Here is a 56671-nt window from a genome sequence, read left to right on the forward strand (position 1 = left end):
CCGATCATGGAGTTGTGGTGGGTAACAGAACGCCCGTAAAACCCCCAAAGTCGGCACCACAACTCCATGATCGCCAAGCCGGGCCCCACCCGCTCCCCGATTTCGCGCTTCCTGTCTCGGGTTGACCCGCCGGTTACAGCCCTAACGCAACGGTGTTGATGTTGACGGGCAAGTCAGGGCGCAGATCATCGACGACGCGGCGGAAATTGCTACCCTGGGGCGGCGGTGGACGTGCATAGGTGACGATCTCACTCGACCTCATCAGGAAAGCGGCATTGACATGGGCATGATTAGTCCGCAGTGGCGTAAGAGCACGAAGAGCGGCAACAACGGCGGCGCGTGCGTCGAGGTCGCCGACAACATGCCGGGCGTGGTCCTCGTCCGTGACACGAAGGACCGCGACGGCGGGACGCTGGCATTCAGCCCCGCCGCGTGGCGGGGTTTCGTCGCGATGGCGCGGGACGCCGGCTGACCGAGGCCATCGCGAAGGTCCCCGGCGCTGGCCGGGGGGCCTTGTGATCTCGCAGCTCGGAGCAGGTGCGGTGAACCCAGGGACTGATGAGGCGAGGCTCCGGGCCGTCCTCGTCCTACACCGCGTCGAAACGACCCGCTACCGAAGGATGAAACGACTCAGTCAGTCACGTTGGGCGCTGCACTAGGGTGCGAGGGGTGACGAGTACCCCGCGGGAAGCGGAGGCGCGCATCGGTCCGATCGGCGCGCTACTCTGCCGCCTGGTGTTCCTGGCCATCTGCCTGCCCGGGCCGGTCCTGTTCGCCGTCGCCGTGACGCTAGACCCAGTGCCGTCGCCCGCAGACTTCTGGGGCCTACTCGCTGGTGGCGTACTGGGGACGATCGTCGGTGTCGGCTTCGGCGTCTTCGGCTTGCGGCTGGTCACCCGCTCGCGCCGCGACGCGCGTCGGCTATCCGCCGCTGGTGTCGCCGCGACGGCGGAGATTCTGACGGTGGCGAACCACCTGGGCGGAGAGGAGCCTGGGCTGGAACTCCACCTGCGGATCAGCGGGCCCGGGTTCGCCACGTTCGAGGCGGACACGGTCCGCGCCGACGACCCGGCCCTCGTGCCCGGCGCGTTGCTGGCCGCCGTCGTGGACCCCGTCGATCGTCTCTTTTCGATTACTTAGCGGCCGTACGAGAACGGCGCCCACTCACTGAGCGGTTTCATCCTGAGTAGCGGCTGGTCTCGACGCGGTGTAGGACGAGGACGGCCTGCACGATCGCGGTCGCGCGGCGGGGACAGCAACGCAGTTTGGCCAGGATCGTCCAGGTGTTGAACGTGGCGAGGCCTCGTTCGCCGCGGGCGTGATCGGTGCCCGGGGAGCGGGCCCGGAGTCCAACACCAGGGTCGCGGCCGGCGTTCCGTCCAGTTCCGTGATGTAGGGGAGGTTCTCGGTCAGGTACCGATCGACCAGCTCGACGCCCCGGGCTTCTCCGAGAACGGTGTCGTGCCCCACTGCTCGGTACTGCCTCGATCGTTCATCAAGGCCACCGCGGAATCAAGCATCTTCAGCACGGCGGGCGCATCGCCCGGGCCACCAGGCCGGATCCGCACGCCGTGGGTGGTGCCGCCCATGGCGGAACGGTAATCCGCATGCCCGGACGCGACGCGCCGCCCGGGATGGGACCCGGGCGGCGCGTCTCCGGCAGAGGCCGGATGTGGCACTAGGCGCGCGTGCTCCACTGCTGGTTGGCGCTGCCTTGGCAGGCCCAGAGGTGCAGTTGCGTTCCGTTGGCCGTGCCGGAGTTGACGGCGTCGAGGCAGAGCCCCGACTGGGCAGAGGTGATGGTGCCGTTGGAGTTCAGGTTCCACTGCTGGTTGGCTTGGCCGTTGCAGTCCCAGATGATGACGGCGGTGCCGTTGCTGGTGCCCGCCCCGCTGGCGTCCAGACACTTGTTGCCGTAGACGGTCAGGGCGCGGTTGGAGGTGTGGGTCCAGCGCTGGTTGGTGCGACCGTGACAGTCCCACAGTGCCGGGCGGGCCCCGTTCGTGGTGCTGGAACCGGGGACGTCGATGCACCGCCCGGACTGGTTACCCGCGATCAGCACGTTCTGCTGACCGCCCGGCGGCGGGCTCGACGGCGGCGGCGTGCTGGTCGGGGGATTGGTGGGCTCGCCGGACCCGAACTGGGTGAAGAACCGCCACACCTCCTGCTTGACCCAGCTCCGCGCGCCGCTCTCACAGCCGGCACACCCGTCGACCGGGCCCTGCTGGTGGCCGCCGTCGAACGCGGCCCAGACCACCGGGTATCCGGCCCGGCAGGAGTAGGCGGTGGTGATGTGGGTCAGGCTGCCCGCCCTCGGCTCGGGCGGGTTCTGCGCGGCACACCCGTTGTTACGGACGAACCTGTCGCGCAGCGACCGTCCACTGCCGATGTTGTCGTTGATGCCGTGAATTCCCAGGTACGCCACGGGCTGGGTGCCGCCGCTGCATCCGCTGATCGCCCCCGGGGCCGCGATTGCCGCGACCGCACGGAACACGTTCGGCCGGGAACACGCCAACGAGTAGCTCATCGCGCCGCCGTAGCTGAACCCGACCGAGAAACGCTGGGTGGTGTCCACGCAGAGCGCGTTGTCGATCATGCGGATCATGTCGTCGGTGAAGGTCACGTCCTCACCGTTGGAGTTGCCCCAGCCGCCGCCGATGCCCTGCGGGGCGACGAAGATCGTCGTGTTGTTCGACTGGGAGAGCATGCCGTAGTAGGCCCACGGAGCGCCGTCGGTGCCGCCGCCCGCGACCTGGCTGGCGGTGCCACCCAACCAGTGGAACCCGAAGGCCAGCCGGTGGGCGTAGGTGTTGTTGTAGTTGTCGGGCAGCCGAAGGATGAAGCTGCGGCTCTTTCCACTGCTCTGGATGGTGTGGGTGCCGCTGTTCAACCCGGGCGCCTTGCCGCAGCCGGCGGTGGTGGCCGCGGACGCCGAAGCGCCGGTCATGATGACGTACGCCCCGACGGCGACCAGCATCATGGCGGCCATGGCCGCCCCTAACCAGGGGGTGGCGAGTCTACGAAGTGGCACAGTGAAACCTCCTTGGGTATGCGTTGCTGACGACGTGCGGCGTCCGATCCGCGTCGGCGACACGCGGCTGGGCGGACGTCCCGTATTGGCGGGCGGGACGACGGCCAGCAGGGGACGGCGTGGCTGACACGGCGACGCCGACGTCCGCACGGGTAGGGACGGGTGACGCGGAGCCGACTGCCGACCGATCCGAGGGCATCCTGATCCTTCCGCAGTCGAGATCCGTTCACCGCGCCGAAATAGATTAGCATCATCGTCTGACGTATGACGTCGGACCGTGACGCGGTGCCGACCGACAGTCTCAAGTGGTGGCTCGGGAGGCCCTGTTCGGTCCGGAGCCGCAGGTCACGGCACGAGGAAAAGGTCGTCGTGCCCGGACGGCGTCCGTCGCGTCGGCCTCGGCGGTGCGTCCGGCGGCATTGGCGAGGGTGTGGCGAGCGCTCATCGGGGGTAGCGGTAGGGACACACACAGCAGTCCCCGGAGGAGGACGAGATGCTTGAGCCCAGGTACGTACCGTTCGCGGTGGCCGCCCCCGAACAGCTCATCGACGACGACGGCGCGGTTGCCGAGCCCAGCGGGGAGATTGTCGGCGCGGACGACGCGGCGGCCGACGCCGCCCGTACCGGCGCCGACGTGGACCTGTCCCATGCCAACCGCGACAGCGACGGTGTCCCCATCGGAGCCGCGGATGTCGAGGCCGACCGTCAGCGCGCTGCCGGCGACGGCTGACCGGCGGACGCGAGTCGGCACCCGCCCGCACCGTGGCATCGCGACTTCAGGCGCCGCCGCGGGTCGCCCGCGTGATCGGGCGGCCCGCGGCCGGCACCGCCGCCACCGGGCGGCAGACCCAGACCCGGGTACGCCTGCCCGTCGGCTGACGGATCGTCACCGCGCACGTCTGTCTCGGCCCGCCGGCGGGACGTGAGATCTCGCTACGCTGCGCCGATGGGACACCTTCCAGCGACGTGGTGCGTTCCGGTCGTTCGCGCGGACTTCCGCGACGACGGTGTGTGGGAGCGGCTCACGGACGAGATCGTCAGCCCCACGCGGGAGGGCTTCCGGGCCCATGTCGAGTTCGTCGAGGATCGCGAGCTGAGCGGCCTCGACGGTACGGCGATCGCGGCCGGCTACCCCCGCGCCTACCCGCACCGGTACCGGCACCCGGTGGTGTTCGTCGTCGACGCCGTCACCGTCTCGCTGCCGGAGCATCCACTGCTCGTCGTCAACCTGAACGAGAGCGACGAGACGGGTCCGTTCCGGGCGCTGCCCCGGCAGATTCAGGCGATCGAGAACAACCTGTCGATCGCGAACATGGATTTTTTCGAGTTCGCGCGGGCCGCCGACCCGGACGGTGTCTTTCGAGGCTTCTGAGCACGGCGCCGGCACGGGGTGAGCGGTGCGGCGACGAGCGCGGCGGCCGACGGGCCACAGTCGCCGACGTCCGCACGTCGGCGTGGCAGACGACCGGACCATCGCCATCGCGCCCGCGCTGGTTTGCGGCGGCCGTGCGCCTTCCCGCCAGTTGAGATAATCGCCTAGATTGTTTCGTATAGGCGCTGGTGACTGTGGTGATATCAGGTGATCTGCCGCCTGGCAATCAGCCGGGTGTCCTGGCCCGGGCGGCGCAAGGGCGTTGTCCATGGTTCATGTCGCCACCAAACACGAACCCTGCGGCGCGTTCCAACTCGGCTGATGGTGTCTCGGAACGCTGGCGGCGGGGTGATTTAATGGGTTTCCGGGATATCGTTCCACCCTTCGGTCGACCGGTCCCTTTCAACGAATTGTGACGTGCTGCCGGGTAATGCTTGTGTCCCGATGCCGGTTGGTGGGCAAGAGCTGGTCACTTCTGCGTATTCGACATTTGCCGGTGCTCCGGTATAGTGCGAGCAATTCCCTTTGAGTGCGCCGGAAAGCGTCTGATCTGCGTGATGACAACTGGGCTGGAAAATGCGTCGAAAGATCCGCGCTTCGTCGGGCGGCGACCACAGTTGGCGCGTATCGAGAGAGCCCAGGCCACAGTGCTGAGCCGTGGCCGGCAAATGGTTTGCGAGGTGGTCGGGGAGCCGGGCATCGGCAAGACCCGGTTCGTCCACGAGGCATTGCGGCAAAGCGCCCCCACCGTCGGTTGGGCCATCGGGACCTGCTCGCCCGACGAGCGAGGTGTGCCCTTCCACGTGTTCCGACACGCCCTCACGGAGGGGCAGTCCCTGCGACGCGGGCTGCGTGCCGGGCGGTCCCTCGGCGAGACCTGGGCGGAGTCCGCCGCCGCGGTGCCACCCGCGCCGGCGCGGGCGTCGGACGCCAGGCGGTTCCGGACCTACCAGTTGGCCCGCCGGCTGATCGGCCTGGCCGCCCGGGACGGTCTGGTGCTCGTCCTCGACGACCTGCACTGGGCGGACGCCTCCTCCGCCGGTCTGATCACCCACCTCCTGCGCTATCCGGTGCCCGCCCCGCTGCTGCTCGTGCTCGTCTACCGTCCCCGCCAGATGGCGACTCCGATGCCGTTCGGTCCACCGGATCCGGGTGAGCACGCCGATGCGACGCCGACGTCACACGACCGGATCGAGCTTCGCCCGCTCGGCCTCGCCGAGGTCGCGCTGCTGCACCCCTACGTCGACCAGGTGGAACTGCGCGCCCGGTACGACGTGTCCGGCGGAAACCCCGGTTATCTGGCGGCGCTGCCGGGCGACCCCACCTCCAACGGCGCCGAACCGGTCCGTGCGGCACCGGGCGCGCGGCTGTCCGACGCGGCGGTGGCCGTGCTGCGCCGCGAGTGGGCGGGCCTGCCGCCCGTCGAGCTGGCCTGTCTGCGCGCCGGGGCGATCGTCGATGTGCCGTTCGCCGCGGACCTGCTCGCCGAGGTCGCGCAGGTCCCGGTGGCGCTGGCGGCCGAGGCCGGGTGGCGGCTGGCCCGGCTCGACCTGATCCGTCGCGTCCCCGGCTCCGGACGGTTCGCCTTCCGGCACCCGGTGCTGCGCATGGCGGTCGCTCAGGACACCGACCCGGCGTGGCAGGTGGAGGCGTGTGCGCGGGCGCTGGGCGCGTTGGTCGATCTGGGCGCGCCGCCGGCGGACCTGGCCCGCTACGCGGAGCGCCTGCTCGCCCTGCCGAACGGCCGCTGGGCCGACCGCTGCGTCAACGTGCTCTGCCGCGCCGCACAGGAGGTCCGGCGCGAGACACCGGACCTGGCCATCCGCTGGCTGCGGCTGGCGTTGCGGGCGCTGCGGCCGACGGCCGGTCTGGCGCAGCGCCGCCAGGACGTGTCACTCGCACTGGCCCAGATCACCGGTGAGGCGGGCGACCTGGCCGAGAGCAGGGCACTGCTCCAGGAGATCGTGCCGCTGTTTCCCGCCGACCCCCAGGGCCGGCGGGCACAGGCGGTAGCCCTCTGGGCGCGCGTGGAACGCCTGCTCGGCAACTACGCGGAGGCGGCGGCCATCAGCCGGCGCGAGTTGGCCGCCCTGCCCGCCGCAGCCGGGCCCGCCGGCGGCTACCGCCTCGCCACCGAGATCGGTGTCGCCGGCATCATGGCCGGCCGCCCCGTGGCCGGGCTGCCCGACGGGCTCAACGGGGATCTCGGCGGCTCCGGCGCGGATCGGGCCGGCCTGCTGGCCGTCCGCGGCCTGGCCGCCGCACACGACGGCGCACTCGACGACGCCCGGGGCCTGCTCGATGCCGGTGCCCGGATCGTCGACGCGCTGCCGGACACCGACGTGCGGGACCACCCCGACTGCCTCACCGCGCTCGGGCTGACCGAGTTGTACCTCGAACGACAGGCCGACGCGGTGCGACACCTCGACCGGGGGGTCACGCTCGTGCGCGCCTCGCACCGCGACGACGGCCTGTGCCAGCTGCTGCTCGGTCGCAGCCAGGTGGCCTACCACGGCGGCCAGCTCAACAGCGCCATCGCCCTGGCCACCGAGGCGGGCATCGTCGCCCGACGCATCGGCAGCCACGACCTGTTGAGCTTCGCCCTGGCGTTCGAGGCGGAGGCGACGGCGTGGCGTGGTGGCCCGCGCGACGACGACCGGGCGGTGGCGTTGGCCCGAAGCGCCGCCGGCATCGCCACCGACCTGGCCACCTGGTGCGGTCGTACCGCCGCGACCGCGCTGGCCACCGCGGCCCTGCTGTCCGGTGATCCGGCGACCTGTGCCGAGCTGGTGCGCTCCGCCGGCGGCGACAGCCGGCTGAGCCGTCTCCAGACCACCCTGCGGCCCCGGTGGTTCGAGTTGCTCTGTGCCGCCGCTCTCGCCGCCGGTGAGCTGGCCGACGCCGAACGGCAGGCGCGGCTGGCGATGGCCGAGGCGGAGCAGGTCGGGCTCCCCGGGCAGCGGGGCTTCGCCGAGTCGGCGTACGGCGAGGTGTTGCTCGCCCGCGGCGAGGCCGCGGCGGCGCTGCCACACCTGGAGACCGCGGCCGACCTGTTCCGTGCCGGCGGGATGGTGCTCCGGCGCAGCCTCGCGCTGGCCTCCCTGGCCCGGGCGGCGGAGGCCGCGGACCAGACCGGCCCGGCGGCGCGGGCCCGCCGCCGGGCGCTGGAACTGGCCGGGTGGTGCGGGACGGAACGGGTCGCCCTGCGACTGGCCCGCCCGGTCGGCCCGCGCGAGGTCGCCGCCCTGACCGACCGGGAGTGGCACATCGCGCGGCTGGCGGCGACCGGGGCCACCAGCCGGCTGATCGGGCGGCAACTGAGCATCAGCCCCCGCACCGTGGAGGCCCACCTGACCCGCATCTACCGCAAGGCGGGCGTCGCCTCCCGCTCGGCCCTGGTCGCCTGGGTCGCCCGGCTCGATGACACCGATCGATGACCGTGTCCCGGGCCGGATGACGTCGTTCGGTGCAACGTCGACGGGGCGGGCAGCACGAGGCCGCGCCGCCACCGTCGTGGCCAGAGCGCCGCTCACATACTCGACTGCATCGGGCGCGATTCCCGTGCACCGGTGGTGGATGGAGGACGAGATGCTGGGCAGAAGATCCGTCAGGAGCCCGCGTACCCTCACCGCGCCGGTGCCGGTCATGCCGATCGGCGCCGCCGTGGTCGCGCTGCTCGTGCTGGCCGCCTGTGGTGGCGAGCCGGTGGACGCGGCGACCCCGGCGCCGCAGGGCTCGGCCGCCTTCGGTCGGGACCGGGCGGCGCTGGTGCTCACCGCCTTCGACCAGGCCGACTCGGCCGCCTCGGTGGCCGGTGACGTCGAGGCGCTGCGCACCCAGGAGGTCTCACCCGCACTGGACCTCAGCATCGCCGCCGTACGCCGGGCCGCCTACAACCAGCGTCCACAACCGTCCTTCCAGCACATCAACCCGGCCTTCGCGGTGCCACCCGGCGACCCGGCCTGTTTCCTCGTCACGGCCACTCTCCGACTGAGCGGCTCGGAGCTGGCTCCCACCGACGTCAGTCAGTTCGTGCGCGGTGCCGACAACCAGTGGCAGCTCAGCCACAACGTGCAGGTCACCCAACCGTCGCTGGTGGCCGCCCGGAGCATCGACGGCCGTCCGGCCACGGCCGGCGGCACCGCCCTGGACGAGACCAGCCGCCGGGCCCTCGAAGCCGAGGTGTTCGCCCGCAGCATCGGGTCCACGACGGGCAACCGGGCCCTTGTCGCGTCGAGCCCGCTGCTCGACGGCCAGTTCGCCGGCGGTTGGGAGGTCTACGGGCAGCAGCTCGCCGGGGCCGGCGCGGCGGTACGACGGACGATGGACAAGGCGCAGTGGTCGGACTGCGCGGTCGCGGTGCCCACCGGCACGCTGACCTTCCTGACCATCCACGCCACCGACACGCTGCGCCCGGCGCCCGGTGGCCCGGCCACCGTCCAGATGGTGCCGCAGAGCCCCGACCTGATCGCCACCGGTCACCGCACCCCGGTCCGCGGGAAGTCGATCCGGGTCACCCGGGTGGAGACCTTCGTGCTGCTCGTCCCGGCGCAGACCAGCGGCACCACGGTGCTGGGGCTCAACGACAGCGCGCTGACCGTCACCGCCGGCTGATCCGGCCGTCGAGCGTCCACGGTGCCGCCGACGGCAGAAACCTGTGGCATCCCTCGGATCGGACGCCGCCGACCGCGACGATGGCAGCAGCCGTGATCGCCGGCGGGGCCGGCGGTGCCGCGGTCCGGCCACCAGGCTCGGGAGGAACCATGTGGCGTCCGCGCTTCCGATCCGACTACGTGCCGGTGCCTCTGCCCGACGGCCCGCTCGTGGTGCTGGGGGAGACCCGCAGTCTGCTCATCGACGACCCGGTCGCCGCGGACCTGGCCGGCCAGCTCGACGGTGCCGCCCCGCTGGCCGACGTGGTGGCCCGGCTGGCCACCCGCCACCCGGTCACCGCGGTCGCCGCCGCCCTCGCCCGGCTGCGCGACCACGGCCTGCTGGTGTCCGGGCCGGCGCACACGTCGCCCGCCGAGGCCGCCGGCTGGGACGCCCGCGGTGTCCCGCCCGAGGCCGGACGGGAGTGGATGGCCGGCGGCCCGGTGACCATCGTGGACCTCGGGGCACCCGGGGTGGGCGAGACCGCCGACGCGCTGCGCGCCCTCGGGCTCGCCGCGACGGTGGTCGGACCGGACGCGACGGACCTCGACCCGAGCGCCCAGGTGCTGGTGCTGCCGTCGTCGATGCTCGACCCCCGGCTGGCCCTGGTCAACGACAGTCACCTGGCCGGCGATCGCGCGTGGACGCTGGCCCGGCCACACGGCAACGTCGTCTTCCTCGGCCCGCACCTCGTGCCGGGCCGCACCGGCTGTTGGGCCTGCCTGCGGCAACGGTGGCAGGAGAACGAACAGGTCAACGCCTTCCTCGACGGGCAGGACCTGACCGACCCGCTACCGCAGCCCGGCCGCGCGGTCCTGCCCGGACTCGCCACCACCGCCGCCGGACTGCTCGCCGCCGAACTCGCCGTGCTGGCCCTGCGGGGCACGTCACCCCGCCTCACCGGCCGGATGGTCGCCCTGGACACCCGGGACCTGAGCACCGAGAGCCACCAACTGGTACGCCAGCCGCAGTGCCCCGCCTGCGGCGACCCGGACCTCGTCGGCAAGGCCGAGCCCCGCATCGACCTGCCACCGAGCGGCACCCAGCCCAGTCGGGGTGGGGACTCCCGCACCCGGGAACCCGCAGAGGCGTACGCCGCACTCGCCCACCACGTCAGCCGGTATCTGGGTGTGGTGAGCCGGCTGACGCCGCTGGAGGCGACCGACAACGGCGTCACCCACACCTACTCGGCCGGGCACAACTTCTCCCAACCCCGCCAACTCGCCGCGTTGCGCCGCAACCTGCGCGGGCAGAGCGGCGGGAAGGGCCGCACCGACCTACAGGCCCGGATGAGCGCGGTCGGCGAGGCGGTGGAGCGCTACTGCGGGGTGTGGCGCGGCGACCGCCCGGTGCACCGCGCCACCTACCGGCAGCTCGGTCCGGACCGCGCGGTGCACCTGCGGGAGTTGCTGCTGTTCTCGGAACGCCAGTACGCCGACCGGGATCGGCTCAACCGGGACCTGGGCCACCTGCACCGCGTGCCGCGTCCGCTGCCCGACGAGGTGGAACTGGACTGGACCACCGGTTGGTCGCTGACCCGGCAGGCGCCGCGCGAGTTGCCCGCCGCCCACTGCTGGTACGGGCATCCGGAACTGACCGGGCTGGGGGTCTGCTCGGCCGACTCGAACGGCTGCGCGGCCGGCGGCACCCCGTCCGAGGCGATCGTGCAGGGCTTCTGCGAACTCGTGGAGCGCGACAGCGTGGCCCTGTGGTGGTACCACCGCTCCCGGATGCCCGGTGTGGACCTCGCCTCGTTCGCCGACCCGTGGACCGCCGCCTGCGTGGACCACCACGCCACCGCCCTGGGCCGTGAGCTGTGGGCCCTCGACCTGACCGCCGACCTCGGCGTACCCACCTTCGCCGCGGTGTCCCGGCGGGTCGACGCGGGGCCGGAGGACGTCCTTGTCGGCTTCGGCGCGCACCTGGACGCGCGGGTCGCGCTGACCCGGGCGCTCACCGAGGTGAACCAGTTCCTGCCGGCCGTCGCCGGACCCACCTCCGGGCGCAACCGCTACGGCGCCGACGATCCGGACACCGCGCGCTGGTTCGGCACCGTGCGGGTGGCCGACCAGCCCTGGCTGACCCCGGATCCCACCCGGCCGCCGCGTACCGCCGCGGACCACCCGGCGCTGACCACCGGCGACGTCGGCGACGACGTGCGTCGGTGCGTACGCCGGGCGGAGCGGGCCGGCCTTGAGGTGATCGTCGTCGACCAGTCCCGCCCGGATGTCGACCTGGCGGTGGTGAAGGTCGTCGTGCCGGGGCTGCGGCACTTCTGGCGCCGACTCGGCCCCGGCCGGCTGTGGGACGTGCCGACCCGCCTCGGCCGGGGCCCGCTGGCCGCCGACGAGACGGCGGCCAATCCGCTGAACGTCTTCTTCTAGTGGGGGATACGCAGATGACAGGCATTGTGGACCCGGTCGGTCGGCGGTCGCCGTGAGCGGCACCGTCGGCGGTCCACCGGTGCAGGAGTCGTACCGGCTGCGCCGGGACGCGGAACTGCGGCTCGGTGAGGACGGTGCGCTGACCCTGCGCCAGACCCGCTTCCAGCTCACCCTGGAGCAACCGGGCATGGGCCGGCGGGCGCTGCTGCTGCGGCTCGCCGCCGACTGGGTCAACGACGTCGAGGTCGGTCGACTGATCAGCGGGCTGGAGGGGGAGAGTCGGGTGCTGCCCGCGCAGTTGCTGCTGCGGCGGCTGCTCGCCCACTCCTGGCTGGAGCGCCGCGTGCAGGTCGACGACCGGGCGCTGCTCGACCTGGTGCCCACCGGCCTGGGTCGGGGCAGTCAGCCGGAGAGCCGCCTGCACACCCCCGGGGTCCGCTACCGGCTCTCCCGTTTCGCCGCCCTCCAGCACGAACGGGGCATGCTGGTGGCCGCGTCACCGCTGAGCACCCTCGTTGTCGGCTGCGCCGACGCCGCCCTCGGCGCGGTGCTTGCCGCCGCCGTGCCGGGCGTCGGAGGTGACGCGGTGGCCCGTACGCTCGGCGTGTCGCCGGCGGCTGCCGGCCGGGTGCTCGACGAGTTGGCCACCGCCCGCATCCTGGTCACCGACGCCGAGTTCGAGGCGGAGTGCGACGACGCGCCGCTGGCCTACTGGTCGCCGGAGGAGTTGCGGCTGCACCACCGCTCCCGGGCCGGTCGACACGCGCTGCCGGTGGGCGGCACCTACCGGATGCGGGAGCGCTTCGCGCCACAGCCACTGCGCCGCCCGTACGACGGGGGCCGGGCGATCGAGCTGCCACTGCCGGACCTGGCGACGATCGCCAAGGCGGACCCGGCGTTCAGTCAGGTCGTCACGGACCGGCGCACGGTGCGGGAACACGACGACGCGGCACCGCTGCCCCTGGAACGGCTTGCCGAGTTCCTGCACCGGTCGCAGCACACCGGCACCGTCGGCGAGGCCGGTGGGCAGGAGGTCGGCCATCGGCCCTACCCGGGCGGCGGCGGGGTCTACGAGCTGGAGATCTATCCCCTGGTCGCGCGCTGCGCCGGGCTGGAACCCGGGCTCTACCACTACGACGCGGTCGGGCATCGGCTGGAGCCGGTCGCCGGCTGGGGGCCGGCCGCCGACCGGCTGCTGGCGTACTCCCGGGCGGCCGGCGCCCTGCCCCGGCCGCCGCAGACGGTCCTGGTGGTCACCGCCCGGGTGCAGCGGCTCATGTGGAAGTACGAAGGGATGAGCTACGCCATGATTCTCAAGGACGCGGGTGTGCTGACCCAGCAGATGTATCTCGTCGCCACCGCCATGGGGTTGGCGCCGTGCGCCCTCGGCGCCGGAGACTCCCAGGCCTTCGCCGAGTTGTCCGGGATCGACCCGCTCGTCGAGCCGAGCGTTGCCGACTTCCTGCTCGGCTCGCGCCTCGCCACCGGCCCGACCGGGGCGGGGGGCCGGCCATGAAGTTCCGGCGGCAGGCGCTGCGCCAGTTGGAGGCGCCCGAGCAACTGGACCGGGCGGTCCGGCTGACCACGGTGCCGAACTGGCTGGCCACCACCGCGCTGGTCATCGTCGTGGTCGCCGCGGGTGTCTGGTCGGTGCGCACAGTGGTCCCCCGGACCGTGGAGGCGGCCGGGGTGCTGATCCACTCGAACGGGATCTCGGCCCTCGACGCGCTGGAGAGTGGCCAGGTCACCAAGGTGTGGGCGGCACCGCACCAGCGGGTGCCGAAGGGCACCCCCCTCTACAGTCTGCGCACGGCGAACGGCCAGGTGCGGGTGGAGACCTCGCCGGGTGACGCGTACGTCGTCGCCTGGCTGGTCTCCGAGGGCGAGATCGTCACCCCGGGCACGCACCTGGCCGACCTGGAACGGCTCGACACCGCCGGGGACGCGTTGCAGGCCGTCGTCTACGCCCCCGCCGTCGCCGCGCCGCTGCTGCAACCCGGCGTCTCCGTCGAGGTGGCCGCCGCGGCCGCGCCGCGCAACGTGTTCGGCACCCTGGCCGGCCAGGTGACCACCGTCGGCGCGTTCCCGGAGACCGAGGCGTCGCTGCGCGCGTTCCTCGGCACCGGGCCGGACGTCCGGCGGCTGCTCGCCCGGGGCAGCGTGGTGCGGGTGACCGTCGCCCTGGAGCCCGACCCGGGCGCACCCGGCGGCCTGCGCTGGACCAAGTCCCCGCCACCGTTCCAACTCAACTCGGCGAGCGAGGTCACCGCCTGGTTCACTGTGGACCGGGAGCACCCGATCGACTGGTTGCTGCGGCGATGAGCGCGCCGACGACCGCCGCCAGCGGCGTGCCGGAGATCCCCCGGATCCGGCGTCGACGGGTCCGCACGCCCACCCTGATCCAGATGGAGGCGGTGGAGTGCGGTGCCGCCGCGCTGGGGATCCTGCTCGCCCACCACGGCCGGCACGTGCCACTGGAGGAGCTGCGCCGGGTGTGCGGGGTGAGCCGGGACGGCTCCACCGCGGCCACCGTGCTCAAGGGCGCCCGCCGGTACGGCATGGTGGCCAAGGGTTTCCAGATGGACCTGGCCGACCTGGCCACAGTGGCGCTGCCGGCGGTGCTGTTCTGGCGCTTCGAGCACTTCGTGGTGCTGGAGGGGCTGGGCCGCAAGGTCTTCATCAACGACCCGGCCACCGGCCCCCGTGCGGTGAGCTGGGAGGAGTTCGACGGCGCGTTCACCGGCGTCGCGCTCACCATGGAGCCCGGCCCGGAGTTCCGGCCCGGCGGCACCCGCTACCGGCTGGTGCGGGCGCTGGCCGAGCGGTGGCGCGGCCCGGGCTCGGCGATCGCGCAGATGCTGCTGCTCGGCCTCCTGATCGCCGTCGTCGGGCTGACCATCCCGGTGATGGCCAAGGTCTTCGTCGACCGGGTGCTGTTGCAGGAGGATCGGGCCGCGTTCGCCGGCCTGGTGGCGGCGGTGGCGGTGGCCACAGTGCTGACCTTCCTGGCCAGCCTGCTCCAGCAACGTCTGACCGTACGCGCGGAGACGGCGCTGGCCCTCGGCAGCGCCGCCCGGTTCTTCCGACATCTGCTGCGGCTGCCGCCGACCTTCTTCGACCAGCGGCAGGCCGCCGACCTCAGCCAGCGGGTCCGGGGCAACGAGGTGGTCGCCGAGGTGCTGACCCGCCGGACGGCCACCACAGTGGTGGACACCGGCCTGGTGCTGGCGTACGGGGTGCTGCTCTGCCAGTACGACCTGCTGCTCGGACTGTGCGCGGTGGTGCTCGCCGGGCTGAACGTCAGCGTGCTCCGCTACGTCGCCTCGACCCGGTCGACAGCCGTCGCCGGCCTCCAGGCGGACCGCAGCAAGCTGGTGACCACCGTGTACACCACGGTCCAGATGATCGAGACGGTGAAGGCCGGCGGCGAGGAGGAACGCGCCGTGGCCCGGTTCGCGGCACGCCACGCCACCGTCGCCACCCGCCAGCAGCGGCTGGGGGTGCCCACCGCCGTGCTGTCCGTCCTGCCGGCGCTGCTGGCCTCGGGGACCACGGCGGTGCTGCTGGGATTGGGCAGCCGGCAGGTCGTGGCGGAGTCGATGAGCGTCGGTGTGCTTGTCGGCATGCAGAGCCTGGCCGCCGCCATGAACCGGCCGTTGGGCAATCTGACAGCGCTGGGCTCGCGGTTGCAGGACATGAGCGCCGACCTGAACCGGCTGCGGGACGTGGAGCGGTATCCGCTGCCCGCGACCCCGGACCGGCAGGCCCAGCCGCTGGCACCGATGGAGGGGCACCTGCGCATCGAGGAGGTGACCTTCGGCTACAACCCGCTGGGCCGTCCACTGCTGGAGAACTTCAGCCTGGACCTGCCGCCTGGTGCCCGGGTGGCGCTCGTCGGGCGGTCGGGCAGCGGCAAGTCGACTGTGGGTCGGCTGGTCGCCGGGCTCTACCGTCCCTGGACCGGCCGGGTCACAGTGGACGGCGTCGAGCGCTCGGCCGCCGACGACGGTCTCTGGGCGGCCACCGTCGCCATGGTCGACCAGGACCAGCGGCTGTTCGAGGGGACGGTCCGCGACAACGTCACAATGTGGGACCTCACCGTCGCCGACGAGGACGTCGTCGGCGCGCTGACCGACGCGTGCCTCTACGACGAGGTGGCGGCGCGTCCGGGTGGCCTGGGCAGCCCGGTGCGGGAGAACGCCCGCAACTTCTCCGGTGGCCAGCGGCAGCGGCTGGAGATCGCCCGGGCGCTCGTGCGCAACCCCCGGGTGCTGGTGCTGGACGAGGCCACCAGCGCCCTGGACGCCGAGACCGAACGCCGGATCGACAGGCACCTGCGCCGGCGGGGCGCGACCTGCCTGATCGTGGCCCACCGCCTGTCCACGGTCCGCGACTGTGACCTGATCGTCGTGCTGGACGGCGGTCGGGAGGTCGAGCGCGGCACCCACGAGCAACTGGTCGCCCGGGACGGGGCGTACGCGCGCCTGGTCCGGGACCACTGACCACGACGATCCGAGGAGACGCTGATGACTGGCGCGGTGCAGGACTTCCCGGCCGGCGGCCTGATCGGCTTCTGCGCGGACGGCGTACGCCAGGTCTGCCGCCTGGACGGCCCGGTGGCCGGTTGGCTGGTGACCGGGGGTGAGGCCGACCTGTTCGCGGTGCGCCGGGCCGGGATGAGCCCCTCGCGGCGGCATCATGTGGCCCGGCTCCCGGCCGGTGGTCTGGTGCCGACGTCCACCGCGATCGGCGCGTGGCAGTTGATCCTGGTGCCGCTGCCCGACACGGAGTTGCGCGGCCTGTCCCGGCGGCACCTGTCCCTGCTGGAGCGGCACGTCCGGCTCGGCCGGGCGCCGGAGGAGGGGGCGTCGCTGCGGGCCCGCACCGCCGCGACGGAGCTGGTCGCGGCGGTGGACCTGGTGCTTGTCACCATCGCCGACGCGCTGCGCCGCGGGCAGGCGCCCCGGGAGGCGTCCACCCTGTCCGGACGAGAGATCATCTCGTTGGCGCAGGGGAGCGCCCTCACCTCCACCGGCGGCGCCTGGTGGCTGCGCAGCGTCGGCGGGCAGCTACGCCGCAACGACGGTGGCCCGGCGGAGATGTCCGGGGAGCGGGAGCTGCTGCTCGTCGCCGAGCGGGACTGGGTGGTGGCCGAGTCGGCGTGCGCGGTGGAGAGCCACGGCAGTTGGGACCTGCTGGTCAACGGTCAGCTCCGATCGGCCGTCGACCAGCACGTGGCTCGGCTGTTGCGGATGGTGGAGACCCGGATCGAGGAGGCCGACGCCGCCCTGCTGAGTGCCGTGCGGCGCCGCCGGCAGACCGACGCGGCGGTGCTCGCCGCGGCGGCCCGCCGGTCGATCGGGGTGATCGGCGCCGGCGGTGCGGTGCCGGTTCCGGAGACCGAGGCCGGCTTCGACAGGTACGGGCGGGCGGCCTCGGTGCTCCGGGTGGTCACCGAGGGGATGGGCAGCCCGATCAACGAGCCGGCCGACCGCAGTCGCGCGCCGCTCGACGATCGGGCGGCGGTGCACGCGGTGACCCGGGCGTCCAGCCTGTTCCTGCGCGAGGTGCGGCTGCCGGAGCGCTGGTGGCGGCGGGACCTGGGGCCGCTGGTGGGGTGGCGGGCCGGTGCCGGCCCGGAGCACGCGGTGGCGGTGCCGCTGGTGTTCCGCCGTGGCCGCTACCACCACGTCGACCCGGACACCCGCGCGTACGGTCCGATCGACGCGACGGTGGCCGCGACGTTCGCCGCCGAGGCGACCGAGGTGCAGGCGCCGCTACCGCCGACCGCGCGGATGCGCCACCTGCTGCGGGCCGGGCTGGTCGGCGCGTCGCGCGACGTGCGGGGGCTGCTGTTCGCCGCCACCTGCGTGGCACTGCTGGGCCTGGGCGTGCCGCTGGCCACCGGCGAGGTGCTCGGCCAGTTGGCCCGGCAGGGCGAGGTGAACGGCCTGATCGGCTTCGTCGCGTTGATGCTCAGCGCGGCGGTGGTCGCGGGGCTGGTCGGCGTGGTGCAGAACCTGCGGCTGCTGCGCCTGGACGGCCGGTTGCAGTCCGGCGCGCAGATGGCGATCTGGGACCGACTCATGCGGCTGCCGGCCCGCTTCTTCACCGGTCGCAGCAGCGGTGAGATCGCCAACTCGATGCTGGGGATCTCGTTCGTCGGTGAGGCGTTGAGCGCGCTGCTGCCGCAACTCGTCTCGGCGGCGGCTACCGTCGCGGTGACCCTCGGCATGCTCCTCGTCGTCGAGCCCGTGCTGGGGCTGTGGGGAGCGGGGATCGTCGCCGTCACCATGCTGACCTTCGGCGCGTTCGCCGTCCTGATCGTCCGTCAGCAACGGTCCGCGCTGCCCGCCGAGCACCGGGCGGCGGCGCTGACCAACCAGCTGCTCGGCGGCATCGTGAAGATCAAACTGGCCGCCGCCGAGACCCGGGCCCACGCGCGCTGGTCGGAGGTGGCCGCGATGGCCCGCGCGTCGCTGCAACGGGTCCGGCAGAGTCAGGCGGGCCTCGTCGCCTTCGGCACGGTGCTGCCGGTCGCCGGTCAGCTCGTCCTGTTCGCCGTCCTGATGGGGCCGCTCGCCGGCCGGGTCGCGCCGGCCGACTTCTTCATCCTCAACGTCGGCTTCGCGATGCTGCTCGGCGCGCTGCTGGTGCTGGTGTCGGCCGGGGTCGAGGTGATCGCGGCGGTGCCCCGGCTGGGCAGCCTGCGGGAGATCCTGCGCGCCGACCCCGAGGCGCGGCCGGACCGGGTGGACCCTGGTGAGCTGCGCGGCGAGGTCGCGCTGCACCGGCTGACCTTCGCCTACCAGCCGGACGAGCCGCCGGTGCTCGTCGACATCGACCTGCACGTCCGCCCGGGTGAGTTCGTCGCCATCGTCGGACCGAGTGGCTGCGGAAAGTCCACACTGCTGCGGCTGCTGCTCGGCTTCGAACGCCAGCAACAGGGCGCGGTGCTCTACGACGGCCAGGACCTCTCCGAACTCGACGTCCACGCGGTCCGTCGGCAGTGCGGGGTGGTCCTCCAGGATGGCCAACTCTTCGCCGGCTCGGTACGCGACAACATCTGTGGCGCCGGCAGCTTCCCCCTCGACCAGGTCTGGGAGGCGGCGCGGATGGCCGGGCTCGCCGACGACCTGGAGGCGCTGCCGATGGGGATGAGCACGATGGTGCCGTTCGGCGGCGGCACGCTCTCCGTCGGGCAGCGCCAGCGGGTGCTGATCGCCCGCGCGTTGGCCCCCCTGCCCCGGATCATCTACCTCGACGAGGCGACGAGCGCTCTGGACAACCGGACCCAGGAGGTGGTCAGCCGCAGCACCGCGGCCCTGGCCGCCACCCGGGTGGTCATCGCCCACCGACTGTCCACGGTCCGTACGGCGGACACCATAGTGGTCCTCGACGCGGGGCGGATCGTCCAGCGGGGGACCTTCGACGAGTTGATGGGTGACCCGGACGGGCTGTTCCATCGGCTGGCGCGACGGCAACTGCTGACCGAGCCGGAACGGCCCGACGCCGTGGTGCCGAGCCGGCACGTGGACGGGCAGCCCGCGACGAGCTGACGGTCAGCCGTTGTCGATGACGGTGCTGTCCTCCAGGCACACGTCAGTGTCGAGGTGGTTCTCCAGCATCTCGGCGACGTGCGCCTCCGACTGGTTCTCCACGGCGAGCCGGAACGCCTCGGTGAGCACGTTGACCACGCCCTGGGTCAGCAGCAGGGTCTCCCTGTCGAGTTCGGCCCAGGACGACCGGGCGTCGCTGCGGACCAGCTCCGGCGCGAGGGTCAGCAGGCGGGCGGTGACGGCGGCCACCAACTCGTCGGCCACGGGTCGCAGGCTGTCCAGCACCTCGCTGAGGGTCTGTAGTGCCGGGACCGTGCCCACGCGCACCCGGTGCAGGTCCAGGGCGGCGCGCAGCGGTCGCGGCCGGACGGTGCGCACGGTGCCGTCGGTGGTCCGGCCGATCACGCCGTGCCGGGTCAGCGCATGGGCCAGGGCGGGACGGTCGGCGGTCAGGCGTTGCAACATCGCGGTCAGCCCGTCGGGCGCCTCGTCACTGGCCCGGACCCCCAGCATCGCCTCGATGGACACCAGGTTGAAGCCCTGCCGCTGAAGGGCGAGGATCGCGTCCAGCCGGCGGACGTGGGAGTCGTCGTAGAGGGCCGTCCGGCCGCGCCGGACCGGCGGGGGCAGCAGCCGCCGGGCCTGGTGGGCCCGGATGTTGCGGGGCGACATCCCCACCTTGCGGGCGAGTTCCTCCACGCTGTACCCGGCCGGGCCGCCGGTCGTCGTCGTCACCTGGTCGATGGTCACGGTCGCCTCCGGCAGCACTCGGTGACGGAACACGGCACCCCGTCGAACCGAGTCACCGCGGGGCACTCCGCCGATCGCAGCGTAGGTGCGGCAGCCGCGCGGGTGACAGGCGAGGAATTACTACTTGTCCACAGTGGTGACAATCATTAGAATCGCTCGCCGCCGCATGTCGCTGATTCCCAATTACCCGGCTTTCGCCGCAGCGCGACCTTTTCGCGGCCACATTCGATGAAATTCCCACTCCCTGCGCGGACCGGCTCCGCCGGTGGCCCACGATGAAGCGAAATCGGCGGCCCGGAGAACCTCCCGCGCTGCCTGTCGCCGCCGCCGGCGGTCGACCACCGAAGGGAGCAGGGTGTGACACCTGTCGATCGAGCGGTCTTCGTGGCCGCGTACAGCCGGCTTGTCGCCGACGTCTGGGCCGACCCGGTCAAGGAGCAGGCGCTCGACCGGGACCCGCGGGGCTTCCTCGCCGGCTACGGCCTGCACCTGTCCGAGGATGTGCAGGTCCGGGTGGTCCGCGACTTCGCCGACGCGGATCCGGACCTGGAGGTGCAGGTCGAGTCGTGGCAGCTGGCGGGGACCACCGGCACCTTCGTGCTGTTCGTGCCGTCGTTGCAGCCGGTGGCCCAGGCGGAACTGGCCGAGGACGAATTGGACAGCGTCGTCGCCGGCCTGGACCCCAGCTGCGCCTGCTGCTGCCCGTGCTGCTGCACCTGACACCGATGTCTGCCGCCCGCCGGTCGGCGCGGCAGATTCTGATGGCAGTCATTGATTGTCGAACCTCGATTTTCGTAACGTTCTCGCCACAGCGATAAACCGCCTCAGTGATCCCGAGGAAAGGACCGAACGATGAGCAACGACGACCAGGAATATGGCGCGAGGTTCGTGACGAAGTACTCGGAACTGGTCACCGCCGTGTGGCGCAGCGACGACGAACTACAGCGCCTGCTCGCCGACCCGACCGGCTACGCGACGGCCGCCGGCCTGCCGGTCGCCGCCGGTTCCCGGGTCGAGGTGGACCGCGCCCAGCCCGCCACGCTCTACACCAAGGACCAGATCGTCGCCGACTGGGCCGGCACGCCCGGCCTGCACGTGCTGCACGTGCCCGAGGTGCCGCTGGTCGACCTCAACGAGCTGACCGAGGCCGAGTTGGAGACGGTCGCCGGCGGTGTGGCACCGATCGCCGACAACAACGTCAACATCATCGCCGTCCTCATCCTCTGAGTTCCTGACCCCCGCCGGGAGCCTCAATGACTGACACGACCGAAAGCATCGCGTTCCGATCCGGCACCTACCGGACGGCCACCGTGGAGCAGACCTGGGCACGGATCGGTGGCATGCTCGACCGCTTCCGGATCACCCGGGTCGCCGACATCACCCGGCTCGACGAGATCGGCCTACCGGTGCACGTCGCCTACCGGCCGGTCGGAGCCACCATGGCGGTGAGCGTCGGCACCGGCGCCACGGCGACGCAGGCCCGGGTCAGCGCGGTCATGGAGAGCATCGAGTCCTGGCATGCCGAGAACCTCCGGCCGGGGACCGTCGTCCGGTCCCCGGCCGAGGCGCTCGACCTGCCGTACGACGTGCGGTGGCTGCACCTGGCGGAACGGTCACCCCTGACCCCCGCCGTCGAACTCGACTGGGTCGCCGGCCGTGGGCTGGTGACAGGTACGCGGTGCCTGGTGCCCCGCGCCACCATCGAACTCGACTTCACCATCCGGCGCGGCTGGGACCGCGCCCTGTTCACCCCCAGCAGCAACGGGCTGGCCACCGGGAACACCTTCGCCGAGGCCAGCCTGCACGCCCTGCTGGAGGTCGTCGAACGCGACTGCATCGCCCCGTACTGCACCTCGCCGTTGGCCGAGCGCACCTACGCCGACCCCGGCACCGCCACCAACGCGATGACCCGCACCGTGCACGAGGCGCTGCTGCGGGCCGGCTGCTGGGTGGAGGTCTGCGACATCACCAACGCCGTCGGCGTGCCGTGCTACGCCGCCTCGATCTGGTCGGAGGACCTGCCCGTCACCTTCGGCGGCTTCGGCTGCCACGTGGACCCGGAGATCGCCGTCGGTCGGGCCATGTCGGAGGCCGCGCAGTCGCGGCTGGTCATGGTCTCCGGCGCCCGGGACGACATCGACGCCACCGCCTACCACGACGTGGGCGGACCGCCGGTGCCGCCACCCACAGTCGACCGGCCCGTCCAGCCGATCCGCCGGGACCCGCCACCCGTGGGCGACGTGACCCAGGTGCTGCGCGAGCTGGCGTCGCGGGTGCAGAGGGTCACCGGCGTCGAACCGTTCAGCGTCGACCTGACACACGACGACATCGGTATTCCGGTGAGCAAGGTGTTCGCCCCCGGCCTGCGGATGTTCGACGAGCGGGCCCTGAGTATCCGACCGGGAGTACCCCGTGACTGACGTCGTCTTCATCGGTCCGAGCCTGCCGACCGACGAGGTCGGTCGGCTGCTGCCCGACGCGGTGCTGCTGCCACCCGTCGCGCACGGCGACCTGCTCCGCCTGGACGTCGGCCCCGGCGACCGGGTCCTCGTCATCGACGGGTTCTTCCTGCAACACCCGCCGGTGCGCCACCGGGAGATCCTCGACCTGCTCGACCGCGGCGTGACGGTGGCCGGCGCCGCCAGCATGGGCGCCCTGCGCGCCGCCGAGCTGTGGCCGTTCGGGATGCGTGGCGTGGGCGACGTGTTCCAGCTCTACCGCGACGGCGTCGTCACGGGCGACGACGAGGTGGCCGTCGTGCACGGGCCCGCCGAGGAGGGCCACCGCGCGATGAGCGTCCCGCTGGTGAACATCCGGATCGAGCTGCGTCGCGCCGTCGCGGCCGGCGTGCTCAGCGACGCCGAGGCGGTGCGACTGCTCGACATCGGCCGGGACCTGCCCTTCCGGCGGCGGTCGTACCGGGCGCTGGAGCGCAGCGCGCCACCCGAGGCGGCGGCGGTGCTGGACCGGTTCCTGACGTGGCGCCGGCGGGACCCCGGCGACGCCAAGGGCGCCGACGCGCGACTGCTGCTGTCGATGGCCGCCGACAACGCGCCCGAGCTGTGCCCGGCGCACGCCGACGACCAGCCGATCGACAACCTGCACACCCGCTTCCTGGACACCTGGCAGTCGCGGTTCGCCGGAGGATCGGTCGGCGGGCACTGGGTCAGCGACCGGGAGGCCGCCGCGGTGCTGATGCTGTTGCACCCCGAGTCGCCCGCCTGGCACCGGCGGGGAGTGCTGGCCGGGCTCGCCGCCGTCGACATCGCCGACCCCATGGTCGAGGACCACGCCCGCGAGGTGGCCCGCCAGCGAGGGCTCTCCGCCGCGCCGCCGACCGGGTGGGACTGGCTGACCGACTCCGAACGGGGTCTCGACGAGCACGAGGCCGTGCTGCGGGTGCTGGTGCGGGCGTTCGGCACCACGCCGTACCGCAGCCTGGCGCTGTGGATGGTCGCGGCGCCGCTGCGTACCCCCGCGCTGCTCGCCGCGGCGCGACAGGTCGCGGCGACCGCGGCGTCGCTGAACGACACGCTCGTTCCGCGGACGACGGGGCACCGCCGCCCGGGTGGTCGGCTGCACTTCCGCACCGAGGTCGTCGACACGTACTTCGCGAGGCTGTGGGGCTGTGCCGTCGACGAACTGGAAGCGGCGGCGTGGGACCGGGGCTTCGTCGACCTGGCGGCGTTCCGCTACGCGGCCGAACCACTCGTCGCGTACGTCAAGGCGTTCGGTGCCCCGCGACTGCCGGCGGTGGCCACCCGTGCGCAGGAGGACACCCTGGCCGGTTCCGCGGCCCGGATCGGTTGAGGAGGCGTCGATGAGCGGCACAGTGAAGGCGGCACTGATCTACCCCCCGCTGACCGATCCCACCTCGGGATACCACTCCCTGAACTACCTCGACTCGTACGCCCGGGCACAGGGGCACCGACCGGCGGAGATCATCGACGCCAACATCGAGGCGTTCCACCACTCGTACACCCCGTCGGCGTACGAGTGGCTGCGGCGGGAGTTGTCCCGGCTGTCGACCGACGACCTCAGCGGCCCGGACGCGCTGATGGCCCGGGCGAACCAGCTCGGCCTGCCCGACCCCGACCCGGAGCGGCTGCGCCGGTCGATCGGGGTGCTGCAGGACCCGAGCCTGTTCTACGACTACCGGCACTACCAGGATGCCGTCGACGGCGTGATCTCCTGGATGGACGCGCTCGGCGCTGTCGGGTTCCCCGGGCAGTTCCACGCCGGCTTCCGGCTGCACCCGCCGCCGATGATCTCGATCGGCTCGGTGGCCGCGCTGACCGACGAGGCGCTGCTGGCCCGGCTCAACCGGCCCTTCCTGCCGTACTACGAGGACGTGCTGATCCCCCGGCTGGTCGCCGGTGGAAACCAGGTGATCGGCATCAGCGTCACCTACCAGTGGCAGCTGCCGTTCGCGCTCTGGATCGCCCGTCTCGTGCGGCGGGCCTGCCCGGACGTCTTCCTCATCGCGGGTGGCACCGAGATCTCCGACGTCTGGAAGTGCGCCAGCAAACCCGAGTACGTCTTCCAGGTGCTCGCCGACTTCGACGCGATAGTGGTCGGCGAGGGGGAGAGCGCGTACACGGAGATCCTGGACGCGGTGCAGACCGGCACCCTGCCGGCCGGGCACCCCAACGTCCGGCTGCACCCGAAGTACGGCCGCCAGCGGCAACTGCCCCTGCGCTACGAACGACTGGCGCAGATACCGGTGCCGGACTTCTCCGGCCTGCCCTGGGACCTCTATCTCAGCCCGGAGCGGTTCGTCTACTACTCGCCGACCCGGGGCTGCTACTGGAACAAGTGCACGTTCTGCGACTACGGCCTGAACACCGACGGCCCGACCAGCCCGTGGCGGCAGGACACGGTGGACACCATGATCGCGGACGTCACCGAGTTGTCGAAGTTCGCCAAGTTCATCTACTTCTCGGTCGACGTGCTCGCTCCCGCGACGATCCTGCGCTTCGCCGAGAAGGTCGTCGAGCGTGGTCTGGACTTCCGCTGGGGTGCCGAGATCCGGCTGGAGAAGTACTGGTCGGACGAGCGCTGCGAGCTGCTGCGGCGCAGCGGCTGCGTGGCCATCTCGGTCGGTTTCGAGTCCGGTAACCAGCGCGTCCTCGACCTGATCGACAAGGGCACGAAGCCGGAGCAGGCGCGGCGCACCATGATGGCGATGACCAAGGCCAACATCGGTGTGCAGATGATGGGCTTCACCGGGTTCCCCACCGAGACCCGCGAGGAGGCGCTGGACAGCGTCAACTTCCTGCGGGACAACCCGGACCTGTGGACCCTCGGCGGGCTCGGTGACTTCATGCTGACCCCGGGCGCGATCGTCGCCAAGGAGCCGGACCGGTTCGGCATCACCAACGTGCGGCCGGTGGAGGGCTCGGACATCGTCCGGATGCTCAAGTTCGACGAGCCGGTCACCGAGGCGGCGCAGGCCGAGGTCGCGCAGGCCAAGGCCGGTCTCAACCCCGGGCACTACCACCGGCCGTGGCTGGGTGCCACCGACACCCCGCACACGTTCTTCTACCACGACCGCTACGGCACCGCGGTGCGTGGCGTCCTCGCCCACGACCGGGTACGCCACGACACCGACGACCAGACCGAGTTCCTCGCCAACGGCTCGTTCGTGGACCGCGACGACGAGCAGGTCTGGGAGGCGTACCGGCGGATCCGCTCCGACGAGCAGGAAGGCGTCCCCGGCGACCTGCCGGCGAACCGGCACCTGTTCCGCCGCGTCGACGGTCAGGTGTTCGCCCTCAACCGCAGCAGCCGGCTGTTCCTGGATCTCTTCAGCGCGCCGCTCACCCTCGCCGAGGCACAGCGCCGGCTCTGGATCGTCGAACCGACGGTCGCCGACCGGGTCTGGCGGACCTTCATCGGGCAGCGGCTGATCCGCCGGCACCGGCTTCCGGCCCCGGCCGAGTGACAGCGCCGTAACCGCCGGCCGCCGCGGCACGGCCGGCGGTGACAGCGGCCGGCCGGGTGCCGGTCGTCCCCGAGGTCAGGGACCGAGGAGTACGACCCGGCCGGTGTTCCCGTCCACCTCGACCGTTGCGCCGTCGGGCAGGGTCGTCGCGTCCGGGACGGCCAGGACGGCCGGCAGGCCCAGCTCGCGGGCGACGATCGCGGCGTGCGACAGGAGGCCGCCGGTCTCGGTGACGACAGCCGCGACCACGCCGAACAGTGGGGTCCAGGCCGGATCCGTGGTGCGGCACACGAGGACGTCACCGGGCCGGACCCGGGCGAAGTCGGTGGGACCGCGCACCACCCGCGCCGGTCCGGTGGCGAGACCGGGGCTCGCGGGCGTGCCGGTGCGGGTCGCGCTCTCGTCGCCGCCGGCCGCATTCTCGTCGCCGCCGGTCGTGGGCGCGACGGGGAGGGCGCTGGTCACCGGGCGCGACTGGAGGAGCCAGATCCGGGAGTCGGCGATCGCCCACTCGACGTCCTGCGGGCCGCCCAGCAGGTCGGCCGTCCGGCGACCGAGTTGGGCGAGTCGGGTGACCTCGTCGTCGGTGAGGCAGAGCCGATCCCGGTCGGCACGCTCCACCTCGCTGGTGACAGTGCGGTCGACCCGGGTCCTCTTCGTGCCGAGCGACCGCCGGGTGATGGTGCCGTCGGAGACCGTCCAGGAGTCCGGGGTGACGTGGCCGCCGACGACGCTCTCACCCAACCCCCAGGACGCCTCGATCCGGATGTCGTCGCCGGTGAACAGCACCCCGGCGACGTCCGCGTCCACCAGACGCTGCACCAGCACGGCGATCGACGGCGACTGTTCGTCGCCCTGCCGACGTCGGTATTCCACGGCGCGCTCGGACCACACCGACGACCAGCACCCGCGGACGGCGTCCGCCACCTGATCGATGCCACGCACGCCCAGGAAGGTGTCGTGCTGCCCCGCCGCGGTGGCTTGGGCGGTGTCCTCGCTCGTCGCCGACGACCGCACGGCGAGGTGGCCGTCGCCGAGCCGGGGCAGCGCCCGGGCGATCTCGTCGACCAGCTCGGCGGACAGGCCGCCGTCCGCCTGCGCGTGGGCGGCGGTCGGCACCACGAAACCGGGTGGGACCGGCAGGCCCGCTCGGATCAGCCGGGCGAGCGTGGCGGCCTTGCCGCCGCACGTCGCGGGGTCGGCGTCGGTCAGGTCGATCAGCAATGGGCCTCCTCCAGCTCCCGGGAGCCTATCCGGAACCGAAGGCGAGATTTCCCACGCGCACCGGGCCTGCGCCGCGTTGACGCCCGGTGGGGGAGTCGGGATGCTGATCACCATGACGCATGCCTCAGCACCGGACCTGTCGGTTCTGCACGCCGTGCGGGTCGCCGGGGTGGCCGACGACGCGGCCGTCTCCGACCGCACCGGCGTCGACCTGGAGACGGCCGCCGAGCTGCTGTTGGACTTCGAGGCGTACGGGTGGGTGACACACGTCGAGTTCGCCGGCACCGGCGGGTGGACGCTCACCGAGCGCGGCCGTGCGCAGGACTCCCGCAAGCTCGGCGAGGAGGTGGACCAGACCGGGGCGCGGGCCGCCGTCGAGCAGGCTCACAGGGAGTTCGAGATTCTCAACGGACGACTGGTCCGGGCCTGCACCGACTGGCAGCTGCGGCCCGTCGAGGGTGACCGGTTGACGTCCAACGACCACACCGACCCACAGTGGGACGGTCGGGTGCTGGACGAGCTGACCGCGATCGGCGCGGAGCTGACCGGGCTGATCGGCGCTCTCGTCAACGTGCTGGCCCGCTTCGACGGCTACGCCGAGCGGTTCGACGCGGCGCTGACACGTGCCCGCGCCGGGGACGGGCGGTGGGTGACCGGGGTCGGTGTCGCGTCGTGCCACGCCGTGTGGATGGAGCTGCACGAGGACCTGTTGTCGACGCTCGGAATCGCGCGTGGCGTCGAGCCGGAGAACCGGTAGGTTCGCGCCGTGGCCACCCGACACCTCTACCTGGCGCGACACGGCGCGGCGGACGCCTTCGGCGACCTCACCGATGTGGGTTACCAGCAGGCCGACCTGCTCGGCCGACGGCTCGCCGGGCTGCCGATCGACGCGGTGTGGCACTCGATGCTGCCGCGTGCCGCCGCGAGCGCCCGCGAGATCGCCAAGCACCTGCCGGACGTGCCGGTCGCCGAGGCCGCCGAACTCATCGACCACGTGCCGTACGTGCCGACGCCGGACGAGATGCCCCGCTCCTGGGCCGGCTTCTTCGACGGTTACGACGAGGCCGAGGCGGCGGCCGGCAGACGCACCGCGGATGCCCTGGTGGCGCGGTTCACCACGGCACCGGAGCGCACCGGGCCCGACTCGCACGAGGTGCTTGTCACGCACGCGTACCCGATCGCGTGGCTGGTGCGGCACGCGCTGGGTGCCCCGCCCACCAGGTGGCTCGGCCTGGACAGCGCGAACACGGGTCTCACCGTGCTCGAATACCGGGCCGGCCTGTCGCCCACCCTTGTCATGTTCAACGACCAGAGCCACCTGTCGGGTGACCTGCGCTGGACGGGGTTCCGCGGGGCCCCCCGCCCGTGAGGGCCGCGCCGCCGACGTTGGCGATTGTGCAGCTCGATCAATTGCCCGCCACCTCGGGCACGGTGGCCCACAGCCCGGCAAGCTGAACGAAGATCTCTCGCCGCGCCGCGCCGCGCCGGTCCAACTCATAGCCGCTCAGCCAGACCCGGCCATGGCTGATGAGCCGATCCTCCACCGCCGTCAGCCGGAACACCAGGCCGCGCTCCCTGGCGAACTGCACAGACGCGCGCCGGCCGATCTTGAACCCCTGCCCCGGCTCCAGGGCCAGCCGCGCCCGGCAGCACCGTGCCACGCCTGTAGGCCCACCCGCAGTTTTCGACGCAAGATCAACGATTAGGCTGGTCAGGTGGGTTGGTCGGCGGGCCGCCGCGGATTCTTCCCGCCCTCGTAGCTTCAGCCGGCGCCAACGTGCCGACGTGCCACCGATGAGAATGCGGATGACAGATAGGGAAGTACGTACTAAAGTACTGCTTCACTATGAAGGATGTAGACGACAGTGGTGAGGGGCTCACCCGAGGTCCGGACAACCTGCTGTTCGACCCACGGATCCGGGCGGCGCTGGCGCGGTTCACGCGCGGCGATGACACCGGGGCGCTGGAAACCGCCGCCGCCCTCCGTGCCGCCGCCCGCGGCCTCGAACGGCTACAGTCGCGGGCAACGGGCAACCGTGGGCTGAGTCCGGGCGCGCTGGACATTCTGATCCGCCTCAGCGAGAACGAGGACGGCATCAGCATCAAGGACCTGGCTCGCTCCACAGGGGTGAGTTCCAGGAACGTGACCGGCCTGGTGGACACGCTGGAAGCCGGCGGGTTGGCCGCACGGATCCCTGCCCCGCACGACCGGCGGTCCGTGTTCGTCCGGATCGCACCCTCGGGAATGGCCTGGCTCGACGAGTTCCGCCAGCCCACCCAGGCCGCCATGGCGGCCCTCTTCCGAGGATTCACCCCCGCCGAGACGACGCTGCTGCGACACCTCTGCCTTCGCGTCACGGAAAACCAGCAGCAACTGACCCGCTATCTGGAGGAACAAACCTGATGACCAGCGCGACCGCTCGCACCCGGCAAACCGTCCAGGCGTACCACCAGGCGAGGTTCGGCGGGGACGTAGCCGCCGCAGCCGCCCAGCTCGCCGGCACGTTCACGTTCCAGAGCCCGCTGATCAGGTCCGACGATGCCACTGGCCACCTGGCCGGGCTCCCCGGGTTCCTCCAGGTGGTCACCGGCATCGACATGATTAGCGAGCTGTACGGCGAGTCCGAGGCCACTCTCGTCTACGACGTGCACACTGCCACTCCGGTCGGCACCCAACGCACCGCCGAACACTTCCGGCTGCGGGACGACCGGATCGAATCGATTGCGCTGATCTTCGATGCCACACGCTGGCACGCGATCATGGCTGCGGCCGGCCAAACCGAGCCTGCTTCCGATTGACCAAGCCACATACCGCGCCGGCAGGCCACCGGCCCGGCTGGCACGCCCCGGCCGCGCCGGATATGCGGAGGCCGAAGTCTTCCGGCCCGGATCGCACCCGCGCCGTGATGGACTTGCCCTTGGTCGGGAACCTCTGCCCATCCGAGCTGGACAATGTGCCCGGTCCGAACGCTCTCGTCAGCGGCAGCCGGTGGTGGTAGTTCACGATCGCCGCGTTCGACGCCTCCAGGGTCTCCGGCCGGAAGTACCACTCGGCCGTCCAGGCGAGCACGTCATACGAGACACCGCACGACTCGGCCAGCGCGGTCAGCCCCATGTTCGTGGCCTCAGCGATGATCACGTAGATCAGGTTGCGTCTCAGCTCCGCCGGCCGGTTCACCTTAAAGCGAATAGGTGCGGGGTGGTGCTGCGGCCTGGAGTCGGGCTGTGGAGCTGCCCATGGATGGGGTGGGGTGGACCGGGTCAGGTGGTCTTGAGGTCGGCCGCGCCGAAGGAGACCGAGAATCGCTTGCACCAGATGGAGACGCTCCGGAAGTCGCCGGGGTCCACCGAGGCCGGTAGGTCGTACACCTGGTTGCCCTTGTTGCCCTTGAGGCGTGCCAGCTCGACCCACTCGCCGTCGTCGAACACGCGCCAGCCGGCAGTGCCCCGGATGACCGGTTGGTCGGTCAGCCACACCCGCAGATCCGGCCCGTTCGACGTCTTCAGGTCGCGCAGGACGAGCCGGTGGCGCCCGTTGGCGAGCCGGTGGATCTCGGCACTGCCGGTCGTCTGGTGCTCGTGGGTGACGAACGTCCCGGCGGCCAGGATCTCGTTAGCCGGTGCGGCCTTCGACGCCGGGGCCGGGGTCGCGGGGGCCAGGGTCGGGACGGTCGGGGTCGCGGGGGCAGGGGTCGCGGAGGTCGGCGCGGGGACGGCCGACGTCGTCCCCGCGCCCGGGATCGCCTCGTCGACGTAGGTGTCGGTGAACAGCTTCCACGGCTGAAACCAGAAGAGGGCCAGGGCCGCCACGACGACGGCGGAGACGAGAGCGGCCCAGGTTACCGGCGACCGGAAGATCGGTTTTCCCACCACCGCAGCGTACGGCCGCGGCAGCCGTCGATCCGGTCGCGAACCCTTTCGGAACCCTTACGACGGCCGCCGTCGGCGCGGCCCTGTCGCCGCCCCCGCCCCGGACGTCAGGGCAGCGTGATGCCGGTGTCCGTGCCGAACAGAGCCTTGCCGCACGGGCAGCCCGCCTGGTCCGGTGGCAGCGCCCGGACCGTGTCGCCGAGCAGGAGACGCAGGCGGTCGATGCTTCGGGCGAAGACCGTGAACACCTCCTGCTGGGTCACGCCGTGCCCGACCTCGACGCCCGAGTCGAGGTCGGTCACCAGCGACAGGGCGGTGTAACACAGTGCCAGTTCGCGGGCCAGCACCGCCTCGGGGTGGCCGGTCATGCCGACGACCGACCAGCCCGCCTGGCCGTACCAGCGTGATTCGGCACGGGTGGAGAAGCGGGGGCCCTCGATGACGACCATGGTGCCGCCGTCGACAGGTCGCCAGTCGGCGGCGCGGGCGGCGTCGAGGACCGTGGCGCGTCCGACCGGACAGTAGGGGTCGGCGAACGGCACGTGGACCACCCCGGGGAGTTGCCCGTCCGCGCGTCGCCGTCCGTCGTAGTAGGTCTGCTCGCGGCCGTTGGTCCGGTCGACAAGTTGGTCCGGTACGACGAGAGTGCCGGGGCCCAGATCCGGTCGCAGCCCGCCCACCGCGCCTGGCGCGAGCACCTGACGGACCCCCGCGGCCCGCAGCGCCCACAGGTTGGCCCGGTAGTTGATGCGGTGCGGGGGGAGGGTGTGTCGACGTCCGTGCCGGGGCAGGAACACCACCGGCCGCCCGGCGACGTTCCCGACCGACAGCGAGTCGCTCGGCGGCCCGTACGGTGTGTCGACAGCGACCTCGGTGACGTCGTCGAGGAACTCGTAGAAACCGGACCCGCCGATCACGCCGATCGGCGGGCGGGCGTTACCTTCTGACATGTGTGCGTTCTCCTCGGAGACGGGTGCTGTCGACTCAGGAACGGTCCGCGCCGCGCCGGCCGACGACTGTGGCGACGACAAGCGCGAGCACGACGACGGCCCAGACGGCGACCAGACCGACAGTGAGCCCCAACGGGTAGTCGCGGTCCGGTAGGCCGGGGTTCGGAGGCGCCGAGGCCGGTCGCCACAGCAGTGGCACCGCGAGCAGCAGCAACGTGGCGCTGGCCAGCAGACCGGCGGTGATCCAGGCCAGGCGTCGCCGGTCGGGCACCAGCCGGCCCAGCGCCAACCCGACCAGCCCGACCAGCGGTGCCACCAGGAGGTCGTGCAGCACCGGGCCGCCGAGAAGCCAGGGCAGGGCGGTGTCGAGCTGGGGCAGGAGCAGCCAACCGCCGTACGCCGCCGCGGCGGCACCGAGCACGAGCAGGAGCAGCCGGACGGTTCTCACCGCAGCACCTCCAGCCGGGCCACCCACTTGGTCTGGAGGACGCCCGGCCGGCTCGGGGCGATGAGGCGGCAGGGGTAACCGTGGTCCGGGGACAGTTCCTCGCTGTTGATCCGCAGCGCCAGCAGGGTCAGCGGGTCGCGGGCGTGGGCGGCGGGGAGTGTGCTCGCCGCGTACAGGCCGTCGGTCTCCAGTGAGGTGACGCGAACCGGTCGGCCGGTCGGTGCGCCGGCGTGGCGCAGCAACTGGACGACGGGCACGCCGGTCCAGTGGGCGGAGAAGCTCCAGCCCTCGACGCAGGCGATCGGCAGTTCCGCCGTACGCTGCGGCAGGGCCGCCAGGTCGGCCAGGGACAGCGCGTACCGGCCGCCCGGCCAGACGATCTCCAGCCGCCAGTCTGGTGGGACGGCGATGTGCGCGGCGGCGGCCGTCCGGTTGACCGGCACGCCCTGCGGGCCGGACGCGGACCGCCACGCCAGCGGGGACACCCGCCGCAGCCACGGCACTGTGACCCCGGCGGTGGCCAGCACGGCGATGCCGGCGACACCCGCCGAGGTACGCAGGAACGCGCGCCGTCCGGACGCGTCCCGGTCGTCCCGCCCACCGGCGCCGGCCCGCAGCGGTGTGCCCAGCGCCGTGCGGACGACCGGGAGCTTCACCGCGACGTGCAGCAGCAACGCGCCCACCACCAGCCAGGCGACCGCGTAGTGCGCCGCCGGGAAGAAGAACCCCCACGGGTACGACTGGGCGGCGTTGAACAGGCCGGTGACCAGTTCGAAGAACGCGGCGCAGACCAGGAGGAGGATGGAGATCCGTTCGAGGGCGTGCACGGACAGCCGGATCGGCCGGCGCAGGGGCGGACGGACGAACAGCCGGGGATAGACGCTCCACAGTTTGGCCAGCAGCAACGGGATCGCCGCGACGCCGGCGAGCACGTGGACGCCCTGGGTGACCCGGTAGAGGTTGACCGGTCGGGTCGGCCAGGTGAACCAGCCCGGCGGGTGCTGGATGTAGTGGCTGAGCAGACCGGTGACGAAGCACAGCGCGAACGCCACCCCGAGCCAGCGGCCGAGCCGGGCGGCGACGAGCGGCGAGTGCGTCGGCGCGGTGAAGTCCTCGGGGACGGGGACGCGGGGCCGGCGGATCACGAGCGCACCAACTCGGCGAACCAGCGTGAACCGAACCGCAACGTGTCGGCGACCCGCAGACCGGCGGCGGCGGCGGTGGCGGTCACCGCCTCGGCCCCGACCCGCGCCCAGCGAAACGGCGGTCCCTGCCGTTCCCCCTGGCCGGACGACCCGGACAGGACGTACGCCTGCCCCTGCCAGAGCCCGGCGCCCGGAGGCTCCACCTCGACCACCAGGGTGCCGTCGGCCGCGATCAGGGTGCCGCACCGGCGCAGCAGCCGGACCGGGTCGCCGCCGATGCCGATGTTGCCGTCGACCAGCAGGGCGTGTGCCCACCTCCCCTCGCCGGGCAGTGGTTCGAAGACGTCGCGGCGCAGGGCCACCACACCCCGGCCCTGGGTCAGCCGTACCGCCTCGGCGGAGATGTCCACCCCCAACGCGACGAGGCCACGCTGGGCCAGCGCCACGGTGAGGCGGCCGGGGCCGCAACCGAGGTCGATCGTGGGTCCGTCGCAGCGCGCGGCGACGGACTCGATCACCGGTTCGGGCGGGCCGTGCCAGCGCCGTACCGGCAGCAGGTCACGCCGCCCGTCGCCGTGCACCAACCAGTGGTTGGGCTGGGCCGGAGGCAGCGGTGCGACAGACGTACCGGAGGTGTCCTGGTCGGCCGGCCGCCGGTCGAGTCCGCCCAGCACCACGGCGAAACCGTCGAGACTTATCGTCGAGGTCACCGGGGCTGCCCGTTCACCAGTTGGCCACCCACCGACGCGACGGCAGCCGCGAACCGGGTGCCGGGCAGGTCCGCCGCGACCGCCGTCGCGGCGGTCCAGTCGTCGACGTCCCGCTGCACCGGCAGGGTCGCCGGGCGGATGCCGCGCCCGTGCAGGGCGGCGAGGGTACGGCGACCGGTGTCGTCCGTCGACATGGGAACGTCGCGCAACGCGTCGGCGTACGCCGGGTCGCGTAACCCGAGTGCCCACCAGCCGCCGTCGAGCGCCGGCCCGAGCACCGCCGGGTGTTCGGCGAGCAGGTCCAGGGCGGTGGTGAGCAGCGCCGGCCGGATCTGCGGCGTGTCCATGCCGATCTGGAGCACCGGTCGGCCGGGGAAGGCCGCGCCGGCGTCGGCGTGCGCGTTCGCGAGCCGGTCGGCGAACGTGTCGCCGCGCTGGGCGAGCAGGTGCCACCCCGCCAGCTCGGCGGTCAGCTCGGCGGCGTACTCGGCGTCGGCGAACCGGCCGGTGTGGGCCAGCACGGGAATCGTCGACGCGGTGGCGCGTACCGCCGCGAGGGTGTCCAACAGCGCCGCCGCCGCGATCCGGGCCGCCTGCCGGGGGTTGGCCGGAGGGCAGAGGCGTGTCTTGGCCAGCCCCGCGACCGGCGCCTTCGCGACCAGGAGCAGGACGTTCACCGGCCACCGCCGACGCCGGCGCGCAGCACTCCGGCGAAGTCCCGGGTCGCCCGCACCGTGCCCCGGACCGACCCGGAGACCTTCGACGTGGTGCCGGCGGCCCGGGGCGCGTACGCGACGTCCAGTTCGACGATCCGCCAGCCCGCCTCGGCCGCGCGGAGCAGCAACTCCAGGGGGTAGCCGAACGCGCGGTCCTGGACGCCGAGGCCCAGCAGCGCCGCGTGCCGGGCCACCCGGATGGGGCTGATGTCGTACACCGGCACACCACGACGACGCAGCAGCGCGGCGACGAGCGCGTTCCCGGCACGGGCATGCCACGGCCACGCCTCCGCCGACACCGGTCGACGCCGTCCGACGGCGAGATCCGCCCCACCGTCGAGCAGCGCCGCGACGAGCCTGGGCAACTCGCCCGGATCGAACGAGCCGTCCGCGTCGAGGACGCAGACCAGCTCCGCGTCCGCCGCCAGCAGGCCGGTGTGTACGGCCGCGCCGTACCCGCGCTTCGGCTCGTGGACGACCCGGGCCCCGTACTCGGCCGCGACGGCCGGCGAACCGTCGGTGGAGCCGTTGTCGACCACGATGGCGCGGTAGCCGGGCGGCAGCCCGCTCAGTACGGCAGGCAGTGCGGCCGCCTCGTCCAGACACGGCAACACCACGTCGATCGTTGTGTGCATACCGGCGACGCTAGGCCCGCCACCGGGCGTCCGGACCGCTGTTCCTCCTTACGAATCGCTTACGCGGCAGGGGATCTTACGAGTCCCTGACGTCCCGTCGCGTGGCTGTCGGATCCCTGGTCAAAGGTCGTATCGTCGGCCGTCACCATGACCATGATGACCCGGCCGGGACGACCCCGGTCCGCCGATCTGATCGTCCTCGGCGCCGAGGTGGCCCTGCTCGCCGTCGCCGTCGTCGTCGGCGCGTTGCTCAACCACCGGGGCGTGCGGCTCTACGCGGACGCCGCCCCGATCTACGCCTCCTGGCAACCCCATGTGGGCCTCGGCACTCCCGCCGCGCTTGTCGTCGCGGCGCTGTTCGTGTGGCGGGGCACGCGCTGGGCGACCGACACGCGGTGGCCGCGGCTGCTCGTCGTCGGCTACCTCGCCGCGGTGCTCTGGACGCTGTCGCTGGCACTGGTGGACGGCTGGTCCGCAGGCTTGACCGAGCGGCTCACCGTGCAGGCCGAGTACCTGTACGAGGTGCCGGGGGTGACGGATGTCGGCGCCATGCTGTCCGGCTTCGCCGAGCGGATCGTCGACTTCCAGCCCGGTTCGTGGTCCACCCACACCGCCGGTCACCCACCGGGAGCGTTGCTGTTCTTCGTCTGGTTGGAGCGGATCGGCCTGGGCGGCGGCACCGCTGCCGGACTCGCCTGTGTGCTGCTCGGCGCCACGGTCTCGGTGTCGGTCCCGGTGACGTTGCGCGCGCTGGGCGCCGAGGACGCGGCTCGGGCGGTGTGGCCGTTCCTGGTCCTCTTTCCGGGGGCGGTCTGGGTGGGTGCGTCGGCGGACGGCATCTTCGCCGCGGTGGTCGCCGCCGGGCTGGCGCTGCTGGCGGTGGGTGGCCGACCCCGGGCCGTGCTCGGCGGGCTGCTGCTCGGCTTCGCGCTCTACCTGTCGTACGGGTTCGTCCTGGTCGGGCTGCTCGCGTTGACAGTGGTGCTGCTGCGGGCGCGGGATCGCCTCGGCGTGCTCGTGGCCGCGGCGACGGCGGTCGCGGCGGTCGTGGCCGCGTTCACCCTCTCCGGTTTCTGGTGGCTGGACGGCTACCACCTGGTGTCCCGTCGCTACTACCAGGGCTGGGCGGCGGACCGCCCGTACGGCTACTGGATCTGGGCGAACCTCGCCGCCCTGCTGCTCTCGGCCGGGCCGGTGGTCGGGCCGGCGCTGCGACGGGCGGTGGCCGCCGTGGCGGTCCGCGCACCGCACCCGACGCCCCTGCGGCAGCGGATCGTCAGCGCCGGCCCCACAGTGTGGTTGCCCCTCGCGGCAGCGGCGGCCGTGCTCGCGGCGGACCTGTCCGGGCTCAGCAAGGCCGAGGTGGAGCGGATCTGGCTACCGTTCACCGTCTGGTTGCTGGTCGCCACCGCGCACCTGCCCACCGGTCACCGACGGTGGTGGCTGGCCGCCCAGGCCGCCACGGCGCTCGCCGTCAACCACCTACTGTGGACGGTGTCGTGAGCGCTGCCGGCTTCCGCATCACCGCGGTGGTGAAGTCGGCGACGCCAGCGGCGAAGCCGACCCGGGCGGTGAAGCCGAGCAGCCGGGTCGCGCGGGCCGGATCGGCCACGACGTGCCGTACGTCCGCCGCCCGCCCGCCCCCGACGGTGACCGGCATCGGCCCGCCCATCGCCGAGGCCAGCTCGTGGGCCAGCTCACCGACGGTGTGCGGTTCGCCCGAGCAGACGTTGACCGGGACCAGCGGGTCCGGTGCCGGTGTCGTCAGGGCCAGCAGGTTGGCCGCGGCGACGTCTGTCACGTGGACGAAGTCGCGCCGTTGCCGGCCGTCCTCCAGGACCCGGGGCGGTTGGCCGGCGGCCAGGGCCGACCGGAAGATCGACGCCACCCCGGCGTACGGGGTGTCGCGGGGCATCCGTGGTCCGTAGACATTGTGGTAACGCAGCGCCCAGACCGAGCCGCCGGTCTGCCGGGCCCAGGCCCCGGCGAGGTGTTCCTGGGCCAGCTTGGTGGCGGCGTACGTGCTGTGCGGCTCCAGCGGCGCGTCCTCGGGCACGAGCCCGGGGGAGAGCGTCTTGCCGCAGCGGGGGCAGATCGGCTCGTACCGACCCTCGGCGAGGTCGGCGGCGCGGCGGCCGACCGGCCGGACGACCCCGTGCGCGGGGCAGTGGTAACGGCCCTCGCCGTAGACCACCATCGAGCTGGCCAGCACGAGCCGGCGTACCCCGGTGGCGTGCATCGCCGCGAGAAGGGTGGCCGTGCCGAGGTCGTTGTGCGCGGCGTACCGGGGGGCATCGGCCGGGTCGACGCCGTGGCCGACCATGGCCGCCTGGTGGCAGACCGCGTCGACCCCGGTCAGCAGCCTGGTCAGCAGCTCGCCGTCGCGGACGTCGCCGACCACCAGATCGTGCCGCGCCCAGGGCGGCGGCGTCGGGCCGTGCGCCTCCGGCACGAGCGCGTCGACGGCCACCACCTCGTGCCCGTCCGCGCCGAGCAGGTCGGCGACGTGGGAGCCGATGAACCCGGCAGCGCCTGTGACAAGTATCCGCATTCCGGTCACCGTAGGACCCCGGGGATGCCGGCGCCGCGTGCTGGGCGCAGCCGTAAGAACCTCGTTAGGTCTCGCCGGCGCGGTCGGTGCCCGGTGCCTGGCTACGCTGGGCGGATGGACACGCCGGGGCCGACGAGCCGGGACGGGGGGCGTTCGTGACACAGCGGGTGCTGGTGGTCGACGACGACCAGACCGTCAGTGACGTCATCTGCCGCTACCTCGAACACGACGGCTTCCAGGTGAGCCACGCCGGGGACGGGGCGATGGCACTGGCGGCGGTGGCTCGGCAGGCACCGGATCTGGTCGTGCTCGACCTGATGCTGCCCAAGATCAACGGCCTCCAGGTCTGCCGGGAGCTGCGGGCCCGGCCGGACGGCGTACCGATCATCATGCTCACCGCGCGCGGCGACGAGTCGGACCGGATCCTCGGGTTGCAGCTCGGCGCGGACGACTACCTGACCAAGCCCTTCTCCCCCCGGGAGCTGGTGCTGCGGGTCCGTTCGGTGCTCCGTCGCGCCGGTGGCGGGCCGCCACCCGAGCGGTCGGAGGCGCTCACCGACGGCAGCCTGGTGGTGCAGACGACCTCCCGCACCGCCCGCCTCGCCGGCACCGACCTGGCGTTGACGCTGCGCGAATTCGACCTGCTCGTCTACCTCATGCGGCATCCGTCCCGGGTGTTCAGCCGAGCCGAACTCCTCGAACAGGTCTGGGGCTGGAACTTCGGGGACCACTCGACGGTGACGGTGCACGTCCGTCGGCTGCGCGAGAAGATCGAGGCGAACCCGGCCGATCCGCGGCGGATCGTGACCGTCTGGGGCGTCGGCTACCGGTACGAGCCGGCCCATGCGTGACCTGCTGCTGATCTTCGCGATCGCCCTCGGCGCGGCAGTGGGCATCGGGCTCGCCGGCGCGGTGCTGCTCCGCGCGCTGCGGCGCAGCTCGATCACCGTGCACCTCAATGTGCTGCTCACCACCACCGTGGTCGCCGTCGTCGTCGGGGTGATGGCGGTCGCGGAGGCGATGTTCCTCTCCGCACACGACCTTGAGGTGGTCCTGATCACCGTCGCGGCGGCGGCGGTGGTCAGCCTCGCCGTCGGTGGGCACTTCGGCCGTCGACTGGCCCGCGCCGCGGTCTGGCGCGACCAGGCCCGGGAGCGGGAACGACGACTGGAGAAGGGCCGGCGCGACCTGGTCGCCTGGGTCTCCCACGACCTGCGTACCCCGCTCGCCGGGCTGCGGGCCATGGCGGAGGCGCTGGAGGACCGGGTGGTCCGTGATCCGGACACCGTCGACGAGTACCACAGGCGCATCCGGCTGGAGACCGACCGGATGACCCGACTCGTCGACGATCTGTTCGAGCTGTCCCGGATCAACGCGGGAGCGCTGCGGTTGTCGTTGCGGGCGGTGCCGCTCGGCGAGGTGGTCTCCGACGCGCTGGCCAGCACCATCCCGCTGGCCGAGGCCCGGCGGATCAAGCTGATCGCCAGCGAGTCGGGGTGGCCGACGGTTGCCGCGAGCGAACCGGAGCTGGCCCGGGTCGTGGCCAACCTGCTGCTCAACGCCGTCCGCTACACCCCGGAGGACGGCACCGTACGCATCGAGGCCGGCCACGAGGAGGACCACGCCTGGCTGTCGGTCGCCGACACCTGCGGCGGCATCCCCCCGGCCGACCTGCCCCGCCTGTTCGACATCGCGTTCCGTGGCGAACCGGCCCGCACGCCCCGCGCCGGCGACGGCGGGGCGTCCGGGGGGCTCGGCCTGGCCATCGTCCACGGCCTGGTGGAGGCGCACGGAGGTCGGGTCGAGGTGCGCAACACCCCGGAGGGCTGCCAGTTCCTGGTCCGGTTGGCCACCGCCTGAGGAATCGAACGTTCGGGGTGGCGGACGAATTCGCGCTGACGCGCCATCTGCCCGCCGAACGCGGCCTGGTCCGCCGGCGGCTGCTGGAGGTTTTGGGCTGCCGTCCCTGGCGGCGCTGATCCTGTAGTTGCGGCGCCGCGGGGAAAGACGTCCGGGCCCCCGCACGCGATGGTCGGTTGGCACGTCAGTGGTGGCGGTACTGCTGGGCGGGGTCGCCCCGGTGGGTGCGGCGGTCCTGATGAACCTGAACGACCTGTCGGCGATCCCGCATCACGCGGGTTCGGTAGTCGCCGGTGTGGGCGGACCGCTCATCGCGCTGGCCTACACGCTGCTCGCAGGGCCAGTGGCGGAGGAGTTCGGCTGGCGGGGTACGTACAGCCACGCCTGAGGCAGTCCTACAGCCGGATGGGGACCACCCTGGTGCTGGGAGCCGCGTGGGGCCTGTGGCACGTGCCGCTGTTCTTCCTGTCCCGTGGGCCAATGCCGTCCCGACTCCTGATCCGGGTGCGCTGCAAACCTCGTCCGGCGTTCTCGGCGGTCGCACAACTGACGGAGCGGCGCGGCTCAGCCGACCCGCTGGGCCAGTACCTGCCCCGGCCAGGATCCAGCCAGGAAGGTTTCGGCGGGAGTGAACCCGTGGCGTTCGTAGTACGCCACCAACTCGCCACCGCCGCCCGCCCAGCAGTCGACGCGTAGCAACCGCACGCCGGCCCGCCGGGTTTCCTGCACGGCGTGGGCCAGCAGGGCCGACCCGAGATTCCGGCCGGCGAATCGTCGGTCGGTGACCAGGAGGCGGACGTAGCGCTCGGGTTCGTCCGCAGGCGCGATCGGTGCCCGCCGATCGGGACCGGAGTCCAACACCAGGGCTGCGGCCGGCGTCCCGTCCACCTCCGCGAGGTAGGGGAGGTTCTCGGTCAGGTACCGGTCGACCAGTTCGGCCCCTCCGCGCTTCGCGGAGAACGGGGTCGTGCCCCACTGCTCGGTGTTCCCGCGATCATTCATCCAGGCCACCGCGGCGTCGAGCATGTCCAGTATCGCGGGGGCGTCGGGCGGGCCACCGCGTCTGATTCGTACGCCGCGGGTGGTGTCGTCCATGGCGCAATGATAATTCGTGCCTGGTCGAGCACGGCCGGTCGTCGTCCGACCTGACCCCCGCCCGCAGCCCAGAATCTCTTCGACGGCGCCCGCCTGCTCGCCGGCTGCCAGGCGTTCTCCGAGCTCGGGCGCGTCCGGTCCGACGGCCTCACCTTCGGGTAGCAGCACCACCGCCACTGGGAGAGCCGGTCACGCCCGCACCGGTCGACCCAGGTCTGTCCATGCTTCGTCACCGGATGTTCGGCCTCGCGTCGACTCGAATCGATAGGGTTCGTTGGCCGCGACCGGCGGCGGTTCGGGTGGAGGGACGTCGATGCGCAGGACAACGGACTGGCAGGCCCGCGCACTGGGCGCTCTCGCGGGCGCGGTCGTGCTGGTGGCGGCCCTGCTGCCGGCGGCCCCGGCGACTGCCGCCAGCGCGGGCTTCAAGACGGCGACGCTGAACATCTACTACGGGCTGAGCCAGGCCGACTTCGTGTACGACCTGAACCTGATCGCGTCCAGGGCGGACCTCGTCGGTCTCAACGAGGTCGGTGCCCGCAAGGCGTTCCTGGAGAGCTGGGCCGCCGACAACGGCTGGTGGTGGTACGCGCCGGGCGGGACCAACCAGGCCGGCGAAGCGTTGATCGCCAGGAAGAGCATGTTCGACGTGGTCGACAAGGGGTCGAGTTTCGTCTGCGACACCAACGGTCCGGGCGAGGTTCCTCCCGCGCGCTACAACAACTGGGTCAAGTACCGGCACAGGGCCAGCGGCCGCAACGTGACCCACATCAACGCCCACGCGGTGGCCAGCATCGAAAACGCGGGCCGGCCCGAGGACCTGCCGCGCACCAGGTGCGCCGAGGCGCAGTTCCAAGGCCTCAAGGACCTGGCGGTCGACAAGCAGGACGAGGGCCAGGTCATCGTGAGCGGTGACCTCAACGTCGACTTCAGCGCCGACCGGAGCTACGGGTACGCGAAGTTCCCGTGGCAGGTCTTCGAGGCCAACGAGCTGCCGAATCTGCGCTCCAACTACAACCTCTACGGCGAGAAGGGCACCGGAACGCACGGCAACCGGCACATCGACTACGTCTACTTCTGGAAGCGGCTGCCCGATCACCAGGTCATCTGGATGACCGATTACGACATCGTCGGTGGCACCAGGTCCGACCACAACGGTGTCGTCGCGACGTTCTCCATCCAGAACTGACGCGCCCGCCTCGGGCCGGCACCAGTCGAAGCCACTGCTCACGCCCGCACTATCGAACTATGCCTCGTCGCGCCAGGCCCGCAGGGCATCAACCGCTGCCACGGTGTCCGGGTGTTCGTCACCCAGCACTCGCACCGCGTCGTTGACCACCTTCTCCATGAGGGTGACGGCCTCGTTGGTGCGGCCTGCTTGTCGGTAGGAGCTGGCCAGGTTGGCCCGGGCGGTGATCGTGAAGGGGTGTTCGTCGCCCATCACCCGCAGTCGATCGTCGAGCACCTTCTCCTCGATGGTGATGGCCTCGACGGTGCGGCCTGCTTGCCAGTAGGAGACGGCCAGGTTGGCCCGGGCGGTGATCGTGTCCGGGTGTTCGTCGCCCAACACCCGCGCCGCGTCGTTGAGCACCTTTTCTTCGATGGTGATGGCCTCGTTGGTGCGGCCTGCCTGTCGGTAGGAGGTGGCCAGGTTGGAGCGGGCGGTGATCGTGTCCGGGTGTTCGTCGCCCAGCACTCGCGCCGCGTCGTCGACGGCCTTCTCCATGAGGGTGATGGCCTCGTTGGTGCGGCCTGCTTGCCGGTAGGAGCTGGCCAGGTTGGTCCGGGCGTTGGTCGTGTCCGGGTGTTCGTCGCCCAGTACTCGCGCCGCGTCGTTGAGCACCTTCTCCTGAATGGTGATCGCCTCGTTGGTGCGGCCTGCTTGTCGGTAGGAGGTGGCCAGGTTGGAGCGGGCGCCGATCGTGTGTGGGTGCGCGGCGCCCAGTACTCGCGCCGCGTCGTTGACGACCTCTTCTTCGATGGTGATGGCCTCGTTGGTGTGGCCTGCTTGTCGGTAGGAGGTGGCCAGGTTGGCCCGGGCGGTGATCGTGTCCGGGTGTTCGTCGCCCAACACCCGCGCCGCGTCGTCGACCATGCGGTGCCAGTAGTCGACGGCGAGGGCGTACAGCCCGGACCGCAGCAGGCTGCCCCCGGCCCAGTACAGCAGCGAATGCCCGTCGGGGTGCCACAGTACGTCACCGGCGAGGCCGGCCAGCGTGCTGGTGTTGGTGCGCAACGCATCGACAATGTCGCTGGCAACGTGGTCGCGATCCGGCCACAGCCGCAACAGCGCGGCGGCAGCGGTGTGGGCGATCGTGGCCGGGTCGATCGTGCTGACTTCCCGGCTGGCGCGGGCGGTCAACGCGTGGACCCGTACCGCGCGGGGACCGTCGGCGGGGGTGTGGGTCAGCAGGCCGTAACGGTGCAGCGTCCGCAGGGCCGTGCCGGACTGGTCGGCGGTGACGGGCCTGTCGACCTGCTCGGACAGGTAGCCGGTGACCGCGGCGGTCGTCCACAGCTCGGCGGGGTGGCCGTCGGGGCTGAGCACCGCTGCCAGCGCCAGGGCCGGACGGGCCAGCCCGACCGGGTTGGCCCGGTCGGCGGCGTCCAGGGCGAGCAGGAGCGTGACAGTCACCGGTCGGCCGTAGCCGTCGGGGTCACTGCCGGCGGGCATCACCTCGGCCACCCGGGCGGCGGCGGTGTAGCGGGCCAGATAGTCAGCGCACCCGACCGCCTGGTCGATCATGTAGGCGGTGGCGTGGGACAACGCCAGGGGCAGGTGCCCGACGGCGGCGGCCAGGTCGCCGGCGCTCGTGTCGAGCAGGCCGGGACACCCGGCCTCGGTGAGCCGGTCGGTCAGGTACACCAGCGACTCGCTCGGGCTGTACACGCCGATGTCGATGCTCTGCCGACCGCCGGTGGCCAGGGCCGCGTCGCGGCGGCGGGTCGTCGCGAGCGTCCACCCGGTCGACCGGTGCGGAGGCCACCAGCCGACCAGGTCGGCCGGGTCCGTGATGTCGTCCAGGACGATCAGCCAGGTCCGGTCGGTGGTGTGCAACCACTCGCAGAAGGCGGTGGCGTCGGCGGCCGGTTCGGTGCCGTCGGCTCCCGGTGCGCCGACGCGTAGCGCGGCCCGCGCGTACCCGGTGATGATCTGCTCGGGGCTGCCCGCGGGCACCCACACCACCAGGTCCGTGGTCCGCTCCTGCTGGGCCTGATGGGCGAACCACGCCGCCAGCTGCGACTTGCCGACCCCACCCTCACCGGCGAGGACCCGGGTACGCGTCCGGGCCGGCCGCGCGTCGTGTTGGGTCAACACCACGTCGGCCCCGTGGTCACGGGCGTCCTGGATCCGCTCCCGCACCGCACGGCGGGGTTGGAACGCCGAGGCCAACGCCGGCGGCTGCCCCACCTGGACCGGCCACGTCACCGCCGTGACCGGGGGGTGGCGATGCTCGTGGAACTCGGCCCGGACGTCGCCGTGGATCACGCCGGTGTTGGCGACACCGGCCCGGTCGGCCGTCGCGGCGCCGGAATCGGTGACGGTCGCCGCGGCGGGCGGATCGAGCGGCGAGGTCACGGCCCTGGCCGGCGCCGCAGACCGGTGTTGGCCACGGAACCCGGGCCATCCGCTGTCGCATCTCCGGAACGGGTGACCTGCGCCGGACGGTCCGTGCCGACCACGTCCGCGCCCGTGTTCGCCTGCCCGCCACCCGTGGCGCGGGCCGCGCCCGTGTCCTCGACCCGGTCCGGCTCCACCATCGACACACCCCCTGGTCCAGAGGTGGGCAGCAGGTACGGCGCGGCCACCGCGACGAGCGCCACCACCACGCTGATGGCACTGGCCAGCTTGTCGGCCTTGTCCAAACCCACCACCACCAGGTACGCCACCAACCCGGCAATGATCACACCGAACGTGACGCGCCCGGCCCACAGCCACGCTCGCCCACGACGAGGCACCATGCCTCCACCCATAACGATCGACATCGCTGGTTACCGGTGGTCAGTCTACGAACACGCGCCAACCTCGGCGCGACGGCACCGCGACGGATCAGGTCTGCCGCCACACCCGGAACGTCTGATCGAGTCGCCAGGTGCCGTCGGGCTGCCGGGCCTCGTTGCGCCAGCGGAACTCGTCTGCCTCGATGTCGGAGAAGGTCCAGCGCAGATCGCCGCCGTCGAGCACGATCTGCTCGCCGACGCGGGAGGCCAGGAAGGTGTGTGTCCGACGCCGTCCCGGTCCCACCCAGGTGGAGCGCCAGACCCCGGCACCGGCCGTGGGATCGGGGAATCGCACGCTGACGCCGTGTTCGACGCCGGGCAGGATCCAGACGTCGGTGGTGGCCCGGCCGCCCAACGCGTACCCGAAGTGCCACTCGCCTCGCCGCACGGTGCGGGGCCCGTCGGGGTCGTACTCGGTGCAGTCCAGTGCCCAGGAGCCCGAGAACTGACCAAACAGGCTGAGGTCGACGCCGTCGGCTGGCTCGTCCGCGAGGAAGGCGGCACCGACGGCACCGGATGACGTGAGCACCATGCCAGAACGATAGCGCCGGCCCGGGCGGCGCGATCAAGACGAACGAGCTTCGTCGATCCTTGACACTCGTTGATGCGATCGCTAACACTGGTCCGCAACGCGACCTTAACGAGCAGAACACATTGTGCCTGTACGGCGTGGCGCACCAGAGTTGTCCCGTGTGGCAGGTCGTCCGCCACCCAGAACCGCGAGGCCCTGAGCCGCGCCCGAGTTGATCTTGTTAACGCTAACATCGATTGCCGTTCCGGAAGGGGAGTCGTGACAGTGGTTCCGTGGCGAACGACAGCGGCATCGCCGACCCGGGCCCGCGGCTACTCCCGCATCCGGGTCCTGGTGCTCTCCGCCGTGGCCGCCGCCGCGTTCGTGGTGGTCGCCGACGGGCCGGCGCAGGCCGCCACGCTGCCGACCGGCGCGGTTTCGCTGGAGGCGGTCAACCAGGCCGGGCGATTCGTGCGGCACGTCAACTATCTCGGTCAACTCGACCCGGTGACCTCCGGCAGCGCCAACCAGACCAAGCTCGACGCCACCTTCACCGTTGTCAACGGCCTGGCATCCCCCGCCTGCTACTCGTTCCAGACCAAGACCGGCTTGTTCCTGCGGCACCGCGACTACCGGCTCCGGGTCGACCCCAACACCGGTGACGCGGGGTTCCGCGCCGACGCCACCTTCTGCGCGGTGGACGGCTCGGTCTCCGGATCGGTGGCGCTCACCTCGTACAACTACCCGGACCGGCGGATCCGGCACCGCGACTTCGCGCTCTGGATCGACACCTACCAGGACACCGCCGCGTTCCGGGCGGACAGCTCCTTCCGCCTCGCCGCGCCGTGGGCGCCCAAGACCACCAAGGGGCCGGTGCTCCCGGGCCTCTTCGCCGACCCGCACCTGGCCGTCTTCAACGGCCGCTACTACCTGTACCCGACCACCGACGGCTACGCGGGCTGGGCGGGCACCTACTACAAGGCGTTCTCCTCCACCGACCTGGTCAACTGGACCGACCACGGCGTGATCCTCGACCACGGCCCGGACGTGTCCTGGGCGGACAACTCGGCCTGGGCGCCGGCGGTGGCCACCGCCAACGGCCGCTACTACCTGTACTTCAGCGGCGGCGCGGCCAGCGGCAACACCGCCAAACAGCTCGGCGTGGCAGTGGCCGACAGCCCCACCGGGCCGTTCCGCGACGCGCTGGGCCGGCCACTGGTCCGCAGCGACCAGTTCTCCGGTGGCCAGGCGATCGACCCGATGGTGTTCACCGACGACGACGGGCAGTCCTACCTGTACTGGGGTCAGGGCGTCGCCCGGGCGGTACGGCTGAACGCCGACCTGACCTCCTTCGACACGGCACAGGTACGTACCGTCACGCCGTCCGGCTACAACGAGGCCCCTTTCGTGTTCAAACGCAACGGCCTCTACTACTTCATGTGGTCGGAGAACGACACACGCAGCGAGGACTACCGGGTCGCGTACGCCACCGGCTCGTCGCCCCTCGGGCCATGGACCAGGCGCGGCGTGGTGTTGCAGAAGCGGCTCGACGTCGGCGTCAAGGGCACCGGCCACCACTCGGTGGTCCGGGCACCCGGCAGCGACACCTGGTACATCGCCTACCACCGGTTCGCCGTGCCGGCCGGCAACGGCACCAACCGGGAGACCGCCATCGACCGGATGGAGTTCAACGCAGACGGCACCATCCGTGCCGTCGTACCGACCCTCTAGCTGACCCGGATGCCCTCCCGCGAAGGAGAGAGACACATGTCGAGAGTCCTCGCGCGGCTCGGCGCGGTCGCGGTGGCCGCGTGCCTGCTGTTCACCACCTGGTCGGCGGCGACACCGAAGCAGGCGTCCGCACTCGACCCGACGGTCGGCTACCTGATGGCGCACTTCACCGGCGAGTCGTCGACCGCCCAGCAGATCTACCTCGCCCACAGCACCGACGGCCTGCGCTGGACCGACCTCAACAACGGTGGGCTCGTCCTGCGGTCCACAGTCGGCACCCGCGGCGTCCGGGACCCCGCACTGGTCCGCTCGCCCGCCGGCGACAGGTACTGGATCATCGCCACCGACCTGTGCATCGGCTGCGGCCAGGACTGGTCGACCGCGATCAACAACGGCAGCCGCAACCTCGTCGTGTGGGAGTCCACCGACCTGGTCAACTGGTCCGCGCCGTGGCTGCTGAACGTGGCCGGCGCGATCCCGGACGGACGCAACGCCTGGGCGCCGGAGGCGATCTGGAACCCGGACACCGGCGACTACGTCCTCTACTGGGCGACGAACGTCCCGCTCAACGGTGCGGCAAAGCACCGCATCTATGCCGCGCGCACTGCGGACTTCCGCAGCATCACCACGCCGCAGGTCTATATCAACAGGCCCGGTAACCAGGAGATCATCGACACCCAGATCGTCGAGGTGCCGGCCGGCGTCGGCGCCTACCGGTACGTGCGGGCCTCCCGGGACGGCCAGATCGCCATCGAGGGCAGCAACTCGATCCTCGGCACCTGGACGAGCCTCGGCGACCTGTCCGGCATCGGGCTGACCGGTGCCCAGGTCGAGGGCCCGATGTGGCTGAAGTTCAACAACCGCGACGAGTGGGTGCTCTACCTCGACCAGTACTCGTCCGGGCGCGGCTACCTGCCGGTGCTGACCAGCAACCCGTCCAGCACGAGCAGCTACCGGCTGCCGGCGTCCGGCTCGTACGCCATGGGTGGCACCAAGAAGCGGCACGGAACGATCCTCAACCTGACCGCCGCCGAACAGAACCGCGTGCTCGCCCGCTGGCCCGTCACCGCGGCCAACCGGATCCAGTCGTACAACTTCCAGGACCGGTACGTGCGGCACTACGACTACGACGTCCGCATCGACCCGAACGTCAGCCCGGCCCAGGACGGTCAGTGGCGGGTCGTGCCCGGCCTGGTCGGCTCCGGCACGGTCTCCATCCAGTCGGTCAACTACCCGGGCTACTACCTGCGCCACTACGGGTTCGACTTCCGACTGGAAGCCAACGACGGCACCGCCACCTTCGCCGCCGACGCCACCTTCCGACAGGTCGCCGGCCTCGCCAACTCCTCGTGGACGTCGTTCCAGTCCTACAGCCACCCGGACCGCTACATCCGGCACTACGCCTACCTGCTCCGGCTCGACCAGATCCCCGACGCGCAGAGCCGTGCCGACGCGACCTTCCGCGTGACCAGCTAACACCTCGAGATGTCGAGCCCGGAGAGGCAAGAACTAGTGATTGGACAACGCATGAAACGGATCAGCCGGTCGATGCGCCGGACGTTGATCGCCCTGGTGGCCGCCGTGACGGCGATGGTCGGCGGCGTGGTCGTCGTCGCGTCGTCGCCCGCCGTCGCCGCCACCAACCAGTTCCGCGGCATGAACTGGGCCATGTTGGGTGACAACTTCAAGACCAGCCCGCTCGTCGTGCAGGGTCTGAGCATGTCCGACAGCAACGCGACGGTGCGGGCCAAGGCCAATGCCATCTACGACGACATGGCGTCCACCATGGGCGTCAACACCGTCCGGCTGCCCATCAACACCCACACGGTGGGTACTGCCTGGTGGGAGGCCTACCGAGGCGCGATCGACGCCGCCACCGCCCGCGGCTTCAAGGTCATCCTCGCCTACTGGGAGGACGCCGCCGCCTCCGGCGGCAGAATCACGAATCTCGCCGCCTGGAACACGATGTGGTCCACGGTGACCAACACGTACGGCTCGAACACCAACGTCTACTTCGAGCCGATGAACGAGCCGCACGGTTACAGCTCGACGGAGTGGCGCAACGTCGCCGCGAACTGGCTCAGCTACCACACCTCGGCGGTGCCCGGCCGGGTGCTGATCGGCGGGACCGGCTTCAGCCAGGACCTGCGCGACATCTGCAACGACAGCCGCTTCAACTCGACGCTGCTGTCCTTCCACTACTACACCTTCTTCTACGGCGCGATGACCTACGACGGCTTCCGCAGCCACATCCGGGAACGCCTCGGAAACTGCGCCTCGCGCGCGGTCGCCACCGAGTTCGGTGGCCCGATGAACGACGGTCGCAACTACGCCGACGCGGGCAGCACCGACAACTTCGTGCGCTACATCCGCGCCATGGCCCAGGTCATGCGGGACAACCAGATGGGCGGCACCTACTGGCCCGCCCTGGGCGGCAAGACCGGCACCATCGGCTACGACTGGTACTCGATGTTCGCCCTCACCGGCAGCGGCACCGACCTCAACCTGACCGTCCGCAACACCTCCGGCGCGGACCGGATCCGGTACGCGTGGGGCGACACCATCGGTGGCGGCGACCCGACGACGCCTCCGCCCTCGACGGGGACGTTCTACCGGCTCGACGTGCGGCACAGCGGCAAGACCATGAACGTCCAGTCACCGAACACCGACAACGGCGCGCGCATCGCCCAGTACACCTACGGCGGCAACGCCTGGCAGCAGTGGCAGTTCCAGGACGCCGGCAGCGGCTACTGGCGCATCGTCAGCCGAAACAGCGGCAAGTGCCTCGACGTGGTGAGCGCGTCGACCGCCGACGGCGCCGAACTCGTCCAGTACACCTGCGGCAGCGGCACCAACCAGCAGTTCCAGCTGGTCACCAACGGCAACTACTTCCAGCTCCGGGCCCGCCACAGCAACAAGTGCGTGGACGTACCGGCCGCGTCGACCGCGGACGGCGTCGTCATCAAGCAGTACACCTGCAACACCGGCACCAACCAGCAGTGGTCCCGCACGACCGTCTGACCGTCGTCGCGACCGGTACGGCCCGCACACCCCGCGCACCGGGACGTGCGGGCCGTACCGGACCCTTGCTCGATGATGGGAGCTGTGATGACCAGGACAACAGTGGATGGTCTGTGGATCACCCGGCAGATGCGCGTTCCGGCGTGAGTACGCCCATCGGTCCCGTGGCCGGGCTGGTTCCCGCCGGCGTGGTCGTCGTCGAGGCGTTCGGTCACCGCGACGACGTCGTCCTCCTGCCCGGGGAGGAGGCGGTGGTGGCGCACGCCGTGGACAAACGACGCCGCGAGTTCGCCACCGCCCGACACTGCGCCCGGGCGGCACTCGGCCGGCTCGGCATCGCCCCGGTGCCGATCCTTCCCGGCCCCCGGGGCGCGCCCGGGTGGCCGGACGCCGTGGTCGGCAGCATCACCCACTGCGAGGGATACTGCGCGAGCGCGGTGGCCCTGCGCCGGGAGGTGGCCGCGCTCGGTGTCGACGCCGAGCCCGCCGCTGCGCTGCCCGAGGGGGTGCTGGAGGCAGTCGCGCTGCCCGAGGAGGCGCAGGCCGTCCACCGGCTGGCCGGCACGTACCCCGAGGTCCCCTGGGACCGGCTGCTGTTCAGTGCCAAGGAGTCGGTGTACAAGACGTGGTTCCCGGTGACCGGCCTGTGGCTGGACTTCCACGAGGCGCGGATCGACCTGGACCCGTCGGGTGTCTTCACGGCCACCCTGCTCAGGCAGGTGCCGACCGGCTGCGTCGTTCCACTCGACCGGCTGGCTGGGCGATGGCGGATCCGAGCTGGTCTGGCCGGCACCGCCATCGCCGTACCCAACTGAGCTGCCTCAGGCCCCGGCGACCGCGTCGGCCCCGCCCCCCTGCCCCCGCCGTACGCGGCGGGCGGCGGCAACCCCTAGTACGGTTTCGGTGGCCGACATTCACCGGCATCAGCGGCACGTCTCAGAGGCACGAACGGTCAACCCGGTGACGATGGACCGGGGGAGGGAGCGAGGGTGGCGCAGCGGAGAGCACTTGTGGTTCGGGGCGGGTGGGAGGGGCACCAGCCGGTCAAGGCGACGGAGTTGTTCCTCCCCTTCCTCGAAGACAGCGGCTACGCCGTACGTGTCGAGGAGTCGACCGAGGTCTACGCCGATGCGGCCGAGATGGCCGCCACCGACCTCGTCGTGCAGTGCATGACCATGTCGCAGATCACCGCCGAGCAGGTGGCGGGCCTCAGCGCGGCGGTCGTCGCCGGCACGGGGTTCACCGGCTGGCACGGCGGCATCGTCGACGCGTTCCGCGCGTCCGCCGAATACCTCCATCTGGTGGGCGGCCAGTTCGCGACCCACCCGGGCAAAGAACCGTGCGAGCGGCACGGCGGCCCGGAGGACAACTTCCTGCCGCACCCGGTACGCGTCACCGACCTCGGTCGGGAGCACCCGATCACCGCGGGGATCGAGGACTTCGACCTGGTCACCGAACAGTACTGGGTGCTGCACGACGACCTCATCGACGTCCTGGCCGTGACGACCCACCCCACGCAGGCGTGGCACCCGTGGCACCGGCCGGTCACCTCGCCGGCCATCTGGACCCGGCAGTGGGGTGCCGGGCGCATCGTCGTGACGACCCCGGGGCACAGCCTGGACGTGCTGGAGCACACGAGCGTCCGTACCGTCATCGAGAGGGGGATGTTGTGGGCGACCCGCACCTCGTCGGCATCGTAGGTCTCGGGGTCATCTCCCGCGCGTACCTGGACACCCTCGCGGACCACCCCGCGGTGCGCGTCGCCGCACTGGCCGACCTGGACGCCTCCCGGTCCGCCGAGGCCGCCGCCCTCGTCCCCGGAGCCGAGGCGATGAGCGTCGAGCGCCTGCTCGCCCACCCGGACGTGCGGACGGTGCTCAACCTCACCATCCCCGCGGCGCACGCCGAGATCTCGCTCGCCACGATCGACGCGGGCAAGAACGTCTATGTCGAGAAGCCGCTCGCGGTGACGTTCCCGGAGGGTCGCACGATCATCGAACGGGCTACGTCGGCCGGCGTGCGCGTCGGCTGCGCGCCGGACACCGTCCTGGGCACGGGTACGCAGACGGCGCGGGCGGCGATCGACGGCGGGCTCATCGGGCGCCCGATGTCCGCGTCGGCCGTCATGGTCACCGCGGGGCACGAGCGCTGGCACCCCAACCCCGACTTCTACTACGCCCCGGGCGGCGGCCCGTTGCTGGACATGGGGCCGTACTACATCTCGGCGCTCATCCACCTGCTCGGGCCGGTTCGCGCGGTGGTCGGAGCCTCCAGCCGGCTGCGTGCCGAGCGCGTCATCAGCTCGGGTGCGCGCACCGGCCAGCGGATCCCGGTGGAGGTGGACACCCACGTGACAGGCGTGCTCGAACACGCAGGCGGTGCCCTCTCCACCATCACCACGAGCTTCGACGGCGTCACGACGACTGCCGCTCCGATCGAGGTACGGGGGGAGACCGGCACACTCGCCGTTCCCGATCCGAACCACTTCGACGGGGAGGTCCGCCTCTTCGCGCTCGGCGGCACCGAGTGGCGCGCTCTCGAACCGCGGGCCGGCTACGCCGAGGCTGCCCGGGGCATCGGCTTGATCGACTTCGTCCGGGCCGACGCTCAGCGTCCGCCCCGGGCGGGCGGCGACTTCGCGCTGCACGTACTCGAAACGATGACCACCCTGCTCCAGTCGGCGGCCGAAGGTCGCCGGATCGAGCTGACGACCGGGGTGCAGCGGCCCGCGCCAGTCCCGCTCACCCCGGCCGAGGAGTGGAAGGGTCACCTCGCGGAATCGTAGATTCGTCAGGCAGGAATGATACGCGGCGGCGGGGCGCTCCCGTTTGGCAACCTGGGCCAGTGCGCGGACGACATCGGCGGGCCGCACGGTGATCGGCTCGGCTCCGGTGAGCGACGGCCCGCGCGAAGCGTAGGGCGCAACTCAGTGAGGTACGAAGGGTCCGCCACCGCTGCCCCGCCAGCACCAATAGCACCAGCCGCCGGCGGCGTTGCTGGTGACTCCCACCCTGAGCAGGGGGTATCCTGCGGGCATGGACAGCAGCAGCCGCGATACCGGCGCCCGCAGTGAGGACGTCCTCGCCGCCGCCGGCATCGTCGTCACCCCGGAGGGCAAGGCCCGCGCCCGGGAGCGGCTCAGCGAGGCCAAGCGGCGGTGGACGCCGGAGCTGGACGCCGAGCTGCGTGCCCAGCTCGGCCTGCCCGCCCGCGCCGCGTGAAGGAACGCCCCGTCCGCATCGTCCTCGATGCCTCCGCCGTCCTCGCGTTCTGCCGCGAGTCGATCCACGTGGGCGAGGTGATCGCCGAGGTCGCCGACGAGGACTGCGTCGTCGGCGTCCCGGTGATGTGCCTCGCGGAAGCGTCCCGCGGGGCGGCCGACGTCGACCGGCTCGATCTGCTGGTCAACCATCCGGCCGTCGAGGTGCTCACCGTCGACCCGCTCAGCTGGCGGGCCTTGGCCGTCGTCTACGACACTGTCGGCCGGCTCGACGCCGCGAGCGCGCTGCTCGCCGCGGTCGACAGCGGCGGGTACGTGCTGACCGGGCAGCCTGGCCTATACGCCGGGCTCGCCGGCGGTGGTCCGATCATCGCGTTCTGATCCGGAGACGACAAACCGCCCACACCTGGCCAGGGTGTGGGCGCTTCGCTTTGCGCTGGCCCCATGGGGTGGCGGTTGAAGCGGTGCGGTAACCAACGAATCTCGGCCCGGTCGGGGTCGCTGCCGACGCGGATTCGATGACGCTCCGCCTGCGACGCCTCGGCGCGTAGCGCGAGATCGGGCGGGCCGCCGCTCGCCGGCCGGTCAGAAGGTGGCGATTGGGTTGACCGGGCTGCCGGACGTGCCGGCGAAGCGGACCGGTGCGACAGCGAGCTGGAAGTCCCACTGGCCCAGCTCGGCGGCCGTCGTCGCGCACGCCTCCAGGTCGCAGTTGTCGAGCAGCCACAGACCCATCGCGACGAGACCCACGGCGTGGACCGGCATCAACACCGCCTCGTACCCCGACGGTTGCACGTCCTGGGGGCTGTCCGCGCCGATCAGCGCGACCTGCCGTTCCTGGAGCCACGGCAGGCAGGACGCGTGCCAGCCGGTCTGCGCGAAACCGCCTGCCGCGCCGGCCTCGTGTCGGAAGCGGCCGTGGCCGGTGCGCAGGAGCACCGCGTCGCCGGGGAGCACGCGTACGCCCTGGCGACGTTCGGCCTCGTCGAGATCGTCGGGGAAGACACCCTGCCCCGGCTCCAGCCACGGCACGTCGCGGGCGCCCGCGACGTCCAGCAGGACACCACGGGTGATGATCCCGTCGGCTGCCGCCGTCACGGCGGCCCACGCCGATCCTCTCTCGACGTCGACGAGCGAGTGCGACCGCCCGTTGTACATCGTGCCGTCCCAGAACAGGTGGCACGGCGAGTCGACGTGGGTGAGGGTGTTGCCGTGGAACGTGAGGCCGAGCCGTTCGGACGAGAAACCCCAGCTCCGGTCACCGTGGAAGTGGGGTGGCATGTGCTCGGCGCCCGGCATCTCGGCGGCGCACGGGCACGTGGTCGTCGACCGCTCCATGTCCGCCGGGGCGGCGACCTCCCACGCGCAGGAGACGCTCCTGCCGTGGCGTACGGCCCGCGCCGCGGCCAGCCGGACGTCGTCGGTGATGTGGTTGAGCGTGCCGCGCTCGTCGTCGTCGCCCCACCGTCCCCAGTTCGACAGCGTGTCGAAATATCCGAGTACGTCGTCCTGGGAGGGCATCTGTCGCTCTGCCGTCATTCCCGCATCGACTCCTCCGGTCCGGCTCTGCGAGGCACCGCGGTCAGGGTATCCCGCCGCCGGATCGAGGTCCGCGACGACCTGTGACCAGCTTCGCGACGGGTGCGCGGCCCTGATAGTTCACTTCGATGTCACCACCGGAACCCTCGGGCGACGTGTCGGTGTCCGTCCACGGGAGTTGGCTGTCAGCCGTCGTACACCCCTGGACCAGGAGCTGATCCGCGTGCCTTCCTCCCGTCGTACCTTCCTCGCGGGCGGCGCCGCCGCCGGCGTGGGCCTTGCCGTCGCCGGTGGCCTGCCGTCCCTGGCCCAGGCCAGCCCCGGCCGGCCGCACTCGCCGGTCAAGGGTGGTCACGTGCCCTTCCCGCCGCTCGTGGACGACCCCAAGGGGGTCCTGGCCCTGCCCGAGGGCTTCAGCTACACGGTCGTCACCCGGACCGGCGTCACCCGACTCGACAGGGGCCAGGGCGTGACGCCGTCGGACCACGACGGCATGGCCGTCTACGACGCCGGCCACGGCCGTTACACACTGATCCAGAACCACGAGATCGACCCGGGTGCCGAGTTCGGCGTACCGCACGTCAAGGGCACTGTGTACGACGCGGGCGCCACCGACGCCGGCGGTTGCACCGTGATCAGGACCGACCGCGCGGGCCGCAACCTTGGTGAGTTCGTCGCCCTGTCCGGCACCATCTCCAACTGCGCCGGCGGGCCGACCCCCTGGGGGACCTGGCTGACCTGCGAGGAGACCGAGGACCGGGCCGGCGACGAGTGGGAGGAGGGCACCCGGTCGGGCGTCTACCAGAAGGATCACGGGTACGTCTTCGAGGTCTGGGCCGACGGCAGCGCGGACCCGCGGCCGATCAGGTGCCTGGGCCGCTACTCCCACGAGGCCCTGGCGGTCGACCGGGACCGCACGCACATCTACCTGTCCGAGGACGCCGACGAGCCCAACGGGCTCTTCTACCGCTGGACCGCCCCGGCCGGGGTCAAGCTCGGCCCCGGTGTGCTCACCCGCCTCGCACCGAACGCCGGTGTCCTCGCCGCCATGCAGATCATCATGGACGACGGCTCGGTGCTGCCGGACGTCGCCTACCTGACCTCGGCCCAGCTGGGCCGCCCCTTCCCCGTCCGGTGGATCGAGGTGCCCGACCGCGACGCGCGGCACACGTCGGTGCGCGAGCAGTTCGCCGACGGCCAGGTCACCCGCGGACGCAAGTTCGAGGGGGTGTGGAGCACCGACGAGGGCGTCTACGTGGTCAACTCCTACGCCTGGGACGACGGTGACCTGCCGGCCGACGCCGCGCCGCACGACGGCATGGTCTGGTTCTACAACTTCCGGGCCCAGACCATCCAGCTGGTGACGTACTTCCCGCACCAGACGGCCTCGGAGGAGGGCACGCCGGTCAAGTACAACGACCTCACCTTCGACGGCCCGGACAACGTGTCGGTCACCCCGTGGGGCAGCCTGGTGCTCGCCGAGGACGGCACCGGGGCCTCCCACGTGCTCAGCACGACTCCGGGAGGGCCGACGTACGCGATCGCGCGGAACCAGCTCAACGATTCGGAGTTCTGCGGGCCGACCTTCAGCGCCGACGGCCGGGTCCTCTTCGTCAACATGCAGGACCCCGGCCTCACCCTGGCGATCACCGGCCCGTGGGAGAAGTACCTGGGCTGACCGAGGGGCGGCCGGTCGGTGGGGATCAGGTGATCGGCCTGATCCCCACCGCAGCCGTGCGCTGGACGGTCA

Annotated in this window: 53 protein-coding genes and 2 pseudogenes (1 of these 55 cut by a window edge); 34 read left to right on the forward strand and 21 right to left on the reverse strand. The window is 71.9% G+C overall.

From position 1 onward, the window contains the following. Window positions 1-286: 286 nt before the first annotated feature. Together AB0A95_RS10695 and AB0A95_RS10700 are read left to right on the forward strand one after the other, a co-directional pair. Window positions 287-472, forward strand: coding sequence for a DUF397 domain-containing protein (locus AB0A95_RS10695; protein WP_357555450.1), 186 nt, complete (start codon window positions 287-289; stop codon window positions 470-472). 197 nt (window positions 473-669) lie between these two features. Next, complete coding sequence (locus tag AB0A95_RS10700; RefSeq protein ID WP_357555451.1) at window positions 670-1140, forward strand: hypothetical protein; 471 nt, start codon at window positions 670-672, stop codon at window positions 1138-1140. A 37-nt stretch (window positions 1141-1177) separates the two neighbouring features. Here AB0A95_RS10700 and AB0A95_RS10705 read toward each other — a convergent pair. The 3 genes and pseudogenes from AB0A95_RS10705 to AB0A95_RS10715 form a co-directional block, all read right to left on the reverse strand. Then, window positions 1178-1312, reverse strand: a pseudogene (locus AB0A95_RS10705) (IS5/IS1182 family transposase); the annotation flags it as partial. A 97-nt stretch (window positions 1313-1409) separates the two neighbouring features. Further along, on the reverse strand, window positions 1410-1589 hold the full coding sequence (locus AB0A95_RS10710) for a hypothetical protein (protein WP_357555452.1): 180 nt from the start codon (window positions 1587-1589) through the stop codon (window positions 1410-1412). An 89-nt stretch (window positions 1590-1678) separates the two neighbouring features. Then, window positions 1679-2980, reverse strand: a complete 1302-nt coding sequence (locus AB0A95_RS10715; RefSeq protein WP_357555610.1) for a ricin-type beta-trefoil lectin domain protein — start codon at window positions 2978-2980, stop codon at window positions 1679-1681. Window positions 2981-3524: 544 nt separating this feature from the next. Here AB0A95_RS10715 and AB0A95_RS10720 point away from each other — a divergent pair. The 9 genes from AB0A95_RS10720 (at window position 3525) to AB0A95_RS10760 (ending at window position 18999) form a co-directional block, all read left to right on the forward strand. Beyond that, a complete protein-coding gene (locus tag AB0A95_RS10720) occupies window positions 3525-3761 on the forward strand; it encodes a hypothetical protein (RefSeq protein WP_357555453.1) in 237 nt (78 codons plus the stop codon). A 216-nt stretch (window positions 3762-3977) separates the two neighbouring features. Then, the gene (locus AB0A95_RS10725) at window positions 3978-4403 is read left to right on the forward strand and encodes a hypothetical protein (protein WP_357555454.1); all 426 of its coding nucleotides are present in this window, start codon (window positions 3978-3980) and stop codon (window positions 4401-4403) included. Window positions 4404-4960: 557 nt separating this feature from the next. Next, window positions 4961-7840, forward strand: a complete 2880-nt coding sequence (locus AB0A95_RS10730; protein ID WP_357555455.1) for an AAA family ATPase — start codon at window positions 4961-4963, stop codon at window positions 7838-7840. A gap of 151 nt (window positions 7841-7991) precedes the next feature. After that, window positions 7992-9017 (forward strand): hypothetical protein, encoded by a 1026-nt coding sequence (locus tag AB0A95_RS10735; protein ID WP_357555456.1) that lies wholly within the window; start codon window positions 7992-7994, stop codon window positions 9015-9017. A gap of 149 nt (window positions 9018-9166) precedes the next feature. Continuing rightward, window positions 9167-11440: a TOMM precursor leader peptide-binding protein gene (locus AB0A95_RS10740; RefSeq protein ID WP_357555457.1), complete on the forward strand. Its 2274-nt coding sequence runs from the start codon at window positions 9167-9169 to the stop codon at window positions 11438-11440. Between the two features lie 52 nt (window positions 11441-11492). Then, window positions 11493-12956, forward strand: a complete 1464-nt coding sequence (locus AB0A95_RS10745) for a SagB family peptide dehydrogenase (RefSeq protein WP_357555458.1) — start codon at window positions 11493-11495, stop codon at window positions 12954-12956. After that, on the forward strand, window positions 12953-13762 hold the full coding sequence (locus AB0A95_RS10750; protein WP_357555459.1) for a hypothetical protein: 810 nt from the start codon (window positions 12953-12955) through the stop codon (window positions 13760-13762). The genes AB0A95_RS10745 and AB0A95_RS10750 overlap by 4 nt, the downstream gene beginning before the upstream one ends. Beyond that, entirely contained in the window at window positions 13759-15942 is a 2184-nt protein-coding gene (locus AB0A95_RS10755; RefSeq protein ID WP_357555460.1) for an NHLP family bacteriocin export ABC transporter peptidase/permease/ATPase subunit, read from the forward strand. The genes AB0A95_RS10750 and AB0A95_RS10755 overlap by 4 nt, the downstream gene beginning before the upstream one ends. 24 nt (window positions 15943-15966) lie before the next feature. Next, on the forward strand, window positions 15967-18999 hold the full coding sequence (locus AB0A95_RS10760) for an ATP-binding cassette domain-containing protein (protein WP_357555461.1): 3033 nt from the start codon (window positions 15967-15969) through the stop codon (window positions 18997-18999). Window positions 19000-19002: 3 nt separating this feature from the next. On the opposite strand, the gene AB0A95_RS10765 is transcribed toward AB0A95_RS10760, so the two are convergent. Beyond that, the gene (locus AB0A95_RS10765; protein WP_357555462.1) at window positions 19003-19749 is read right to left on the reverse strand and encodes a MerR family transcriptional regulator; all 747 of its coding nucleotides are present in this window, start codon (window positions 19747-19749) and stop codon (window positions 19003-19005) included. A gap of 357 nt (window positions 19750-20106) precedes the next feature. Here AB0A95_RS10765 and AB0A95_RS10770 point away from each other — a divergent pair, with 357 nt between their 5' ends. From AB0A95_RS10770 to AB0A95_RS10790, 5 genes are all read left to right on the forward strand, one after another. Beyond that, window positions 20107-20469: a hypothetical protein gene (locus tag AB0A95_RS10770; protein ID WP_357555463.1), complete on the forward strand. Its 363-nt coding sequence runs from the start codon at window positions 20107-20109 to the stop codon at window positions 20467-20469. 132 nt (window positions 20470-20601) lie between these two features. Beyond that, window positions 20602-20976 (forward strand): class IIb bacteriocin, lactobin A/cerein 7B family, encoded by a 375-nt coding sequence (locus AB0A95_RS10775; protein ID WP_357079234.1) that lies wholly within the window; start codon window positions 20602-20604, stop codon window positions 20974-20976. Window positions 20977-21002: 26 nt separating this feature from the next. Further along, the gene (locus AB0A95_RS10780; RefSeq protein WP_357555464.1) at window positions 21003-22169 is read left to right on the forward strand and encodes a YcaO-like family protein; all 1167 of its coding nucleotides are present in this window, start codon (window positions 21003-21005) and stop codon (window positions 22167-22169) included. Next, on the forward strand, window positions 22162-23559 hold the full coding sequence (locus tag AB0A95_RS10785) for a TfuA-like protein (RefSeq protein ID WP_357555465.1): 1398 nt from the start codon (window positions 22162-22164) through the stop codon (window positions 23557-23559). Before AB0A95_RS10780 ends, AB0A95_RS10785 begins: the two co-directional genes overlap by 8 nt. 10 nt (window positions 23560-23569) lie before the next feature. Then, a complete protein-coding gene (locus AB0A95_RS10790) occupies window positions 23570-25693 on the forward strand; it encodes a radical SAM protein (protein ID WP_357555466.1) in 2124 nt (707 codons plus the stop codon). Window positions 25694-25768: 75 nt separating this feature from the next. Here the strand turns inward: AB0A95_RS10790 and AB0A95_RS10795 are convergent, their stop codons facing one another. Next, window positions 25769-26917: a PEP/pyruvate-binding domain-containing protein gene (locus tag AB0A95_RS10795; RefSeq protein WP_357555467.1), complete on the reverse strand. Its 1149-nt coding sequence runs from the start codon at window positions 26915-26917 to the stop codon at window positions 25769-25771. A 112-nt stretch (window positions 26918-27029) separates the two neighbouring features. On the opposite strand from AB0A95_RS10795, the gene AB0A95_RS10800 reads away from it, so the two are divergent. Together AB0A95_RS10800 and AB0A95_RS10805 are read left to right on the forward strand one after the other, a co-directional pair. Next, window positions 27030-27674 (forward strand): transcriptional regulator, encoded by a 645-nt coding sequence (locus tag AB0A95_RS10800; protein ID WP_357555468.1) that lies wholly within the window; start codon window positions 27030-27032, stop codon window positions 27672-27674. Between the two features lie 9 nt (window positions 27675-27683). Continuing rightward, window positions 27684-28286 (forward strand): histidine phosphatase family protein, encoded by a 603-nt coding sequence (locus tag AB0A95_RS10805; protein ID WP_357555469.1) that lies wholly within the window; start codon window positions 27684-27686, stop codon window positions 28284-28286. Window positions 28287-28323: 37 nt separating this feature from the next. On the opposite strand, the gene AB0A95_RS10810 is transcribed toward AB0A95_RS10805, so the two are convergent. Further along, complete coding sequence (locus AB0A95_RS10810) at window positions 28324-28479, reverse strand: hypothetical protein (protein ID WP_357555470.1); 156 nt, start codon at window positions 28477-28479, stop codon at window positions 28324-28326. 284 nt (window positions 28480-28763) lie between these two features. Between AB0A95_RS10810 and AB0A95_RS10815 the strand changes: the two genes are divergently transcribed. Beyond that, complete coding sequence (locus tag AB0A95_RS10815; protein WP_357555471.1) at window positions 28764-29321, forward strand: MarR family transcriptional regulator; 558 nt, start codon at window positions 28764-28766, stop codon at window positions 29319-29321. Continuing rightward, window positions 29321-29716 (forward strand): hypothetical protein, encoded by a 396-nt coding sequence (locus tag AB0A95_RS10820; protein WP_357555472.1) that lies wholly within the window; start codon window positions 29321-29323, stop codon window positions 29714-29716. The genes AB0A95_RS10815 and AB0A95_RS10820 overlap by 1 nt, the downstream gene beginning before the upstream one ends. A 97-nt stretch (window positions 29717-29813) precedes the next feature. Here AB0A95_RS10820 and AB0A95_RS10825 read toward each other — a convergent pair. The 8 genes and pseudogenes from AB0A95_RS10825 to AB0A95_RS10860 all read right to left on the reverse strand — a co-directional run. After that, window positions 29814-30098 (reverse strand): annotated as a pseudogene (locus AB0A95_RS10825) (Tn3 family transposase); the annotation flags it as partial. An 80-nt stretch (window positions 30099-30178) separates the two neighbouring features. Then, window positions 30179-30787 (reverse strand): DM13 domain-containing protein, encoded by a 609-nt coding sequence (locus AB0A95_RS10830; RefSeq protein WP_357555473.1) that lies wholly within the window; start codon window positions 30785-30787, stop codon window positions 30179-30181. A gap of 107 nt (window positions 30788-30894) precedes the next feature. Continuing rightward, window positions 30895-31737 (reverse strand): S-methyl-5'-thioadenosine phosphorylase, encoded by an 843-nt coding sequence (locus AB0A95_RS10835; protein ID WP_357555474.1) that lies wholly within the window; start codon window positions 31735-31737, stop codon window positions 30895-30897. A gap of 34 nt (window positions 31738-31771) precedes the next feature. Beyond that, complete coding sequence (locus AB0A95_RS10840; protein ID WP_357555475.1) at window positions 31772-32185, reverse strand: hypothetical protein; 414 nt, start codon at window positions 32183-32185, stop codon at window positions 31772-31774. Continuing rightward, window positions 32182-33330: a molybdopterin-dependent oxidoreductase gene (locus tag AB0A95_RS10845; RefSeq protein ID WP_357555476.1), complete on the reverse strand. Its 1149-nt coding sequence runs from the start codon at window positions 33328-33330 to the stop codon at window positions 32182-32184. Before AB0A95_RS10845 ends, AB0A95_RS10840 begins: the two co-directional genes overlap by 4 nt. After that, window positions 33327-34040, reverse strand: a complete 714-nt coding sequence (locus AB0A95_RS10850) for a class I SAM-dependent methyltransferase (RefSeq protein WP_357555477.1) — start codon at window positions 34038-34040, stop codon at window positions 33327-33329. Before AB0A95_RS10850 ends, AB0A95_RS10845 begins: the two co-directional genes overlap by 4 nt. Then, entirely contained in the window at window positions 34037-34717 is a 681-nt protein-coding gene (locus AB0A95_RS10855) for a DUF2064 domain-containing protein (RefSeq protein WP_357555478.1), read from the reverse strand. Before AB0A95_RS10855 ends, AB0A95_RS10850 begins: the two co-directional genes overlap by 4 nt. Further along, window positions 34714-35391 (reverse strand): glycosyltransferase family 2 protein, encoded by a 678-nt coding sequence (locus AB0A95_RS10860; protein ID WP_357555479.1) that lies wholly within the window; start codon window positions 35389-35391, stop codon window positions 34714-34716. The genes AB0A95_RS10855 and AB0A95_RS10860 overlap by 4 nt, the downstream gene beginning before the upstream one ends. Window positions 35392-35538: 147 nt before the next feature. Between AB0A95_RS10860 and AB0A95_RS10865 the strand changes: the two genes are divergently transcribed. Beyond that, on the forward strand, window positions 35539-36894 hold the full coding sequence (locus AB0A95_RS10865) for a hypothetical protein (protein ID WP_357555480.1): 1356 nt from the start codon (window positions 35539-35541) through the stop codon (window positions 36892-36894). Here AB0A95_RS10865 and AB0A95_RS10870 read toward each other — a convergent pair. Continuing rightward, a complete protein-coding gene (locus AB0A95_RS10870) occupies window positions 36866-37942 on the reverse strand; it encodes an NAD-dependent epimerase/dehydratase family protein (protein WP_357555481.1) in 1077 nt (358 codons plus the stop codon). The two genes, AB0A95_RS10865 and AB0A95_RS10870, sit on opposite strands and share 29 nt — an antisense overlap. Before the next feature lie 155 nt (window positions 37943-38097). On the opposite strand from AB0A95_RS10870, the gene AB0A95_RS10875 reads away from it, so the two are divergent. The 3 genes from AB0A95_RS10875 (at window position 38098) to AB0A95_RS10885 (ending at window position 40190) form a co-directional block, all read left to right on the forward strand. Beyond that, window positions 38098-38793, forward strand: coding sequence for a response regulator transcription factor (locus AB0A95_RS10875; protein ID WP_357555482.1), 696 nt, complete (start codon window positions 38098-38100; stop codon window positions 38791-38793). Next, window positions 38786-39802: an ATP-binding protein gene (locus AB0A95_RS10880; RefSeq protein WP_357555483.1), complete on the forward strand. Its 1017-nt coding sequence runs from the start codon at window positions 38786-38788 to the stop codon at window positions 39800-39802. The genes AB0A95_RS10875 and AB0A95_RS10880 overlap by 8 nt, the downstream gene beginning before the upstream one ends. Before the next feature lie 190 nt (window positions 39803-39992). Further along, window positions 39993-40190, forward strand: a complete 198-nt coding sequence (locus AB0A95_RS10885) for a hypothetical protein (RefSeq protein ID WP_357555484.1) — start codon at window positions 39993-39995, stop codon at window positions 40188-40190. Between the two features lie 176 nt (window positions 40191-40366). Here AB0A95_RS10885 and AB0A95_RS10890 read toward each other — a convergent pair whose 3' ends face one another. Continuing rightward, a complete protein-coding gene (locus AB0A95_RS10890) occupies window positions 40367-40897 on the reverse strand; it encodes a GNAT family N-acetyltransferase (RefSeq protein ID WP_357555485.1) in 531 nt (176 codons plus the stop codon). A 313-nt stretch (window positions 40898-41210) separates the two neighbouring features. On the opposite strand from AB0A95_RS10890, the gene AB0A95_RS10895 reads away from it, so the two are divergent. Next, window positions 41211-42086: an endonuclease/exonuclease/phosphatase family protein gene (locus AB0A95_RS10895; protein ID WP_357555486.1), complete on the forward strand. Its 876-nt coding sequence runs from the start codon at window positions 41211-41213 to the stop codon at window positions 42084-42086. Between the two features lie 57 nt (window positions 42087-42143). Here the strand turns inward: AB0A95_RS10895 and AB0A95_RS10900 are convergent, their stop codons facing one another. The 3 genes from AB0A95_RS10900 to AB0A95_RS10910 all read right to left on the reverse strand — a co-directional run bounded on the left by AB0A95_RS10900 (window position 42144) and on the right by AB0A95_RS10910 (window position 45431). Next, complete coding sequence (locus AB0A95_RS10900) at window positions 42144-44477, reverse strand: tetratricopeptide repeat protein (protein ID WP_357555487.1); 2334 nt, start codon at window positions 44475-44477, stop codon at window positions 42144-42146. Further along, complete coding sequence (locus tag AB0A95_RS10905) at window positions 44474-44860, reverse strand: hypothetical protein (RefSeq protein ID WP_357555488.1); 387 nt, start codon at window positions 44858-44860, stop codon at window positions 44474-44476. The genes AB0A95_RS10900 and AB0A95_RS10905 overlap by 4 nt, the downstream gene beginning before the upstream one ends. An 88-nt stretch (window positions 44861-44948) precedes the next feature. Then, entirely contained in the window at window positions 44949-45431 is a 483-nt protein-coding gene (locus AB0A95_RS10910) for a hypothetical protein (RefSeq protein ID WP_357555489.1), read from the reverse strand. A gap of 258 nt (window positions 45432-45689) precedes the next feature. Here AB0A95_RS10910 and AB0A95_RS10915 point away from each other — a divergent pair, with 258 nt between their 5' ends. From AB0A95_RS10915 to AB0A95_RS10950, 8 genes are all read left to right on the forward strand, one after another. Continuing rightward, on the forward strand, window positions 45690-47141 hold the full coding sequence (locus AB0A95_RS10915) for a family 43 glycosylhydrolase (protein WP_357555490.1): 1452 nt from the start codon (window positions 45690-45692) through the stop codon (window positions 47139-47141). Window positions 47142-47177: 36 nt separating this feature from the next. Then, window positions 47178-48617, forward strand: coding sequence for a glycoside hydrolase family 43 protein (locus AB0A95_RS10920; RefSeq protein ID WP_357555491.1), 1440 nt, complete (start codon window positions 47178-47180; stop codon window positions 48615-48617). 51 nt (window positions 48618-48668) lie between these two features. Next, window positions 48669-50162, forward strand: coding sequence for an RICIN domain-containing protein (locus AB0A95_RS10925; protein ID WP_357555492.1), 1494 nt, complete (start codon window positions 48669-48671; stop codon window positions 50160-50162). Window positions 50163-50305: 143 nt separating this feature from the next. After that, window positions 50306-50977 carry a 4'-phosphopantetheinyl transferase superfamily protein gene (locus tag AB0A95_RS10930; RefSeq protein WP_357555493.1) on the forward strand — a complete coding sequence of 224 codons (672 nt, stop codon included), beginning with the start codon at window positions 50306-50308 and terminating at the stop codon, window positions 50975-50977. A 174-nt stretch (window positions 50978-51151) separates the two neighbouring features. Beyond that, the gene (locus tag AB0A95_RS10935; protein WP_357555494.1) at window positions 51152-51862 is read left to right on the forward strand and encodes a ThuA domain-containing protein; all 711 of its coding nucleotides are present in this window, start codon (window positions 51152-51154) and stop codon (window positions 51860-51862) included. Continuing rightward, a complete protein-coding gene (locus AB0A95_RS10940) occupies window positions 51832-52947 on the forward strand; it encodes a Gfo/Idh/MocA family oxidoreductase (protein WP_357555495.1) in 1116 nt (371 codons plus the stop codon). Before AB0A95_RS10935 ends, AB0A95_RS10940 begins: the two co-directional genes overlap by 31 nt. Window positions 52948-53197: 250 nt before the next feature. Next, entirely contained in the window at window positions 53198-53383 is a 186-nt protein-coding gene (locus tag AB0A95_RS10945) for a hypothetical protein (RefSeq protein WP_357555496.1), read from the forward strand. Continuing rightward, the gene (locus AB0A95_RS10950) at window positions 53380-53763 is read left to right on the forward strand and encodes a hypothetical protein (RefSeq protein WP_357555497.1); all 384 of its coding nucleotides are present in this window, start codon (window positions 53380-53382) and stop codon (window positions 53761-53763) included. The genes AB0A95_RS10945 and AB0A95_RS10950 overlap by 4 nt, the downstream gene beginning before the upstream one ends. A 204-nt stretch (window positions 53764-53967) precedes the next feature. Here AB0A95_RS10950 and AB0A95_RS10955 read toward each other — a convergent pair whose 3' ends face one another. Further along, the gene (locus AB0A95_RS10955) at window positions 53968-54921 is read right to left on the reverse strand and encodes a cyclase family protein (RefSeq protein WP_357555498.1); all 954 of its coding nucleotides are present in this window, start codon (window positions 54919-54921) and stop codon (window positions 53968-53970) included. A 223-nt stretch (window positions 54922-55144) separates the two neighbouring features. Here AB0A95_RS10955 and AB0A95_RS10960 point away from each other — a divergent pair, with 223 nt between their 5' ends. Beyond that, the gene (locus tag AB0A95_RS10960; protein ID WP_357555499.1) at window positions 55145-56599 is read left to right on the forward strand and encodes an alkaline phosphatase PhoX; all 1455 of its coding nucleotides are present in this window, start codon (window positions 55145-55147) and stop codon (window positions 56597-56599) included. A gap of 69 nt (window positions 56600-56668) precedes the next feature. On the opposite strand, the gene AB0A95_RS10965 is transcribed toward AB0A95_RS10960, so the two are convergent. Beyond that, on the reverse strand, window positions 56669-56671 hold the end of the coding sequence (locus AB0A95_RS10965) for an RICIN domain-containing protein (protein WP_357555500.1). It continues 1824 nt past the right edge of the window; only the last 3 of its 1827 coding nucleotides appear in the window; the start codon falls outside the window, past its right edge — the gene reads right to left on this strand; the stop codon is at window positions 56669-56671.

This window comes from Micromonospora sp. NPDC049230 (assembly GCF_040647875.1).
Classification (GTDB): Bacteria; Actinomycetota; Actinomycetes; order Mycobacteriales; family Micromonosporaceae; genus Micromonospora.

What these genes read in the sequence shown, in the direction of transcription:
- AB0A95_RS10890 (WP_357555485.1), bottom strand. Translation starts at nt 40,897, where the DNA reads ATGGACGACACCACCCGCGGCGTACGAATCAGACGCGGTGGCCCGCCC.
- AB0A95_RS10760 (WP_357555461.1), top strand. Translation starts at nt 15,967, where the DNA reads ATGACTGGCGCGGTGCAGGACTTCCCGGCCGGCGGCCTGATCGGCTTC.
- AB0A95_RS10820 (WP_357555472.1), top strand. Translation starts at nt 29,321, where the DNA reads ATGACCAGCGCGACCGCTCGCACCCGGCAAACCGTCCAGGCGTACCAC.
- AB0A95_RS10920 (WP_357555491.1), top strand. Translation starts at nt 47,178, where the DNA reads ATGTCGAGAGTCCTCGCGCGGCTCGGCGCGGTCGCGGTGGCCGCGTGC.
- AB0A95_RS10910 (WP_357555489.1), bottom strand. Translation starts at nt 45,431, where the DNA reads ATGGTGCTCACGTCATCCGGTGCCGTCGGTGCCGCCTTCCTCGCGGAC.
- AB0A95_RS10780 (WP_357555464.1), top strand. Translation starts at nt 21,003, where the DNA reads ATGACTGACACGACCGAAAGCATCGCGTTCCGATCCGGCACCTACCGG.
- AB0A95_RS10790 (WP_357555466.1), top strand. Translation starts at nt 23,570, where the DNA reads ATGAGCGGCACAGTGAAGGCGGCACTGATCTACCCCCCGCTGACCGAT.
- AB0A95_RS10750 (WP_357555459.1), top strand. Translation starts at nt 12,953, where the DNA reads ATGAAGTTCCGGCGGCAGGCGCTGCGCCAGTTGGAGGCGCCCGAGCAA.
- AB0A95_RS10870 (WP_357555481.1), bottom strand. Translation starts at nt 37,942, where the DNA reads ATGCGGATACTTGTCACAGGCGCTGCCGGGTTCATCGGCTCCCACGTC.
- AB0A95_RS10865 (WP_357555480.1), top strand. Translation starts at nt 35,539, where the DNA reads ATGACCATGATGACCCGGCCGGGACGACCCCGGTCCGCCGATCTGATC.
- AB0A95_RS10710 (WP_357555452.1), bottom strand. Translation starts at nt 1,589, where the DNA reads ATGGGCGGCACCACCCACGGCGTGCGGATCCGGCCTGGTGGCCCGGGC.
- AB0A95_RS10905 (WP_357555488.1), bottom strand. Translation starts at nt 44,860, where the DNA reads ATGGTGCCTCGTCGTGGGCGAGCGTGGCTGTGGGCCGGGCGCGTCACG.
- AB0A95_RS10735 (WP_357555456.1), top strand. Translation starts at nt 7,992, where the DNA reads ATGCTGGGCAGAAGATCCGTCAGGAGCCCGCGTACCCTCACCGCGCCG.
- AB0A95_RS10730 (WP_357555455.1), top strand. Translation starts at nt 4,961, where the DNA reads ATGACAACTGGGCTGGAAAATGCGTCGAAAGATCCGCGCTTCGTCGGG.
- AB0A95_RS10815 (WP_357555471.1), top strand. Translation starts at nt 28,764, where the DNA reads ATGAAGGATGTAGACGACAGTGGTGAGGGGCTCACCCGAGGTCCGGAC.
- AB0A95_RS10880 (WP_357555483.1), top strand. Translation starts at nt 38,786, where the DNA reads ATGCGTGACCTGCTGCTGATCTTCGCGATCGCCCTCGGCGCGGCAGTG.
- AB0A95_RS10720 (WP_357555453.1), top strand. Translation starts at nt 3,525, where the DNA reads ATGCTTGAGCCCAGGTACGTACCGTTCGCGGTGGCCGCCCCCGAACAG.
- AB0A95_RS10860 (WP_357555479.1), bottom strand. Translation starts at nt 35,391, where the DNA reads ATGCACACAACGATCGACGTGGTGTTGCCGTGTCTGGACGAGGCGGCC.
- AB0A95_RS10925 (WP_357555492.1), top strand. Translation starts at nt 48,669, where the DNA reads ATGAAACGGATCAGCCGGTCGATGCGCCGGACGTTGATCGCCCTGGTG.
- AB0A95_RS10715 (WP_357555610.1), bottom strand. Translation starts at nt 2,980, where the DNA reads ATGATGCTGGTCGCCGTCGGGGCGTACGTCATCATGACCGGCGCTTCG.
- AB0A95_RS10725 (WP_357555454.1), top strand. Translation starts at nt 3,978, where the DNA reads ATGGGACACCTTCCAGCGACGTGGTGCGTTCCGGTCGTTCGCGCGGAC.
- AB0A95_RS10775 (WP_357079234.1), top strand. Translation starts at nt 20,602, where the DNA reads ATGAGCAACGACGACCAGGAATATGGCGCGAGGTTCGTGACGAAGTAC.
- AB0A95_RS10835 (WP_357555474.1), bottom strand. Translation starts at nt 31,737, where the DNA reads ATGTCAGAAGGTAACGCCCGCCCGCCGATCGGCGTGATCGGCGGGTCC.
- AB0A95_RS10740 (WP_357555457.1), top strand. Translation starts at nt 9,167, where the DNA reads ATGTGGCGTCCGCGCTTCCGATCCGACTACGTGCCGGTGCCTCTGCCC.
- AB0A95_RS10800 (WP_357555468.1), top strand. Translation starts at nt 27,030, where the DNA reads ATGACGCATGCCTCAGCACCGGACCTGTCGGTTCTGCACGCCGTGCGG.
- AB0A95_RS10895 (WP_357555486.1), top strand. Translation starts at nt 41,211, where the DNA reads ATGCGCAGGACAACGGACTGGCAGGCCCGCGCACTGGGCGCTCTCGCG.
- AB0A95_RS10945 (WP_357555496.1), top strand. Translation starts at nt 53,198, where the DNA reads ATGGACAGCAGCAGCCGCGATACCGGCGCCCGCAGTGAGGACGTCCTC.
- AB0A95_RS10755 (WP_357555460.1), top strand. Translation starts at nt 13,759, where the DNA reads ATGAGCGCGCCGACGACCGCCGCCAGCGGCGTGCCGGAGATCCCCCGG.
- AB0A95_RS10955 (WP_357555498.1), bottom strand. Translation starts at nt 54,921, where the DNA reads ATGACGGCAGAGCGACAGATGCCCTCCCAGGACGACGTACTCGGATAT.
- AB0A95_RS10695 (WP_357555450.1), top strand. Translation starts at nt 287, where the DNA reads ATGATTAGTCCGCAGTGGCGTAAGAGCACGAAGAGCGGCAACAACGGC.